Consider the following 57139-nt stretch of genomic DNA (forward strand, 5'->3'; position numbering starts at 1 on the left):
TCCTCTATATTTGTCTCATCGCGTAACATAGCCTTTGCAATGCGATACATCTTCACTTTTTCTGTATGTATAAGCGCCATAAACGCTTCATGATCACCTTTTTTCGCTAAAGAAACATCGGTTTCTTCTTTTACAATCATTTTATATAAAGGGATTACTTTCACAATTGCTCCTCCTGTTTCATCCTCACTTCAAATTTAACTTTACATGTATTAGACGGATGAGCCTAGAAAAAGGTTCATTTTTTTGAATATTTCCATAAAAAAAGGTAAACATTCTTCATGTTTACCTTTACTCAGATGTAATTCTAAGGAAATATCCATCTGGATCGACAACTTTAAATCCCCGCATCTCCCACGGATAAGTTTGAATTTCTTCTTGTATTGTGCATCGCTTCTCTTTACAACGTTCATATACTTCTTCAATCCGATTGACAACAATAATTAGTTCAAAGCCATTCCCCTTCATGTCTTTTCGATTGTAAAAATAGTGATTTTCACTCAATGTTGAATCAGTGGCTAGTAACAGAGAAAACTGATCGTGATTAAAACGTGCTGCATGCATACTTCTTTTATACAACTGTAAACCAATTACTTCTTCATAAAACAATAATGACTTCTCAATATCATTTACATATAGCTTAACCCGGAACAAATGATTCATTCGTTTCCTCCTCATCAAAAAAAGCCCACTCTATCAGTGGACTTTCTACTTTATAACGGTAAATCCCTCTTCCTAAACACTACAATTGCTACTATGAAAATACAAAGGGCTCCAGCAGTTAAACCTATACTCACTGGCCATATATTATACGTTCCCTCAGCAATTTCTTTCGGACGAAATAGCGTAAATAATGATATATTTCTCATCCACTCTAACTTATCGCTTAATTTACCTACCATGTCCGTTACGAAAAATAAAATAGTTAAACTTGCTGAGTAGCTAAGTGCCTTTCTTTCGTCATTACATATACAAGAAAAGAAAAATGAATAAGCACTAACGACTAAAAATATGAGCCCTCCAACTACATTTATCTTCAGGAATAATTCTTTATTTAAGTTATTATCTTCTAAAAACCATTCTGCACCTACTATACCCGCTACATAAGTAACAGCTACAATAATCAGAAGTCCCAATATAAGAATAGCCGCTTGTGTGATTGCAATTCGCACTCTAGATACAGGCGTTGCTAGCAAGTATGCCATCGCTCCTTTATCTACATGACGAGCAATTAAATGCGTTGCAACTGTTACGCAAAAAATTGTTAAAATAATAATAAACAATAGACTATAATATTCGCCAGCTAAAAAATCCATTACATTTTGAATCGGACTTTCCATGCCAACAATTTTTTTCACACTATCAGGCATAGCACTTATTAATTCATTTAATCCTTTCGCCGATACCATTGAAGGGAAGATCCAAATTATCAACCATAAATATAAAGCTGCACCAGTTGCATAACTCAAAATACTTTTTTGTGTTTCTTTCAAACTAGCTAAAAACAATTGTTTATTCATGCTTTACCCCTTCTTTCTTGTCGTAATAATGCATAAATAAATGTTCTAAATCCATTGCTCTCGTTTGAAGTGCCGTTACATTATAGTTTGAAAGTGTTTGTAAAACCGTTTGATAGTTTCCTTGCACAATAATCGATGCCTCTCTACCTTTTACCGCTTCAAATTGCAAATTACATTGTGTAAGAGATTCAATCTCTTCCTCTGATGATACGGTTACATCTATCACTTGTCGTCTCATACTTTGTAAATCATGAATATTTTCAACCGTTACAAGGCGACCATCTTTAATAATCGCTACTCGGTCACATGTACGTTCAATTTCAGTAAAAATATGCGACGACATAAGAATTGTTTTTCCTCTTTGCTTTTCTTCTATTATTAAATCTATAAAAACTTGCTGCATAAGTGGATCGAGTCCTGATGTTGGTTCATCTAAAATTAACACTTCCGGATCATGCATAAAAGCAGCAACAATTCCTACTTTTTGCTTCATTCCTTTAGACATTTTTCGAATCGGTGTTTTCACATCAAATTGTAGACGTTCTATTAATTCATCTTGTCTTTTCGTATCCTTTAACCCGTGCATTCCTTGCATTAACTTTAAAAAATCTAATCCGTTCATTCCTTCAATAAAAGAAATTTCACCTGGCAGATAACCAACTTTCCTTTGGATTTTCGCCGCTTCATTCCAACAATCTAATCCAAAAATTGTCGCTTTACCAGCTGTCGGTTTTATAAATCCCATTAAATTACGAATGGTTGTGGATTTCCCAGCACCATTTGGTCCTAAGTAACCAAATACTTCCCCTTCTTTTACATCAAATGTAATATGAAACAAACCTTTTCCATTTGAAAACTGTTTTGTGACATTTTGAACTGAAATCATAATTCCACCTCATTTTTTGAAATATTTAATATGTGATATTTCAAAATTATTGTACTCCTCATCTTTCATATTCGCAACAACTTTTTGAAATATTTATATTCCCATATTTCAAAATTATTGTTTTCCATTATTTTTTCTTGTATATTTTAATTGAGGTGATTGCATTGAACGGCTTTGAAAAAGTGAAAGAAAAGAAAAAACGTGCTATTAAAGAGGCAGCCTTCTTATTATTTTCAGAACGCGGATTTAATGAAGTGAAAATAGAACATATTGCAAAAGAAGCAAACGTTTCTCAAGTTACCATTTATAATCATTTCGGAAGTAAAGATGCGTTATTTAGAGAACTTATACAAGAATTTATCATATCTGAATTTCAATATTATAGAGAGCTTGCAGCGGAAAAATTACCTTTTCATGATATGATGCAAAAAATGATCGTAAGAAAAATGAATACTGGTGGGTTATTTCAGCCGGATATGTTACTACAAATAATGCAAAGAGATGAAGAGCTCCGAGATTTTATTTATAGTTATCAAAACGAAAAAATCTTGCCTTGGTATTTAGAAATATTAGAACAAGCACAGCAAAAAAATGAAATTAACCCTCACCTTACTAAAGAAATGATGTTGCTATACATTCAAATGTTCACTAAATTAGGTGATGATTTCGGGGCACAGCTTCTTGAAGGAGATCGTGAAAAACATTTACAAGATATCGTTACGATGTTCTTTTATGGACTGTCCGTCCCAGAAAAATAATGTTTCTAAAAACAAGTAAAATCACCAAAAAGCCCTTTTGATATTTAAATCTCAAGGGCTTTTTCAGGTCAAAAATGACTTAAACTAACTTTACCTTAAAGAAGTTAAATGCTGCTTTATAGATAATACCTTATTATAGATTAACTCTTTTAGCATAACTGGCTGAATTGAGATAATTGTTTCACCGAAATTCAGAAAGTAACTTGAAATAAACTCAACTTCTTGTTTGTTAAAATAGCCTGTTATACTATAATTTTCATTTTCTTTTTGTATCCTCATGGAAGGATAATTCTCTTTATCAAAAATGTCTTTTCCTTTTTGATTAACAATGACACGAAAATCAATTGCATCCGGCTTTCTGTGAAAAGTTGTAAGATAACTTAACAACTCTTCAAGATTTTTTGGATTCGTATTGCTTGTTTCCTCAATAGAAAGAATTTTATCACATCTAATTATTTGAACATGATTTATCTCAAAATTAAAGATTTTAGCATACCACTGGCCAAATTTAGATTCTATTCGAATAAATTGAGCGACCAATACTTTTTCCTCATCTTTTTTTAAATATGTTACATGATAAACTCGCTCAGCAAAAATCCCCTGCAAAATTTCTTTTAAGAACGGACTAAAATTACTATGATTTGTTACTTCAAAAGAAAGCGTTCGTTCCATAATTGAAATATTTTTACGCACATTATCAGGTAAGACATGCTTAAATTTATTTTCAAGCGCAATACTTTCTACATTAAATGGTTTTGTCTTATATCCATTTAGCGTAAGAATCGAAAAGTATAACGCATACATTTCATCCACACTAAAATAAATTGGCGATAACACACTATTTTCTATAATTTTATAACTTCCATTTCTACCCAGTTCAGAATATATTGGTACACCTATTTCTTCCAATGATTGAATATCTCGCAACGCGGTACTTTTAGAAATATCATATCTAGCCATTAAATCTTTTAAATTAAAATATCTTTTATTATTCAAGAAAATAAGCATATCATTTATTCGTTCCGTTTTTTTCATATTTCCCTCCCAAAAAGGTGTCATGTATTGAAACCTTTTTAGTCTATATTATAATTATTAACTAAGAAAGGAGTTATATATTTATGACATTAGAAATAGCTATTTTTCTTTCAATGAATGGGCAAGCAAAGGATGCAATTAATTTTTACACACGTAATTTAGAAGCTACGCAGTTAATGATTGTTACGTATGGAGAACTGGCCAAAAGAGATAGTTCTTTTAAAATTACAAGTGAAAATAAAGATCATATTGCTCACTCTGTTTTACAAATTGGGAATACAAAGCTAATGATAGCAGAAGATACAATGAAGCCTAATGAACGTTATAACGTTGGAAATAACATGTCACTTTGCATTCAAAGCGCTAATTTAGAAGAAATACAAAGGTTTTATACTAATTTAATTTCCGATAAGCATGTGAAGATAATCTCTCCGCTAGAAAAAAATATATTTAGTGAAGCATATGGGATTATTGAAGATCCTTACGGCATACAAATCCAGTTAATGTATGACAAACGATTAAACTAAATAATTATCCATATTCACATATTCCTAATAAAAAAGACACGAAATTCGTGTCTTTTTTACTTTACAGTGATGACTCTACCGGTTTCACTACTTTCAATCGCTAATTGAATAAGTCGAATAACTTCTAAGCCTTCTTGTGCTGTTACAGGTGGTTTCTCACCATTTACTATACTATCTCTTACACCTTTATAATACATGTCATAACAGCCAACTTCTGTTGGAATACGCTCTAGCTTTTCTTCCGTATGTAAAGTAGCAAAATTCTCTTCAGCATCTAATCCATAACCGTTATCGCCTGGCTTCATTCCATTTTTTAATTGTTCTTCCTGTGAATCCATACCGTATTTCACGATAGAACCTTTATCTCCATGCAGTGTAAAGTGTGGACCTTCTTGCTTTACGTAACTGCTACTATGTAAAGTGACACGTTTAACACCGTAGTGAAGTATAACATGGAAGTAATCATCAATTTCTGCACCTGGTCGTTGTTTGATTACATCTGCACTTATCGCATCTGGTTTCCCAAATAATGATAATGCTTGGTCAATTAAATGCGATCCTAAATCATACAGTATACCTGATCCTGGTAAATTCTTTTCTCTCCAGCGATCACGTACATTCGGGCGAAAACGATCGAAATGCGCTTCATATGCGTATAGATTCCCTATTCTATTTTCTTCTAACAATTTCTTTATCGTTAAGAAATCATTATCAAAACGGCGATTATGATACACGCTTAACACCACATTATGTTGTTTTGCTAATGAAATTAGTTCTTCGCCTTCTTCAATTGAAACAACGAATGGCTTCTCCACAACTACATGCTTACCATGTAAAATTGCTTCTTTTACATATGGAAAATGAGTTGTATTCGGTGAAGTAATGACCACTAAGTCAATATCAGCACGATTTACTAATTCCTCAATTGTGCCAACAACTTCAGCATTTGGTAATGCTTGCCTCACTAGTTCTTCTTTTGAAGATAAAATAGCACGAATATCATATTCTTCTATCGTTTGTAATAATGGGATGTGAAATGTTGTACTAGAAAATCCAAATCCTACAATGCCTACACCTATTTTTTCCATGTTGCTCCTCCATCTGTCCCGCTTTAACGGACAGTAAGATTCCTACCTCAAAATTCAGCGAAAGCAAAGAAATTAGTTGAGGAATCAACTGCTCGTAAAAGTCCGATTGATTAAAGTTTCACTTTATGAGAACGATTTCATTCAGTTATTATAACAAGATTATTATTATTTACATAATAATTTGCCTAGAAAAAAGCATCTTGCCATTATTCATAGCAAGATGCTTTTTTACTCCGGTCGTTTTTTTGTCCACGTTTCAATAACTTCACCAGTATCATTAACATCTAGTACTAAACTACCGTTACTATACCGGTCTTTATTTCGATACGCTTTCGGATCAATTTCTTCTACAATATGTTTCTCAGTCTTCATATATACTAGTTCATCATCTCGAACAATTTCAATACCGACAATACGGTATGGATTACGTTTTAACTCTTTAAAAATAACAAGGCCTCGCTTCGCCCTCGTTGATTTCTCAATTTCTGATGCTTTTAGACGTTTTACAGCACCTCGCTGCGTAACAAGAATAAGTTGATCTTTGTCACCATTTAACGGTTTACCAGAAGCGACATAATCATCTTCTTTTAAGTTAATTGCTTTTACACCAGCGGCCCTTACACCGACTGGACTTACTTCATCTTCATGGAAAATAAGTGCATATGCACCATAGGTTGCAAGAACAATATCACTCGTTCCATCTGTTGCAAATATATCTACAACATAATCATCTTTTTTCAAATTCACAGCGACGAACGCTCTTGAATAACGCTGAACTTTATATTGGTTTAATTCTGTTTTCTTAATCATACCATTTCGTGTAACAAATACGATAAATCGTTTTTCTTCTTCAAAGTTCGGTACGACGGTCGCCCAAATAATCATTTCATCCCGCTCGAGTGAAACGAGATTCGCAACGTGTTGACCTAAATCTTTCCAACGAATTTCTGGCATTTCATATACTGGCAGATATATATAGTTTCCTTTATTCGTAAATAAGAGGACTGTCTCTGTCGTATTCGTATCGAATCGCTCCAGTAAGATGTCACCCTCTTTCATACCGAAGTCTTTTCCGTTCGATGCATTATGTGAACGCCAACCTGTTCGTTTCACATATCCTTCTTTCGTTACAGTAACGATGACATCTTCCTGCGGAATCATAACTTCCACATCGATTTTAATTTCCTCAATTTGTTCTTCAATAATAGCACGGCGATCATCACTATATGTTTTCTTGACTCTCTTCAAATCTGTTTTAATAACTTGAAGAAGTCTTTTTTCACTTTGTAAAATTGACTGTAACTCTATAATCTTCTTATTAAGCTCGTCTGCTTCTTGTTCTAGCGCCGTAATATCTGTATTCGTTAAACGATATAGTTGCAGCGAAACAATTGCTTCTGATTGCGCTTCTGTAAATCCAAATTTCGTACTTAAATTATCTTTTGCATTACGTTTATCTTTAGAAGCACGGATTGTTTCAATCACTTCATCTAAAATCGATAATGCTTTCTTTAAACCTTCTACAATATGTTGACGGTTTTCTGCTTTTCTTAATTCATATTGTGAGCGTCTCGTAACAACTTCTTTTTGATGCCCAATATACGCATCCAAAATCTTAGGTAATGTCATAAGTGTCGGACGACGATTATTTATCGCTACCATATTAAAGTTATATGGAATTTGTAAATCTGTGTTCTTATATAAATAATTTAAAATACCTTCAGCATTTACTTCTTTTTTTAACTCTACAACGATGCGAAGACCTGTACGATCTGTCTCATCACGTACTTCAGCAATTCCATCTAGTTTTTTATCTAGACGTAATTCATCCATTTTTTTAACAAGGTTCGCTTTATTTACTTCATACGGAATTTCTGTAATAACGATTTGTTGCTTCCCACCACGGATCGTTTCAACTTCCGCTTTTCCCCGAATAATAATTTTACCTTTTCCTGTTTCATACGCTTTTTTAATACCATCAATCCCTTGAATAATACCACCTGTTGGGAAATCTGGTCCTTTCATAACTGTTAATAAATCATCAACAGTACTATTCGGCTTATCAATACGCATCATCGTCGCATCAATTACTTCCCCAAGGTGATGCGGAGGAATTTCTGTTGCATAACCAGCTGAAATTCCTGTCGATCCGTTCACTAGTAAGTTCGGGAACATCGCTGGAAGTACAACAGGTTCTTCACTCGTATCATCGAAGTTTGACACGAATTCTACTGTTTCTTTATCGAGATCACGCAATAACTCAGATGCGATTGGTGATAATCGTGCTTCCGTATAACGCATTGCCGCTGCTGGATCGCCATCCACACTACCATTATTACCATGCATTTCAACTAAAACATTACGTACTTTCCAAGTTTGACTTAAACGTACCATCGCCTCATATACAGAGGAATCACCGTGTGGATGGTAGTTACCGATAACATTACCAACTGTTTTAGCTGATTTACGAAATGCTTTATCATGTACATTTCCTTCTACATACATAGAATATAAAATACGTCTTTGTACCGGTTTTAAACCGTCACGCGCATCTGGAAGCGCGCGATCTTGAATAATATATTTACTATAACGTGCAAAGCGGTCACCTAACACGTCTTCAAGCGGGAGGTCATGAAACTTCTCTGCCTGCATGTTATTCCACCTCCGTCTCCATAATCATTTCATTTTCTAAAATGTTTCCTTCTTCTTGCATACCAAATTGTACATTTCGTTCGATCCATTTACGGCGAGGTTCTACTTTATCACCCATCAATGTCGTAACTCGGCGCTCCGCTCTTGATGCATCGTCAATTTTCACACGAATCAACGTACGTGTTTCAGGATTCATCGTCGTTTCCCATAATTGATCGGCATTCATTTCGCCAAGTCCTTTATAGCGCTGCAGCATGTAGCCTTTACCGACCTTTTTTGTTACACCATCTAATTCTTCATCAGACCATGCATACTCAATCACTTCACTCTTACCTTTTCCTTTACTTACTTTGTATAAAGGAGGAAGTGCAATAAATACTTTGCCAGCTTCGATAAGTGGTTTCATATATCTGTAGAAAAACGTTAGTAACAATACTTGAATGTGCGCACCATCTGTATCAGCATCGGTCATAATTACAATTTTATCGTAGTTAATATCTTCAACAGCGAATTCATTCCCTACACCACCGCCAATAGCGTAAATGATTGTATTAATTTCTTCATTTTTAAAGATATCAGCAAGTTTTGCTTTTTCTGTATTGATTACTTTACCACGTAACGGTAATACCGCTTGGAAACGTCGGTCTCGACCTTGTTTCGCTGAACCACCCGCAGAGTCACCCTCTACTAGGTACAGTTCATTTTTTTGCGGGTTACGTGATTGTGCTGGTGTTAACTTACCACTTAATGTACCTTCTGATTTCTTTTTCTTTTTACCAGTACGCGCTTCTTCTCTCGCTTTACGAGCAGCCTCACGTGCCTGCGCTGCTTTAACTGCCTTTCTCACAAGAAGTGTAGCAACATCCGGGTTTTCTTCTAAAAAGTAAGCTAAATGCTCAGATACAACTGCATCAATTGAAGAACGAGCTTCACTTGTACCAAGTTTCCCTTTCGTTTGCCCTTCAAACTGAAGTACTTCTTCTGGTACACGTACAGAAACGATAGCCGCTACACCTTCACGAATATCTGTACCTTCTAAGTTTTTATCTTTTTCTTTTAATAACGATACTTTACGAGCATACTCATTGAACACACGTGTCATTGCTGTCTTAAACCCAGCTTCGTGTGTTCCACCATCTTTTGTACGTACATTATTTACAAACGAAAGAATATTTTCTGAGTAGCCATCGTTAAATTGAAAAGCTAGCTCTGCCTCAATTCCATTTTGTTCACCAGTAAAATATACAACCGGATGGATTGAATCTTTTTCTTCATTTAAGTATGAAACGAAAGCTTCGATTCCTGTTTCATAATGAAAGACATCTTCTAAATCATTTCGCTCATCTTTTATTGAGATTTTCATCCCTTTTAATAAGAATGCAGATTCACGTAATCTTTCACATAATGTTTCGTAATTATAATTTGTTGTGCTGAAAATCGTTGTATCTGGTTTAAAATGTATTGTCGTACCAGACTCTTTCGTCTTCCCGATCTTTTCCAGTGTCGTTGCAGGAATACCACCATTTTCAAAGCGTTGTTCATAAATATTTCCGTCACGTTTAATCGTCACTACTAACCATTCTGACAAGGCATTTACAACTGATGCCCCAACACCGTGTAAACCTCCACTTGTTTTATAGCCACCTTGACCAAACTTACCACCGGCATGAAGTACAGTTAAAATAACTTCAGGTGTAGGTTTCCCAAGTTTATGCATTCCCGTAGGCATTCCTCGCCCTTTATCAATAACGCTAATACTATTATCTTTATGTATTACGACAGAAATTTCGTCGCCAAATCCCGCTAACGCTTCATCAACGGAGTTATCTACTATTTCATATACTAAATGATGCAATCCACGGCTATCCGTACTCCCGATATACATACCCGGGCGTTTTCGAACGGCTTCAAGTCCTTCTAGCACTTGAATTGCATCTTCATTATATTGGAACTGATGCTTTGCCAAACTCCTTGCCCCTTTCCTAATCAAATCAGAACATATGTTTCTATTATAGAATAACGCCTCGACTATAGTTTTGGCAAGTTATCTTATCTCTTTTATATACCATTTTCAATAGAAAAATCCTTGTTTTTTCACAAGGATTCCTCTAGGCTACTATTTCAGAAAAATAATCGTTTGTCAACGAGAAATGGATATGTATGCCAAGATTATACATTCCAAACCTTTATCATGATCCAAATGATCAATATCCAAAATGGGATAACAAGTAACAATCCCCACAAACAGCCTTTAAAAAATCTCATGATGAACACCTCGTTCATCGGCCCTACTTATTTATAACGAGGGCTGAATCAATCTTTCTCTCTTTAAAACCTATACTATTTTGTCATCGCATGTTCTACTTTAATGCAACGATCCATTATTACAGTATAGCCTTTTTCTTGCAAAAGTTTATATGTATCTTCATCTTGTACTCCTAATTGTGCCCAAAAAACATCTGCATCAATCTCTACAAACTCTTTCGCAACATCCATTAAAAATTCTGAACGACGGAATACATTTACAATATCAACATGTTCCTTAATATCCTTTAGTGAAGAAACTGCTTTTTCTCCAAGCACCTCATCTACTGTTGGGTTTACTGGAATAATGCGATACCCAGCATCTTGCATTGCTTTTGAAACCATATACGATGTACGTTCTGGCTTATCCGATAATCCAACAACTGCAATCGTTTTGCTTTTCTTTAATACTTCACCAATTTCCGTACGAGTTGGGTTTTCAATTGTCATAATTTATCCCTCCTATTCCTTTAGTATAGCCGATAAAGAAAGTCTCTTTCAATATGAAAGAGACTTTCTTTTATTTCAATTATTGATTCTTTGTAGCTGAATTATCTGCTAAAGTAGCTGTTTTCGTCATTTTTTGACCGTTACGATAGAATGTAACTTCTACTTTCTCGCCTACTTTTTTCTTTTCATATAAATATTTACGGAATTGAAGTGAATTTTCTACTTTTTGATTATCTAATGATACTACAATATCATATTGCTCTAAACCAGCTTTTTCTGCAGGTGATATTGGGTAAATTTTACCTAATACAACGCCGTTTGTTACTTCTTTCGGTACTTTCAATTGATTTACTGCATAAGCTTGCACATCTTCTAATGAAACGACACCTACTCCAAGAGCTGGACGTTTCACTACTCCGTCTTTTTCAAGTGATTCAATAACTGGCTTTGCAATATTAATTGGAATAGCAAATCCAATTCCTTCAACTTCTTGTTGTGCAATTTTACTTGAATTAATCCCAATTATTTCACCATTTTGGTTAAACAACGCACCACCACTATTACCTGGGTTAATTGCTGCATCTGTTTGAATAACTTGAGCATTCCAATCTGCACGCTTATCGCCATCGATATCTACTGGAATTTCACGTTCTTTGCTACTAATAATACCTTCCGTTACACTTCCATCAAACCCTAGTGGGTTACCAATTGCAATCGCTTTTTCACCCGCACGAAGTTTACTTGAATCACCTAAAGTGGCAACTTTATTTACATTAGATCCATCAATTTCTACAACCGCTAAATCTAACCAAGGGTCTTTCCCTACAAGTTTTGCATCTACCTTTTTACCATCACTTAGTTTTACAGCAAGTTTATTCGCTCCATCTACTACATGGTTGTTCGTTACAATATACGCTTTATTTCCTGCTTTTTTATAAATAACACCCGATCCTGAGCCAGCTTGTTGCTCTTGGCCTGTCGGTTGCATTGCAAATGGATCAACACTTTGTTGCATATTAATAACACCTACAACAACATCTTTCGCGCCTTCAATCATACCAGGTAAATCAGTTTCATTTTTTGCTTTATTGACAACAGGAACTACAGTACCTTCAACTTTTGAATCCGAACTGAATGATGATACAGCCGCTCCATTATTTTGAGCCCATGGCATATATGGTGCCGCAAAACTAATTGTGACAGCCCCAACTACAGCTCCGACTAAACCTGTGAAAAAATAACCTTTTTTACTACCTGATTTTCTCACTTCTCTCGTTTCACTATGCTCTTCATTTAAATTTGGTCCGTCGTAATATCCCATGTTTACTTCCCCTCTCTGGTGAATTCGTATTTTCAGTATAGTCACGTTTTGTGTCCTTCTTGTGAACTCATCGTGAAATCCAATTAAAAAAATACTCTTATCTAACATTGTAGACAAGAAAAGTATTTTTTGTACATTCCACCTACAAAAGAGAGTATAAATTTGCTATATCCCAAAGCTAAAGCGCATAGTAATTTAAAGGTTATTCTTCAAATTTGTAACCCACTCGAATAACAGTACCGATATGCTTCGCTTTATCTCCTAGCTTATTTCGTAGTTTTTTAATATGAGTATCAACCGTTCGGTCATCACCGTAGTAATCATATCCCCATAACTGATCTAATAAATGTTGACGTGACAACACAATTCCTTTGTTCTCCATTAAATAAACAAGAAGTTCAAATTCCTTATGTGTCAATATAATTTCTTCTCCATCTACTAAAACGGTTCTAGATAGACGATTCACTTCTATTCCAGCTAAAGACATAGCATTTTCTTCCGCTACTCCTACCACGCCATCCGCACGCTTCAATAATGTCTTCGCGCGAGCTACTAACACTTTCGGGCTGAAAGGTTTCGTTACATACTCATCTGCACCTAATTCGAACCCTAGTAATGTATCATCCTCATCCGAACGTGCTGTCAACATAATGATTGGTACTGCTGATTCTTTTCTAATTCGTCTACAAACAGACCATCCATCTATTTCTGGTAACATTATATCTAACATAATTAAATCAATTTCATGCTCTGCAAATAATTCTAACGCTTTTTTTCCATCTTCTGCTTCGATTACTTCAAAGCCTTCATTACGAAAATAATCACTAACGATTTCACGTAATCTTCTTTCATCTTCAACTAGTAATACTGTTTTATTCATATCATCTATCCCGCCTTTTTACTCTTTCAATCGAATAATACGTTGATTGGAGCTTCCGCGAAATGGAAGTGTTAAATCTTTTTTCTCGATTTCAAATCTTCCATCGACTAAAACATCCCCATAATGTAACAACTCTATCATATCATTATTTTGAGAACTCTGTATCTCTTCTAACGTATAACCTGTATACATCCAAAGATTTTTTTTCAAGTCTTTCACAGCTTTTGCTACTTTTTTCACTTCAGCAGCTTGAAAAAATGGATCTCCACCTGAAAATGTTACATCAGTTAATGAATTACTTGCAATCTCTTTCACAATTTCTACTACTGTCATTTCAGTTCCATTACAAATATTCCACGATTTCGGATTATGGCAACCGAAACAACGATGCGGACAGCCCGCAAAAAACACGACTGTCCGCAACCCTTCTCCATCTACTACACTATCATGAATGATATTCATCACTTTCATTGATGCTTCACCCGATCCATCTCTTCACTACGTTTTGCACTATTCCACTTCGACATATCTCCTACAAGATAGCCTGTAATACGGCGAATTCTTTCTATATTAGCCTCGTCTTCATTTCCGCAACTTGGGCATTCATTTCCAATAACTCCGTGATAACTGCAGCACTTACAACGGTCAACAGGATGATTAATTGAACCGTATCCAACGCCATGATCTGCCATCGCTCGTACAATTTGTTTTAACGCCTGTTTGTTATGCATAGCTGCTCCGTCTAGCTCAATATACGTAATATGTCCTCCATTACATAGGGCATGGAAAGGTCCTTCTAAACGAATTTTATTTATCGCTTGAATGCTATAGTAAACTGGGATATGGAATGAATTCGTATAATAATTATGGTTCGTTATACCGCTAATCACACCAAATTCTTCTCTATCTTTTTTCACAAACTTCCCTGATAACCCTTCTGCAGGAGTTGCAATTACTGAGAAATTCAGTTCATGTTCTTCCGTCGCTTTATCCATTCTATCTCTCATAAAGGAAATGATTTCATACCCGAGTTTCCATGATTCTTCATCTTCTCCATGATGCTTTCCTGTTAAAGCTACTAAGCACTCCGCAAGGCCGATAAAACCAAGACTTAACGTCCCTTGCTTTAAAATGGATGCTACAGAATCTTCAGGCTGTAACTTCTCTCCACCGCGCCATACACCTTGTGAATATAAAAATCGAAAATCTCTTGCTCGCTTCGTACATTGATACTCAAATCTCTCTAATAATTGCTTAATTCCTAAGTCTAGGTAATAATTTAACGCTTCAAAAAACGCTTCTTTTGAACCACTAATTAAGGCTAATTTGACTAAGTTGATAGACGTAAATGATAAATTGCCTCTTCCAATCGCTGTTTCTTCTCCATGTATGTTAGACATAACACGGGTACGACATCCCATATAACATACTTCACTTTCCGGTCGTCCGTTATAATGCACTGCATTAAATGGCGCATCTAAAAATGAAAAGTTAGGGAATAATCGTTCAGCCGTTGTCTCTAACGCTAATTCAAATAAATCATAGTTCGGATCACATTCTTCAAAGTTCACACCTTTTTTCATTTTAAAAATTTGAATCGGAAAAATTGGTGTTTCTCCTTTACCAAGACCAGCTTGTGTCGCTTTTAAAAGTTGTCTAACTAATAACCGTCCCTCTTTTGATGTGTCTGTTCCATAATTAATAGAAATAAACGGTACTTGTCCCCCGCCCCTACTGTGCATACTATTTGAATTATGAACGAAAGCTTCACACGCCTGATACGTATCATTTTTTGTTTCTTTCCATGCAAATTCTTCTATTTGTTCTTTCGTAAGCGGATATGACTGTAATCGTTTCTTATGTCTCGCTACTGTTTTTCTCACATATGGAGCTAAATCAATATCAAAGAGTGCAAATGATTGACCACCGTGCTGCATATTTTGATTCGCTTGAAAAATAATAGACGAAAGAGCCAATGCACTTTTAATATCCTGCGGTTGTCTCATATGCCCATGTCCGGTATGAAAACCGTCCGCAAGCATTTGCGCTAACGGAATTTGCGAACAAGTCGTCGTTCCTGTCGCATAAAAATCTAAGTCATGTGGATATAATATATTTTGATTTATCGCTTTTTTCACTTGATCTGACAATAAATTTTCAACTGCATAATATTTCGCACTCTCTGATGCGAACGTTCCCATTACTCCCATTGGAGAGCGACCATCTACATTTGCATTTTCTTGCATTAAATCTTGCTCACTACCGTGGACAATCGTCTCAAACACTCTCATTAATTCTTCTCCACGTACATTTCGTTGTAACATTTATAACCCTCCACCAATATGTTGTTGTCTTTTGATTAAAATGTTACTACATATAGTCTTGATGTTTCTGTGAGAAATGTAACATTCCTGTGAAATTTTTTTCACGAAATAATGAATTTTTCATTTACAAAAAAGAAATGTGCTCTTTACAAATGTATGGTACAATATACGGGAAAAACTCTTTTTACCCTTTATCAACACATTTGAATAAAGGAGACTGAACTTATGGTTATTACATATCTTTTATTTATCGTTGCCTACTTACTTGGCTCGATTCCATTCGCACTAGTCGTTGGAAAAATCGGCTACGGAATCGATATTCGTGAGCATGGAAGCGGTAATCTAGGCGGGACAAATACATTCCGCACACTAGGGAAAAAAGCAGGTTTTATCGTTACAATTGCTGACATTTTAAAAGGTACATTAGCAACAAGTCTACCGATTATTTTCGGTTTAGATGTTCACCCACTATGGTTCGGATTAGCAGCTGTTCTTGGACATGTGTATCCGATTTTCGCGAAATTCCGTGGTGGTAAAGCTGTTGCAACTTCTGCTGGCGTGCTATTATGCTACTCTCCAGTTGTTTTTGCAATATTAGCTGTTGTCTTTTTCAGCCTTTTATTTACAACAAGATACGTATCACTTTCTTCTATGGTAACAGCCGTCGTTGCTGTTATTGCATCCATTGTTAGCGGGGATAAAATCTTCATTATTGCGATGTGTTTATTAGCAGGTATGGTTATTTATAAACACCGTGCAAATATCGGACGAATTATAAATAAAACTGAACCGAAAGCAAACTTTTCAAAAAAGCAAAAATAAGATCGTAACCCACATAACGCAAAAAGAAAACGTGAAGCATATTAATAGCGTCTTTTTGCGTTATTTTTTATACTAAAGAAAAAGCAACATAATTTGGAGGAACTATACATGAATCTTTCCGTAACAAAAGAAGCAGCACAATGGTATAAAAACGAATTAAACTTACAATCGGGTGAAACACTACGCCTTTTCGTACAATACGGCGGTTGCAGTACTGTGCAAAAAGGACTTTCTTTAGGTATTCGTAAAGATGATCCTGCACATCCTGCTGTTCAAACTCAAGAAGAAGGTATTAACTTCTTTATTGAAGGCGATGATGAGTGGTTCTTCGATGGACATAATTTAGCTGTTACCTTTAACGACGGTGATGATTTCCCGCAATTTAATTATGAAAAATAAAAAAACGTGGCTTCTGCCACGCTTTTTTATTTTTTCTTAATTTCCTCATATTTCGCATACCACTCAGGATATAACTTTTTAAATGATACGGGCCTGAACCCTTCTTTTTTCGCGCAAATATTCGTCGTACTTGCAGTAATACAAAGTTCACCTTCACCGTTATATATTTCATAACCATATACAACGCGAAGCGGACTAACAGTATCAATCCACGTTTTCACAATTGCTTTTTCTCCGTAACGCATCGCTTTACGATATGAAATTTGCAAATCTAACACAGGAGAAATAATTCCCTCTTTCTCCATTTCAACATATGAAAATCCTAAATCTTGTATAAGTTTCGTGCGACCTAGTTCAAGCCACACCAAATAGTTTGAATGGTAAACAACACCCATTTGATCTGTTTCCGCATAACGGATTTCAACTTCATGTTCTGCTACAAACATATGTATTCGCCTTCTTTCACTTCTGCTACCTTGCATACATTTAATCATAATACAGTGACATCAAAAATAAAATAAAAACAGTGAATCTTTTACTGAAAGGAGCAAGCATATGATTCAAATTGTAACTGTTCGTAGCGGTGATAGCGTATATAGCTTGGCATCAAAGTACGGATCAACACCTGACGAAATAGTAAAGGACAATGGACTAAATCCAGCTGAAACACTCGTTGTAGGTCAGGCACTGATCGTTAATACGAAAGGGAATAATTATTATGTACAGCCTGGCGATAGCCTATATCGAATCTCTCAAACATATAACGTACCTCTCGCTAGTTTAGCTAAGGTCAATAACTTATCTTTAAAATCCATTCTTCATGTTGGACAGCAATTATATATACCAAAAGGGACAAAACGCGCAGTAGAATCCATCGCTTATTTACAACCTTCAACAATACCAATAAAAGAAAGTTTGGTTAACGCTACGCGTGCCATTAATCCATTTTTAACATATTTGGCTTACTTCAGTTTCGAGGCAAAAAGAGATGGTACGTTAAAAGAACCAACTGAAACAGCTAAAATCGCTAATATTGCAACGCAAGGCAAAACCATCCCGATGCTCGTTATTACAAATATTGAAAATGGAAATTTCAGTGCCGATCTGACATCGGTTATTTTACGCGATGCATCGATTCAAAACAAATTTATTACTAACATTTTACAAACAGCTGAGAAGTACGGTATGCGAGACATTCATTTTGATTTCGAGAGTGTAGCACCTGAAGATCGCGAAGCGTATAATCGTTTTTTACGAAATGTAAAAACACGCTTACCTAACGGATACACATTGAGTACAACGCTTGTACCGAAAACAAGTTCAAATCAAAAGGGAAAATTTTTCGAAGCTCACGATTATAAAGCACAAGGACAAATTGTTGATTTCGTCGTCATTATGACATATGACTGGGGTTGGCAAGGCGGGCCACCGATGGCTATTTCTCCTATCGGTCCTGTAAAAGAAGTACTTCAATATGCAAAATCTCAAATGCCTCCTCAAAAAATTATGATGGGGCAAAACTTATACGGATTCGATTGGAAACTTCCGTTCAAACAAGGCAATCCGCCTGCAAAAGCAATTAGCTCTGTCGCAGCTGTCGCACTAGCTCGTAAATACAATGTCCCTATCCGCTATGATTTCACAGCTCAAGCTCCTCATTTTAATTACTTTGACGAAAACGGTGTTCAACACGAAGTTTGGTTTGAAGATTCACGGTCTGTTCAAAGCAAATTCAATTTAATGAAAGAACAAGGTATAGGCGGTATTAGTTACTGGAAGATTGGCTTACCATTCCCGCAAAATTGGCGTTTACTCGTTGAAAATTTTACGATTACGAAAAAGGGCTGACATAAGTCAGCCCTTTTTGACTATTAAAAATCCTTCACAAAAAGAAGAATGACAACATTCTCCCTTTTTTAACCGTTATCAACAATCGGTTGTTTGCCTGTTTGGTCTTGCATTTGCTTCCCTTTATTGCCACCAGCTTTTTTTGATTGTGTTCCAATATGATTCGGTGCAAAGTCTTTTGAATTCTTTTTCGGATTACCCATTACTATCGCCTCCTTAACACTAGTATCGTACTAGTGTTAAGAATTATTCAGCTTGCTTAAAAAGTTGCATTTCATAACGTTTTTCAATACGCTCTTCAATGCGATCGATTGCATCACGATCACTTAATAATTGTTGTTTATTTTCTTTCACAAGTTCGTCAAATGATTTACGGCGACTTCTTCTCATACTGTTCACCCTCTCTCCTTCGCATTCTTACTATACATAGTATGAGCAAATGAAAAACTCTTTAATCAGATTTGTAAGAAAATTTTATGTTTTAGTATTCCTAAAAAACTCCGTGCACAACTTCTTGTACACGGAGTTTTTTTATACCATTATATTTAAATATTCTTTTAGCTTTTCATCTGCATTCATTTCACTTTGTTTATACTCACTTAGCGCTTGCAGTACGAAATCATACTGTCCTAAAATATAACTTTCTAATTTCAGGACATCCTCTAAGCTATTAAGCATAATTCTCGTATTACCAACTTCACTTTTTAACGCGGGTTCACAATTTAAACTCGTACATATTTCTTTCACATCATCTTCTAATATCTCTGTTAATACGTATTTCTTTCGCCCTTTTACTTTTACTCTCATAACTGGATAAAAAGCTTTTATATCTAAATAGCTTCCTACATTCATACAACGAATCCATTCGATATCACGTTTATTTCGTACAAGTATCTTTTTTACTGCTTCATATACTACGGTTTCATCAAGTACTTCTGTATTCGATTTCCTGTTTGTTTCTTCTTCAATAGATGCACATTTTTGATAAACAGCTGCACAAGTAATACAATCATCAAATGCATTATGAGAACTTAAACGAATGCCAAGCATTCGCTTTAACGTTTCAAGTTTATGATTAGGTGCGTGCTTCATATATTTCTTCGCTAAAAACACAGTATCAATCACTTTATTTTGAGGTTCAGGCAGCCCAAGCATGTTTACATTACTTTTTAAAAAACGCATATCAAAAGATGCATTATGAGCGACAATAACATTTGTATGTAAAAATGCTAAAAATAAAGGTAATACTTCTTCAATCGTCGGTGCATCTGAAACACGATAATTTGTAATACCTGTTAAACTCGTTATTCGGTCCGGAATTGAACGCTCTGGATTCACATAGGAAACAAATTGATCTACTAGTTCATGATTACGATATTTCACTGCTGCTACTTGAATAATTTTATCATTATAAGGGTTAAATCCTGTTGTTTCAAAATCAATTACAACATAATCTAACGGTAAGGATACATTCCCCACTCCAAACACTCCTTTACCTCTAAACGTTTATATTTCTTTTATCATAACATGCTGCTATCACTACGTGAAAAAGAAAAGGCAGAAATGGTAACTTTCCACCTCTACCTTTTCACCATTATTTTAATTTAGCAATCCGTTTCTCCATCTCTTTTTGCGTCATCGGTCCAATAAACTTATCTTGAATGACACCTTTCGTATCTATAAAATACGAAGTTGGAATCGTAATTACTTTATACGCTGTTGTCACATCAATGTTCTTGTCCAATAAAATAGGAAAAGTAATTCCTTTTTCTTTTGCAAAATTGCTTACCTTTTCTACTCCCCCGCCCTTTTCTGAAGGCGTATAATTTATTGCTAAAATTTCTACATTTTCTTTATGTTCTTTATAGAAAGCCTCCATATCCGGCATTTCTTGCTGGCAAGGTCCACACCACGTTGCCCAAAAGTTTAAAATCACTTTCTTTCCTTTCAAATCTGATAACTTTACATTCGTTCCATCTAACTTCGTTAATTCAAAGTTTGGCGCACTCTTCCCTATTTCGATACCATTACTTGCAATCATCTCTTTCATAGCAGCTTCACTTTTTTCTTGCTCCCCTTGTACCGCCTGGTCTTTTTTACCAAACTGTTCATAAGCTGCATACCCCGCTAAACAAAGTAACACTACAATAATCGTAAGCTTCCGCCACATTTTATATCACCCTAACGTATTTATCTTCTTATTAACCTAATTACCCAAATACTATATACCTTATTTTAGCTTATACGGACAAGCTTGGAAATATTCACAGTCAAAATAATTAGAATATTCTTATTTAAAGTGAAGTTTTTTCCTTTTTATCATATAATTAGAAAAACAGATGAGGTGTTTTATCTTCTTATTGACCCACTTACCTATTTATTCTCGTAGTTATATAACCTTCAGCAAAGGGGGATTGTTTATGAATTCATTCGAAAAAACAACATTATATATTCTTAGTTTTCTTTTATACCCAATCGGCATTATTACATGGATCATTTCACTCTTTAGTAAAGATTTTGAAAAAAAGAAAGTAGGGCGTATTTGTCTCTACGTCTCTCTAGTCTCATTCGTCCTTTTCTTAATTCTCGGAATTGCAACTTTCCTTATGACTGCTACTTTTAACGTTGATCTGAATCACTCCGAATCTATCGAGTATCAAATAAATGATGCTGAATAAAGATAAGAGCACTGCTCTTATCTTTATTCATATCTCTGTAAAAACGAATGACTATTTATTAATTTTTCAGGACTTCCACATGCAACAATACTTCCTTCTCTCATTATAACAACACGATCTGCTAGTATCGCTTTCTCTACATCATGTGTTGCCACAATTCTCGTGACCTCTCTTCCTAATCCTTCTATCATATTCCAAACAGTTTCTTGGTTGCTCGGATCTAATCCCGCAGTCGGTTCATCTAAAATAATAAGATTCGGATTTGAAACAATAGCACGTAATAATGCAAGACGTTTTCTTTCTCCTCCAGAAAATTCTTCACCACTTTTATGTAGTACAGTTTGAACCCCTTCAGGCAACTTCCTAATAATGGATGTTCCATTTATTAGTTCAATATTTTTTTCTAACTGGTGTTCTATATACTCTTCACCGAAATACATATTTTCTTTTACTGTCGTCCGAAAGAAACGAGGTTCTTGCCACACTGTCGTCATACGAGCCTCATTACCATAATAAACAACGCTACCGTTAGATGGTTTATACAAACCTGTCATTAATTTTAAAAGCGTTGTTTTTCCTGCACCACTTTCTCCTACAATCATAACGAATTCACCAGGATTAATTTGCAAATCAATATTATGAATTCTGCATTTCTCTTCATTACTCTCCTGAAATGAAACATTTGTTACCGTCATCCCCATCGCTCTTTCTACCTTACTATTTGCCACTCGTTTATCTAAAAAGGAAAAAACTCTATTTGCCGAAGCGACTGCAACTTGTGTCATCATTAATAAATCGCCAACGTAGCGGACTGGAAAAAAGAGCATTTCAATTGTGGCTAACACAGCAACAATTGAACCAACTTCCATTTCCCCCTTCATTATTTTCTGCGCGCCTATAATGAGAACAACAATATATGCCCCTGTTTCAATCACGGTTCCAACTACTCCAATGCAATGTTGCATCATCGTCTTCTTTACTTCTGTTTTATAAGATTGTGCCGTTACTCCCTTAAATAAGCGAATGGCCCATTTTTCTTTTTGCAAACTACGTAAATCTTGTGCTCCTTTTACAAACTGTGACACCATCTCTACAACACTTGATTGATTTCTTTGAGCAATGCTGGCGATATTTCTTACCTTTTTCCCCATCAACATCGGAACCGTTGCACTTAAAAATAAAAATGGAGCTACCCACAATATGAACTTTATATCTATATGTTGTAGTGCTATGATTGCGCCAATAAATTGGGCAATAGCGTGTATATATTCTATTAATATAGATCCATATAATCTGACCCAGTTCGGAATATCAGACACAACTAATGTCTCTAACTCTCCTCCCTTAATCTTCTCACTCTCTTCAAACGGTAATGAGAAGAAATGACGCAATACATCTATACGCTTCTCTCGTAATATTCGCTGACTCGCTTTTGAACTTACATAATCAAATGAAAGATTGTTCACCCACATCAACAAGCGGCTAGCTGCAAACAAAGTAATGTAAAGATACACCTCCTTTAACTCTCGTTGAATAAGGTTATCTACAATTAATCCCATGAATAGTGGACGAGATAAATTTAAAATAGCAGCAAAGCATCCACTACAGACAGCTGCTATTACTAATAATTTTTCTTTCTGTAACGGTAACAATATTCTTTTATATTCTTTCATGATGTTCCCTCCATTTTTATAGTAAAAAGAAAGGGATGAAACCAAATGGTTTCATCCCTTTCCATAAAATAAGGAAGCTAACAGTTGTTAGCTTCCTTATCGTTCATTTCAATTATTTAATTTGACACTTTAGACTCTTCAATTTTCTCACGAAGAACCATTTGCAGAATACCACCGTGACGGTAGTAGTCAATTTCTACTTCACTATCGAAACGAGCCACTACTTCAAATTGTTTTTCGTTGCCATCTGCATCAGTTGCAACTACTTTTACAAGATCGCGTGGTCTAACTGTTTTGTCAATTTGAATTTCAAATGACTCATTACCAACAAGACCTAGCGTTTCAGCGCTTTCGCCATCTTTAAATTGAAGTGGTAATACACCCATTAATACTAAGTTACTACGGTGAATACGTTCGAAGCTTTCTGCGATTACTGCTTTAATACCTAATAAGTTTGTACCTTTCGCAGCCCAGTCACGAGAACTTCCCATACCGTAATCTTTACCAGCAATAACTAGAAGGCCTGTGCCATCTTCTTTATATTTCATAGCAGCATCATAGATTGATGTTACTTCACCAGTTGGCCAATATGTTGTGTATCCGCCTTCTGTTCCTGGTGCGATTTGGTTTTTAATACGGATGTTCGCGAATGTACCACGCATCATAACTTCGTGGTTACCACGACGAGAACCGTAAGAGTTAAAGTCAACAGGTTGTACGCCGTTTTCTAATAAGTAGCGTCCTGCTGGTGTATGCTTGCCAATTGAACCTGCTGGTGAAATATGGTCTGTCGTTACAGAGTCCCCAAATTTACCAACTATGCGTAAATCTGATAACGTTTCAACTTCACCTGGCTCTTTAGATAATCCTTCAAAGAACGGTGGATTTTGAATATAAGTTGAATCATTATCCCAAGTATATAAAGCTTCATTTGAAGTTTGGATTTCATTCCAGCGCTCATTGCTGTTAAATACTTGTGCATATTCTTTCTTGAACAGTTCAGATGTAACAACGTTTTGAACTACATCTTCAATTTCTTTAGCTGATGGCCAAATGTCGTTGAAGTAAACAGCATTGCCATTTGCATCTTTACCGATTGCATCATTTTTCAGGTCAATATCAACAGTACCTGCAAGTGCATATGCCACAACAAGTGGTGGTGATGCTAAGTAGTTTGCTTTTACAAGTGGATGAATACGACCTTCAAAGTTACGGTTACCAGATAAAACAGATGTTACTAATAAATCGTTTGCTGCGATTGCTTCTTCTAATTCCTCTGCTAACGGACCAGAGTTACCGATACAAGTCGTACAACCGTAACCAACTGTTTGGAAACCTAATTGATCTAAATATGTTGTTAAACCTGATTTATCTAAGTATTCAGTAACAACTTTAGATCCTGGTGCTAATGATGTTTTTACGTACTCAGGTACTACAAGCCCTTTTTCAATTGCTTTCTTCGCAACTAGACCTGCCCCAATTAATACGTATGGGTTTGATGTATTTGTACAGCTTGTAATTGCAGCGATTGCAATTGCACCTGTTTTCATCGTTACTTCTTTATCTTCTAATGTAACCTTCACTTCTTTATCGAACTCTTGCTCATTAAATCCAAGTCCTTGTGTTCCAACTGGTGCTACAACAGCTTTATGGAACGCATCTTTCATATCTGAAAGTGGAATTAAATCTTGTGGGCGTTTCGGTCCAGAAAGGTTAGATTCGATTGTATTTAAATCAATTTCAACAAGATCAGTGTAAATTGGATCTTTGCTGTCTGCTGTATAGAATAAACCATTTGCTTTACAGTATTCTTCAACAATGCGAATTTGCTCTTCATCTCTACCTGTTAAACGTAAGTATTCTAATGAAATATCGTCAATTGGGAAGAATCCACAAGTTGCACCGTATTCTGGTGCCATGTTTGAAATTGTTGCACGGTCAGCTAAAGGCATGCTCTTTAGTCCATTACCGAAGAACTCAACGAATTTACCAACTACACCTTTTTGACGTAATACTTGTGTTACTTTTAATGCAACGTCAGTTGCTGTAGTACCACTTGGAAGTGTACCAGTTAATTTCACACCGATTACTTCAGGTACTGGGAAGTATGAAGGCTGTCCAAGCATTCCTGCTTCCGCTTCTATACCACCAACGCCCCATCCAAGAACGCCGATACCGTTAATCATTGTTGTATGTGAGTCTGTTCCAACTAATGAATCTGGGTATGCAACTAAGTCACCTTCAGCATTTTTCACAGCATGAACAACTGGTGCTAAATATTCAAGGTTTACTTGGTGTACAATACCTGTAGCTGGTGGCACTGCGCGATAGTTATCAAATGATTTTTGTGCCCAGCTTAAAAATTTATAACGTTCTTCATTACGTTTAAACTCTAAGTCCATGTTGAATGCAAGCGCGTCTGCCGTACCCGCTCTATCAACCTGTACAGAGTGGTCAATTACAAGGTCTACAGTAATTTCTGGATTAATTTTATCAGGATCCCCGCCCATATCTGCCATTGCTTTACGAAGCGAAGCCAAATCTACAACAGCTGGTACACCAGTGAAATCTTGTAAAATTACACGAGATGGTTTAAATGGAACATCGATATCTTGCACATCTTTCGTTCCCCATTTCGCTAAATTTGTAACATGCTCTTCTGTAATTACACGTCCGTCTACTTGACGAAGTACTGATTCAAGTAAAACTTTCACGGAATATGGTAATTGAGATACGTTGCCAACCCCTGCGTTTTCAAGCGCTTTCAAATCATAATAATGATACGTTTTTCCATCTAATTCAAAAGTTGCACGTGATTGAAATGGATTATGTTTGACCATTATGTTTCCCCCCTGTTAAACGTGACTAAGTTGTCTGAATATAAAATGTAGACAAACTTTTCAATACCTTACGATAATATCTTATTACAACTTTCTAAATAAGTAAATAATAAGAAACTTATAGATTATCATAAGTTTTCTTTATGTTCCTAAATTTGAATAGTGTTCACGCTCCTTATGAATACTATTACCATAAAGTAAAGTGCTCTATTAGTGCTTTACTTACAGTTCATACATACTATGAACTGCTCATCATTCAACATACAAAAAAAGTTATAGAGGTGAAATAAAATGGGTAAAAGAAAAGCAAATCATACTATTTCAGGAATGAATGCGGCATCTGCACAAGGACAAGGTACTGGTTATAATGAAGAATTTGCAAACGAGCCTTTAACTCCAGCAGAGCGACAAAATAATAAAAAACGTAAAAAGAACCAGTAACGAAAAATCCCAAAAGGTCCATTTCCTTTTGGGATTTTTTCTAATGTTTATAACGTAGTAATTCTGAAACCGTTACAAATCGATATCCTTGTTTTTTCAGCTCAGGTAAAATTTTTGCTAATGCTGCTACTGTTTGACTACGATCATTTCCTCCATCATGTAACAATACGATATCTCCACTTTTAGCATTTTTTACTACATGATTTACAATGGATTCAACCCCTGGATTTGCCCAATCACGCGGGTCTTGATGCCACGACCATAGAACAGTTTGATAACCTGCTTCTTTCGCTGTTTTAAATACAGCATCGTTAATATATCCGCCAGGTGGACGGAATAGTAAAGGTTCTTTCACCCATTTTTCGAAAAATTTCTTTCCATCTAAAATATCATGTTCTAATTTTTCATCCGATGAATTACTCGCATATAAATGATTCATCGTATGATTTCCAATTTCATGTCCCTCTTTTAACACTTGTTTCACTAAATATGGATTACGCTGAACTCGAAATCCAATCATAAAAAATGTTGCTTCTGCTTTATATTGACGTAATAAATGTAAAACTTGCGGTGTATAAGTTGGATCTGGTCCATCATCAAATGTAATGGCAATAATCTTTTCATTATTAGGTACTTCCCACGTTACATAGCCAGTTGGTTCTAGCTCTTTTCTGAGCAACATTTTCGCTTCCACTTTTTCAACTTGAAATATATGTACTGCGCATAATAAACAAAAAACGAATAGAAAAATCTTCTGTTTTAGCATAACGTTCGTCAAAGTAATAAGGTTGTCGAATACACAACAATCTCATTTACTTTTCTAATTGATCTACATTTCGCATAATGTTTTGGAGATTATTTTCGTATTGCTCAAGTTGTGGGCGTTGTGTTTCAGAAGCTACCTCTAACGCATTTTGAATTTGTTCATACGCTTCCTGAACCTCTTGGCGTAACTCTTTTAAATCATGACCGTAGTTTGGATCATTTTTTACAATGTTATTAAATGCGTTTTCTGCTTGTGTAACTCCTTGCTGCGCTGCTTGAAAAGCTTGTTGTTTATCTTTATGATATGGCATTATATAATCCCCTTTCCATAATAGTTAGTCCCATTTATCTTTACCTTTTTTTCTAAAAACATTCTCGTATAAATTTGCAAACTTCTCTCATTCTAAAGAGAAAGAGGAGGTGTCACATACAATGGGAAAAAACAATCGTGAAGCGAAAGAAAAAAAGGGACAACCTGAACCATTAAGCGGATCTCATAAAGTAAAAAACCGTAACCATTCACGCCAAAAAAATCATGCACATCATGATATGTAAAACAAAAGGCTCACACTAGCTACCTTTGCCACATACAATGTTTATATTTTTTCATTTATTCTTCACCCCTACTTCATTCATGCATAACATAGTATGAATTGAGATTTTACGGAGGGTGTCTTACATGGGCAAGAAAAAGAAGGATTGTCTTTTTCATGTTGATGGTTTCGAAGAATGGATGGATCAGTTTTGTTCTGATTCTTGTAGTAACTTTAGTTTCCCAAATCAAATTCATATTGACCTTTGTGAAACTGAACAAGAATACATTTTGGAAACAGATGTACCAAATGTATCCGAACAAAATGTAGTTATTAAAAAGATGGAGACAGGCCTAAATATTTGTATACTTCATAAAAATATTTCTTTGCAGCGGATCATCCCTTTACCCGCTACTATTATTTATAAAAAGATGCTAGCCTGCTTAGAGAATGGATATTTAGCCATTCATATTTCCAAAAATGAAGTTGCTAATAAACATGAAGAAAAAGTTCTTTTTCAAATTGAGAATTAAAATAAAGTAAAGCTTTAATCAATGAGTTCTTACTGCCCGCAAATAGCGGGATAAATACAAAAATAAGCCCCAGTCATCTGCTGGGGCTTATTTTATTTCGCATGTAATTCTAAATTACAATTTTTATCATATCTTTTTTTCAATAAACCTTTTGTAACTAAAAGTACAGGAAATGCTACAGTTGAAATTATAGCTAGCGCTGAAAAGACAATAAATCCCTTTTGATACCCGTAGTAATCGAGAAGTACGCCCCCAAGCCACGGACCAATTACTGCTCCAATTCCTGAAAACCCCATCGCTCCAAAATAGGTTCCTTTTAAATGCGAGACAGCTATATCATCTATAAACACATCCGTCATGGAAAACATGAGAACTTCTCCAATTGTAAAAATAATTGTGCAGACAGCAGCACCTAGCATAGATTCTGCTATTCCAAATCCAAACAACCCCCCGCTCACAAATAAAGTTCCAACCATAATTGATGTTAACGGTGTATACTTTTTACATATTTGAATAACAGGGTATTGAATTACGACTACAACAATCGCATTTAAAGCTAACATATACGAAAACAATGTCACTCCATCCTGAAATATATGTGAATTTGCAAAATATTGAGATACTGTTGTCGTTAAGTGTGAAAAGCCACAATTACTCAAAATAATACCGACTAAAGCAACTAAAAATACGACATCCTTTCGCAATATACGAACTGCATTTAACATTGTGACAGGCTTTTCTGTATTTACTTTCTTTTTTTCAATTGGATACTTCTTAAATTGGAATGCTAATATAGCTGTATATAGAATATATACTCCAGCTGCTACTAAAAAAGGAATTGTAGATTTTGCACTTCCAATCTGTAATCCGACAAGTGGGCCAATCGCTACTCCAACATTTATTGCACCGTAACGCAAATTATATACGAGTAAACGATACTCTGGTTTCGTTAAATCTGATAATAATGCTCTTGATGTCGGCTCAAAAAAAGACCGACATAATCCATTCAAAGCATTTAATAAAAAGAAACTTAAAATATGATTTGCAAGTGAAAAACCTATAAATACAAACACCCAAGCAACCATGGACCATATTATAATCATGTTTCGGCCGAATCGATCCGATAAATTCCCTCCAATAAAACTAGCAAACACTCCAACAAGTGCACTCGTTCCTATAATAGCACCCGTCATTCCAGCTGATACGCCTTTAACAGTCGTTAAATAAATTGCTAAAAAAGGAATACTCATTGACGTGGCGAATCTCGCAAATAAAGTCCCTATTATAATTGTCATTCCTAATGGATGAATATTTTGTAACTTCCCCTTCATCGTTAAACCTACTCTCCCTGTTCTTACATAAAAAAAGAAAGCAAAGGATCTGCTTTCTTTTCCCTTTTTATACTTGAGCTGTTGATACCCGAGCTGTTCTCGTTATGTCCATATCTATGCCATATGTAAACTGTAATTCTTTACAAACATCTTTAATTAAAATTGCTACATTATACTTTTCATTAAATTGTAAAACGATGTTTTCTACTTCTTCATATGTATACTTATATTCCCCTGTAATGACACTTTTTAAATCAAAGCATTCATTTATACAAAGTTGCACAAGCAGCTGGTCATATTTCTCTATTACATCTTCTTTTTTCCACAGTAACTCTTTTACATATAACCGATCAAACTTCACACTTTCTCGATTACAGTCCGTTAAAATCCGGGTCATTTCATTTAATTCTCGATACAATTCAGAAATATTTTTACTTAAACTAAGCAGTTTATCTACGCCGTTTTCATATAACATATTCATTCCACCCCCGCATTTTCTTCTTATTATAGCAAGAAAATTCTAAAAATAGTTTCTTTCTTCTGAAATATTAGGAAACTAATTTCAATTGCTTTACAATGAAACTAGTGAAAACGAAAGGGGAAAGAAAATTGGAGCAAAAATTATATTACACTGACGCTTATAAGCAAGACTTTACTACAAAAGTTATAAAACAAGATTATGATAAAGACGGTAACTTATACGTTATTTTAAACGAAACGGCATTTTATCCAACAGGGGGCGGACAACCATATGATACTGGTACATTAAATGATATCGATGTAATCAATGTAGAAGAGATAAATGGAGAAATTCATCACTTCATTGTAGAACAATTACATACTGAAGAAGTAGAAGGTAAAATTAATTGGGAGCGCCGTTTTGATCATATGCAGCAACATGCGGCTCAGCACATTTTATCTGCTGCTTTTTGGGACCATTTTAACATACCTACGATTGGATTCCACCTTGGAAAAGAAACGGTAACAATTGATTTAGAAACAGAAAATCTTCATACAGAAACGGTTGAAAAAGCAGTACAAATTGCAAACAAAATTGTTTTTGAAAACCATCCCATCCGCATCGAGTGGATGAACTTAGAAAAAGCGAAAACATTCCCCCTTCGTAAAGAACCGACTATAACAGAAAATATACGTGTTGTTATAATTGAAAACTTCGACTACAACGGCTGTGGCGGAACGCATCCGAAACGTACAGGTGAAGTAGGTCCTATTCAAGTACTAGGGTGGGAGCGCAATAAAGGTGGCATACGATTAACGTTTATCGCTGGTTGGCGCACACTAAATTTAATGGGCCAACAACAACAAATTATGAAAGATGTTTCTAAACAATTAAACAGTAGCGAGAGTGATATCCCAGCAAAAGTAGCACAACTTCTTACTTCTCAAAAAGAAAATGAAAAAGCAATACAAACAATGAATGAAAAATTATTATTTGCAGAGGCAAACGAGCTACTTCAACAGCCTTCAGAAAAACATACCGGCATACTTATTTCTAAAGTATTTACAAATCGTTCTATGCAAGAAATCGCAAAGCTTTCTGCCATTATTACAGAACAACAAGAGCATGCCATTACATATTTCGTTATTGAAAATGAGGACAAACTACAATGCATCCTCGCTTGTGGAAAAACAGTCACGCTCGATATGAATGCGCTTTTAAAAGAGGCACTTCCTACAATTGAAGGAAAAGGTGGCGGAAATAAAAAGAGTGCTCGCGGTGGCGGAAAAGCGGTTATGACCGGGGACGAATTTTTAAATCAACTTGTTTCTTCTTTACAGTCAGAAGTGTAAAACATGTTTATGAAGGATAGCTAACTGCTATCCTTCAACTATATTTACAAACCTATATTTTGTTTCAAGCCTTGATAACTCCATGCACTTGCAAAACCTTCACTTATAAGAGTTATAAAAGTTTCCGAAAAACCATATTGACTTAAATCTTTAATCGGTACCATTTGCACATCTTGAATTGGATTATAATCAAACTCATTAGAAGGTAGCGTAATTTCACCTTCAATCCTTTCAAGCAGAAACGTAATATGTAATAAAGATGGACTAGCATCTGGTTTATCACAAACATAGAGTAGATTCTTAATTTTAACTTCTAATCCTGTTTCTTCTCTCATTTCTCGAATCATCGCTTCTTCTAACGTTTCACCATTCTCTACCCTTCCCCCAGGTAAAGACCAATTGCGATTAGCAACTTTTTGCTTTACTAGCAATACTTTTTCATCTTCAATTAAAATTCCCGTAACACGAACTTGCATTACACTTTCCATATGTAATCTCCTCTTCCCGTTATATTTACAAATTAACCCTTCCACAAAAAGAACATACGTTTTATAATTAAAGAAAATTATGGAAGAAAGAAGTTGTTACATCTATGCGTCCACCTTTAACAAAGTCTATATCACTTGAAGATTTCCAAAACTTTTATTGGTTAAAAGCAGAACTCCAAACATTTTGTCGTGAGCATGGTTTGCCAGCTAGTGGCTCTAAGATTGAAATAACCGAGCGTATCTCACATTATTTACATACTGGTAAAATATTAAAAAACAGCTCTAGTCAAAAGGTGAGTAAAGCTTCCCTCTCTTATAAAGAACTTTCTCTTCAAACGATTATTACTAACAATCACCGCTGCAGCGAAGATGTTCGTGCTTTTTTCAAAGAAAAAATCGGAGCAAACTTCCGCTTTACAGTAGCTCTTCAAAAGTTTTTTAAAGAGAATGTCGGAAAAACATATGAAGACGCGCTAACGTTTTGGTATGAAGAAAACGAACGAAAAAAAGATCCTACATACAAAACAACTATTAGCGCGCAGTTTGAATACAATCGTTTCACTCGCGACTTTTTCGAAGATCCAAATAACAAAGGGAAATCAAAAGCTGATGCTATCGCTGCTTGGAATGAAATAAAAGCAAAACCTGGTAGCAATGCTTATGTTCCTCAAAAAGTAGAAAACTAGTCCCTTTCTAGTTTTCCACTTTCTCAAATAATAGCGCAAGCCCTATTCCACCACCAATTCCTAACGTCGCAATTCCATATTTCATATGCTCTCTTTTCGCTTGATAAAACAAATGTGTCACAAGCATAGCTCCAGATGCACCGTACGGATGACCTAGCGCAATTGCACCACCATTTACATTTAATTTTTCGAAAGGAATTTGTAACTCCTTTGCACAAGCAACAACCTTTGAAGCAAATGCTTCATTTATTTCAAAATAATCGATGTCCTCTACTTTCATATTCATTTCATTTAATAATTTGTTCACCGCAAATATCGGACCAGTCCCCGGAAGATTTGGAGCCACTCCAACTACAGCACTACGAACGAAACGAAGTACAGGCTTATATCCTAATTTTCGGGCTTGCCCCTCTTCCATTACAAGAACGGCACATGCCCCATCATTTACACCGCACGAATTACCTGCCGTTACTGTACCATTTTGTAAAAATGCGGGCTTAGTTCTTTTAATCATTCTTTCATACTTCATTTCTCGTTTTATAGACTCATCTAAAGATCCATTAAAAGAAAGTATTTCATCTTGTAAATATCCATTTTCTAATGCTTGCAGTGTCCGTTTATAACTAAGGCAAGCATACTCGTCTTGCATTTCTCGCGTTATATTATAACGCTCTGCAACATATTCAGCTGCCACTCCCATATTAGGATCACCAATTGTTTCTGGTGAAAATCGCGCTCTATTTTGAAAAGGTGATGTACTTGTACTCTCTACTCCTCCTGCAATATAACAATTACCTGCGCCGCCTTGAATGAAATGACATGCAGTACGAATCGCTTCCAATCCGGCACCACATTGCCGGTCAATCGTTACACCAGGAATATGATAGCCAAGTCCTGCTTCTAAAGCAGATAATCTCGCAACATTCCCTCCCGGCCCCACAATATTCCCTAATATGACATCGTCTATTTCTCTCTCAATTCCTTTACTTAAAAACGTAAGAAGCGGCGTTACTAATTGGTGAACTTCATAATCTTTCAACATCCCATTCTTCTTACCAATAGGTGTCCTTTTTGCTTCTACAATAACCGCTCTATTCATATATTTTCTCCAGGTTTTCAATCATATTTTTTGCTGCAATACGAGCGATTTTCCCGCTATTTGTATACGGTATTTCATCTACAAAATGCCATTCTTTCGGTATTTTAAACGAGGATAATCGTTGTAAGCAAAAACTTTTTAATTGTTGCTTCGTAGCACTTCCTTTTACGATGGCGACAGGTTTTTCACCCCAATAACTATCTTTCACGCCAACTACAACTATTTCATCAACAGCTGTATGTTCATGTAATACACTTTCTATTTCTTCTGGGAAAATATTAATTCCTCCAAATAAAATCATATTCTTCTCTCTACCTACTATATATATAAAGCCTTCTTCATCTTCATAACCTACATCTCGCACTGTCATCCAGCCATCCGTAGTCAACTCTGGAACTAAAACCTTATCCAATATGTAGCCCATAAAAAACTGATCACTTTTCACATAAACAGTTCCTATCTCGCCTTTCTGTACTTCTTCTCCTGCTTCGTTACATATTCGAACTTGCACATTGTGACAAGGTTTTCCTACTGAATTTGGCCTTCTATCACTCTCTTCATCAACTAGTGCTGTTACAAAACTTAGTTCCGATGCACCGTAAAATTCATATTTTTGCGCATAAGGAAATATAATCTTTATTTTTTCTTTCGCTTCAGCTTCCCATTTCGCTCCTGACGAAATAATTTTCATTCCATTTTCTATTACTCTATTTTCTTTATATAAAGATTCTAGCATTGTTGGAACTGTATACATGACCGAAACGTGTTCCGTTTCTAACTTATCCAGCACTTGATCTGGAATAAACTTTTTCATAATATGCACCGTTTGCCCTACATATAATGCACTTATTGCACCGTATAAAAAAAGAGAATGAACGAGCGTCCCAGCTATTAAAATAGAATCTTCTTTTTTCATATGGAAGTCATGTATATTGCAATCAAAACTATGAACCCACGATTGTTGTGCACGTAAAAATGCTTTTGCCTTTCCAGTCGATCCTGATGTAAATCCCATATAAAACGGAGCATTTTGTACACTTTCTACAGGATTATATGTAGGAAGATAGTTCTCTATCATTCTTTTCCACTCATCAATTTCAATTACTCTTCCTTCTTCATCCGGTAGATCATTTACCTTATATCGCTCTGTCACAATCATAGCCGGGTTACTGATCGCAATTCTTTCTTTGAGCTCATCCTCTTTCCACTTTATATCTAACGGCACACAAACCCATCCGGCCATAGCAGCACCAGCAAATAGTTGTAAAAACTCCATACTATTTTCTAATACAATTGCTATCGTTTTATTCTGCGATTCTTTTTCATTCAACCAGTTTGCTACTTTACATACTGACTCAAACCATTCTTTAAATGTTAATACTCGATCATTTTCCTTTATTGCTATTTTATTTGTTTGTAAAGAGGCATACTTTTTATATTCTTTTGTAATCCCCATTTGAGACGTCCTTTCTTTACAAAATAATAAAAAGAAACACGCAATGAACGTGTTTCTTCTCTTTCTTATCCCGCATTTGTATATTTCCCACTCTTGAGAGCAGGCGTAATAATATGTTTCAATGAACGATGTAATTTCGTTACAAGAATTGCTACTATAATCGCTTTTATGCAATCACCTGGTAAAAATACAGCACTTACTTTCATCGTCTGCCATATAGAAACATCCATAAAGAAAGCTTGTACAATAATACCAAATACATAAACTACGAAAATACCACCAATTATATTAATACATAATACCTTTATTATAGAAACTTCACGTAAACGCTCAATTAAATAACCAATGACAAACGCTCCAACGATATAACCAAGTAAATATCCTGCACTTGGCCCAACAAATACGCCTGGACCACCGCGTCCACCAGCAAGTAATGGTGCTCCAACTCCAACTATAAGTAAGAAAATAAGCTGACTTAACGCACCAAGACGTGATCCTAACAATCCACCAGCAAGCATAACACCGAGTGATTGTAATGTAATCGGAACTGGTGTAATAGCAAGAGCAATTGGAGGTATTAACCCTAACACTCCCATAATAGAACTAAATAAAGCGACGAAAACTAAGTTTTTTGTATTCATATTTGCTTCTCCTATTTGTAAACTTAAAACGATTTTCAGATAACATATTATAGGAGTTATATTATCTTTCTATTTAGTCTTTGTCAACTTGTTTTAAATATAGGTTTACAAATATTTTTTCAATTATTTCTCTTTATGCAAATGCTCAAGTTCTTTCCGAAGCGCCTGTTTTAAAAACTTCCCAACAGATGTTTTCGGTATTTCTTCCATAAATACAATATCATCTGGTAACCACCACTTCGCAAACTGTTGCTTTAAAAACTCATATATTTCTTCTTTTGTTACTGTACTATTTTTCTTTTGAACGACGCAGGCAATTGGTCGCTCTTGCCACTGCGGATGAGGAACGGCAACGACAGCTGCTTCAAATATAGCATCATGTGCCATTAATGCATTTTCAAGGTCAACTGAAGAAATCCACTCACCTCCGCTTTTAATAACATCTTTCGTACGGTCAACAATTTTCACGCAGCCTTCCTCGTCAACCGTAACGACATCTCCTGTATATAACCAACCATCACGAAAACCTTCGACAGTACGTTCATCGTTATAATAACTTTCAGCGATCCATGGTGCTCGTAAACATAGTTCTCCCATTTCCGTACCATCCCACTTCACTTCACCGTTTGTACCGACTACTTTCATCTCTACACCAGGGACAAGATACCCTTGTTTTGAGCGGATTTCTAATTGCTCTTCATATGATAATTCTGTTTCATAACTTTTTAAACGTGCAAGTGTTACGAGTGGGCTTGTTTCAGTCATACCATATGCATGTACGAAAGGAACATTATATTTTTGCTCAAATGCTTTAATAACGCTTTTCGGTGCAGCAGCACCACCGCATAATATTCTCGTTATACTAGATAAATCGTAACTATTATTTTCTAACTCTTGTAATACACCGAGCCAAATTGTCGGCACACCTGCTGCTATCGTTACTTTTTCAGCTTGAATCATCTCTAATAAAATTTTTGGAGTAAACATTGGTCCTGGCAGTACTTGTTTAGTTCCAAACCAAGTAGCTGCAAAAGGGAGCCCCCAAGCGTTCACATGGAACATCGGTACAATTGCCATCGCCGCATCACTTTCCGATAAAGCAGCTGTATCCGCTAAACCGAGTGCCATACAATGTAATACAGTACTACGATGCGTATATACAACACCTTTTGGGTTTCCTGTAGTCGCTGACGTATAACACATACCAGCAGGTGTATTTTCATCAATATCTTTTACAAATTGGAAAGTTGGATCGCCTTCTTCTAATAGCTTTTCATAATGATATACAGGTTCTAGCGTAGTATTGGGAAGTTCATCTTTATCAGTCATAATAATGTAGGCTTGTACAGTTGATAATTGTGATTGAATATTTTCAACAAGTGGTACGAGATCTTCATCTATAAGTAGAATTCGATCTTCTGCGTGCTGAATAATGTATGAAATATGTTGAGGAGATAAACGAATATTAATTGTGTGTAAAACGGAAGCAATACCAGGAATAGCAAAATACGCTTCCACATGTCGATGATGATTCCACGCTAACGTTCCTATACGCTCGCCTTCTTTAATCCCAAGCTTTTGTAACGCACTAGAAAGCCTTCTCGTCCTTTCACCTAACTGCTTATACGTTAACGTCGTAACTGTATCATGTGTCCGTGAAACAATTTCTTTCTTTGAAAACAGTTTTTCTGCTCTTTCCATCATAGAACTAATTGTTAACGGTACATTCATCATCATATTGTTTATATCCCCCTTTAAAGCGTTTTCATTTTGTTCATTATAACAGATTTCTACAAGTGATTACGACATTTTTCCGTATTTTCTGAATTATTTCTTTGGAAATAATTCAGAAAATATTAAGAAAAAACATACTAAAACTCCTTCTTACGATATATAAATACCGAAATAACAAAAGAAAAGATATATATGATAACGCCAAATATTGTATATAGAATTGAAACGTATACAGATAAATTTAAATTTGATATTGGAAATTGTTCTATTAGATAGCCAATTACACTTTGTAATCCGAAATAAGTAACAAGTCCCCCGCATGCGCCTCCAATTGTAATAACATCAGATTTTTCTGCTCCAAAAACATACAGGAGTGGATAGGCTATCGCTCCGGCATTAAGAATGATGAACGTCCCTAAAGAAACACTATTAAATATACCATCATCAATTGGTGTATCTGAAATGAAACCATGTACATAAAATATGCCATATGATAATACAGTACCAATAATTACAACTAAAAAATAGAAAAGGTAGTGACTTTGTACAATGTTATTTCTAGTAACCGGTAAAGTAAGTACATACTTTTCATAACCTGACTTACTCTCATATTTAATAACTTCAAGTGCAGGAATCGCAGCAAAAAAGATAATAAACGTAGCAATTAAACGGTACATTGAAGCATCACCAAAATAAAAAACGAATCCTGCTCCTAATATCGCTATTCCCATGAACATAAAGAAAGTTCGATACACTAGATAATAGTTTGTCAATAATAAACCTCTCATTTATTTTTCACTCCTCGTTAATAAGACACTCATTTCTTCTATCGAAATGGTTCTATGAGCAATCCCATTTGGTAGTTTATGCACATCTGATACAAGTACATTGAAATAAGAACCATTATTCCTTTTCACCACAACTATATCTTTGTTAATTAAAGTTAGTTGTTCCTCATCAACATCTACAATGGCATAATTGTCCAAAACCTTATTCTTTTCTTCATTCAATAAAATTTCTCCATCTTTTATAATGATAAGATGGCTAGCTATTTTTTCTACATCACTCATAATATGAGAAGAAAGTAGTATACCACCATTACTTTTACTCACAAAACTTTTTAATTCCTCCAACACCTCCTCCCTAGATGAAGGATCGAGACCTCCCGTCGCTTCATCTAGGATTAATAATTTTGCATTATGTGACAGCGCAACAGCTATAGTTAGTTTCATTGACATTCCACGCGAGAATTTACCTACTTTCTCATTAGTAGGTAAAGAGAAAGAATGAACTAATCGATAAAAATTATCTTGATCCCAAGATTCAAACATCTTTTCAAAAACTTTGTTTAGTTGCTTTATCGTAAGATGAGCCGGTAGATTCATAGCATCAAATACGACTCCTATCTTTTCCTTAATCTTGGCATCTTTATTTATATTTTCTTTACCAAATATTTTTACTGTACCATTATCTTTAGAAATTAATTGTAATACTGTTTTAAAGGTTGTTGATTTCCCAGCTCCATTGTTACCAATGAATCCAACAATTGATCCAGACCGCACATTGAAGGAAACATCTCTTAAAACAACTTTATTTCCAAATGATTTACTTAAATTTTCAATTTCTAGAAGATTTGACATCATTACACTCCTATCTTAACTTTTAATAAAAATATGTTTTCTCCTATTAAAAATTATCCACTTTTTCTCTCACTTTCTTTTTCAGTTTAAAAATAAGACGATTACTATATTCTTTATTTTCTACTAAAATTCGATACGCCTCTAATACTCCTAACATACGAACAAAAAGATAAACTCCGATAGCAATAAGTACAACACAATAAAGGTGATACTGTACTAATTCTCCTGAAGTGATATGCTTTTTCTCAAACAAAAACGGGATTGCGCCTGCGGCTATAAAACAAAATCCAATGATCATTACTGCCGCATACTTTTTCTTAATAATTGCATATCTTTTTGTCAATTCTTTTAGAAAGTTTTGATCAAATAATAGTTCTTCTTTTTTCAATACATTGTATCGACTCTCTTCTATCGTCGCCGGTACCATCATTGCTCCAATTCCAAGGACAGCAATGATAATGACAAGAAATGTCGACATTGTTGCATTTTCTTTAAATAATAAATACGGTATTGTCGATAAAATGAGCAAACTAAATCCTAACGCAATATATTTAGAAATTTTTTGCCCATACACTATATACCCTTCTGCCATTTCCTGACTTACGTAATAGCCCTCCACATTTTCATTACTTTGCTCAGCAGTTTCTTTTAATAAATAGTCGAGTGATACTTCAAATACATTTCCAATCATTATTAACTTTTCAGTTTCAGGAAAACCTTGACCGTTTTCCCATTTACTAACCGCTTGCCTTGTTGTGTTTAATTTTTCAGCTAATGCTTCTTGAGAAAGGCCCTTTTCCTTTCTTAATTTAAAAAGCTTTTCACCAAATCCCATATGTGTGTCCCCCTTTGTTTTCTTAACTAAATTGTATGTAAACATTACCCTTATCTCTATCTTCCTGCAGTTGCACTTTGTAAACTTATGGTTGCGATTGTGTTATATAGCCGTTTTCTATACGATTTAGCTAGTTTTCTTCTATGATTATGGCGTTAATAAAATACCCTCTCCCAATAACCAATTATAACAATTAAAGGTAATTACTGTTACAAAAAACAAAAACTCCCTTATTCATTTAAAGGAGTTTTCGATATGAAGTATTCCAATAAGGGTTAATTTGTCTTCCCCATATTGATTCACACTTTCTTCTATACATTTTTGTATGTTGTGCAACGATTAATAAGCATCCCACACAGTATATGTTGTCATCTCTTTATATAAAGACATACTCATATATATATGTAAAATATTACTCCTCTAACTTCCCTAATAAAAACACTTCTCCATAATTATAACGGCTTCTGCTTAAACTTTTCATAATGTCGTACTTTTAATAAAAGGATATTCCCGCAATCTGTACAAATATAAACATCTACTGGTGAAGATGTGAACATCGTCTCCTTTTTCCGTATTTGTGCATAACCGACAAACTCCCCTTCTCCTATGTTATGAGAACCACAATTAGAGCATGTCTGCACGTCTTCCTGTTTCATGAGAGCACCACCTTTAATCTGTTTCCACTCCCTTCGACAGTTCACTTCCATTTCCCTTCCAAAAAACCTCTTATTCTCTTACATTTCAACAGGAATCTCCGAACAAACATCGTATATGTACTATGAAATATATTTATTGACGGAGGAATATTATGAGTACAATTATGACACTCAATGCAGCTCAAGAAATTGAAAACGCAGAAATACATATGCTCTCTTCTAGACTACAAGCACTACAAGCGTTAGCTGAAAATCCAATGCAAATACAAATGAAAAAGTTCGGGAATGCCACTGCCTTTTCATCAAAAATAATTTTTGGTCCTGCTTTTAACACAGTAAAAGGCGTTACCTTTACAAATACAGATGAGATAGATGAAATCGTCTCTTATTATCAATCGCTACAAATCCCTTGTCGTTTTGAAATTACACCCGCTCAAGGTACAGCTGAATTATTTCAATACTTATCTCAAAAAGGATTTTACCAATCCAGCTTCCATACCGCTTTATATAGTATACCGAGAGAAGATCCATCCCTACTTACTTCTAACATTTCAGTACGCCAACTAAAAGAAAATGAATTTCATATTTTTGCAGACATATATGTACGTGGATTTAACATGCCACCCTTTACAAAAGATGGCGTACGCCAAAATAACGAAATTCTCTACAATAAACCTGGCTGGCATTTTTTCATAGCCGAAGTTCAAAATACTCCTGCAGGCATTGGTGTCCTGTATATAAATAATGGGATTGCTTCATTAGCTGCTTCTGGTACTTTGCCAGAATTTCAGCGTAAAGGCTGTCATACTGCCTTAATTCAAAAACGAATAGAAAAAGCTCTAGCGAAAAACTGTCATTTAATAGTCGGACAAGCAAGGTTCGGTAGCGGAAGTCAAAATAATATGGAACGTGCCCATATGAAAATTGCTTATACAAAATCAATATGGACTGCAAAAGACATGTAATTTACATGCTTTTTCTTCTCATTACAATTTTATACATTTCATGACAATTCCTTTTCTATCCTATTAATCATTTGAATATTCAAACTATATTTGTTACGCTATTACTAGATACATCGTTCAACTTGCAATATGAAAAGAGAATTCTAATCAAACTACAAGGAGGAGAAATGTATGACTAAGAATGATCATGGTTTAAAGGAAAAAGTAGAAGGTGCCATTGATAAAGTAAAAGGTGAAGTAAAAGAAGTTGTCGGGAAAGTAACTGACAATAAGAAATTACAAGCTGAAGGAAAATGGGATAAAGTGAAAGGCACTGCTAAAGATACGGTTGGTAATGTAAAAGAAAAAGTTCATGAATATAAGGAACATAAATAAAAAAACACGTTAGATGTATTTCCATCTAACGTGTTTTTTTATTTTATAAAATTTTATCTTTACTTTATATACATAATGAACCAAATGACATACAATATATTTTTATTTCTCTATACTCTTTGTAAGCGGTTCTTTAAAGGCATTTCTATTCCACACAGCAAAAACAATAAGAGAAATAATAAAGAATACAACAAGACATATACCCAAATAATCAAAATTAACTACCTGTATGAGATTCCAAAACGGGCCCTGTAAATTATAGCTTTCAATAAGCAAAGATAATAGTTGATAACCCCCTATTAAAAAAGCCGTTATAACAGATATTGAGGTAATTAATACGTTATATGAATTTCTTATTCGACTATTTTCCATTGCCCACTTATAATTCGTATTCATGAATGTACTATCTAATGTATCCATCAATGACATTCCTGCAGCAAACAAAATGGGAAAAGCAAATATGCTTACAAGCGGGATAGATTGACTTGTTGCAGTTACTGTAGAAAGAGCAATTAATCCGATTTCACTTGCTGTATCAAAACCAAGACCAAATAAAAAACCGATTATATACAATTGCTTTTGACTATCAATAAACGTAAATAAGCGTTGCGTGAAACGGTATATAAATCCTAAGTTCTCTGGCTGCTTATCCTCTTTGCTTCGTAACACTTTAATAAGATACAACAGATTGGTAAGACCGATAATAATAAGAAATGTACTAGAAACAATTGTTCCGATAATACCGCCTATAGTAGAAAAACTCTCCATTCCATGTTTTGCTGTTTTTCCAATTAAAGCAATTAATAAGATCATCACAAATACTACAGTAGAGTGTCCTAATGAGAAGTAAAACCCCACCCCCTGTGAGTTTTTACCTTTTTCAATTAATTTTCGAACAGTATTATCAATTGCGACAATATGATCACTATCAAACGCATGACGCAATCCTAAAGAATATGCAATAATAGCCATTCCAATTATGCTATTACCTTTATACAGTGCAGGTAATAATAAGAGAATTCCGAGCACATGAAGAAATATAATAATAACAAAAAAATTAGTTGCTTTTTTCAGTTCACTTTTCCACATAGTTACTAACCCTTTCTACTTTAGATTGAATACTCTTGAAAAAGAAAAGTGCTATAATAAAAACTACAATCGTTATAATAGTCACTAAAATAATTACAAAATCATTTAACATGCCTGTATGATTTGTAAGTTTTAACAGGGCTGGTATCGTTGCAGTAATCCAAGATTCAATGAAGCAAACAATCCCTACATAAATATGAATCTTCTTTTTCAACCCATCTTGCAGGAAAAATAAAAACCAAAGGAACGCCCAAAAGAACCAAATTATTGTACTTTGTAGACTTCCACTCTCATGTAATTGATTCACTATTCCCATAACTGTTGCAATAATAGCAACCCAAAGAGAATAGTAACCTACACCTGAAGAATCAAGTTTTAATATATTCGTAAGGCCAACATATAAATAAGTAAAACCAAATAAAAAAATAGTTCCATTAGATAGGATAGTCCACTCATCAGATTGACTTCCTCTAAATAATAAATATAATGGTGTCAAAGTTTGTAATGCCCCTACAAATAAATTGAAGTACCCTACACTTTTGCTATCAATGAGTTTAAAAGCTGCTAGTGCATTCATAAATAGAACTGCACCGACAAATAATAATCCCACATTAGTCATAGTATCCCCTTCTCCTACTTAATATTTTCGATAGGATGTTAATTCTTCATGTAGACAATTCTCTCTAACAAAACGATGACACTGAAAAAATATAGACTCCATATCCTCTGTATTATGACTAAGTATGCGTATGACAAAACCTTTACATGGCGTAGAAGATATTCCAATCTTCATATTATTAGTGTTAGAAAGCGAAGTTTTCAATGCTGCAATTAAATCATTTGTAATGTTCTCATTAATAACTATGAAAGTACCATAATGGGAATATTGATTTAATATTCCCATTTGATCTAACGACTCTTTTAAAGGGTTTAACAATAGATGATCATAAACTACAAGTTTGTTTTCCATATATATTTTTGTTAGCGAATCAAAATACTGGTATGTGAACTTCTCCATATTTGGAGACCAACCAGGCGTAACTGAATCGCATAAAATCAATGTAGAATTATTTTGCATATATATATTTGCTTTTTGCTTATATGCTGCATCCTTGTACATAATTAACGGGTCTGGTAAATACTCCATAACAGCATTTTCACCAATATAAACATTCAATTCTTGCAAAGCATAACTATTTGGAGTCTTGTAAACTTTCGTTGCTGATTGGCTTGTTATATATGTTTTCGCATCTTCATGAACATTTATATTTATAGAATAGAAATCTCCTTTTAAATAACCTCCACCAGAATTCATGATATAGTAATATGCTCTACCATAATCGTCCAAATATATTGGCTGTGTTACTTTTAAGGCATCTTTATGATAAACCTTAATAGGTACCGTTTTATGTCTCTTTTCCATCACATCAATGCTTAAGACACCTGTAGGGGCTTTCATTTCTTCAATCCTTCTAACATGATGTTTTGTCGCATCCAATTTATTAATCCCTGTAAACCTTCTTCATCCTTCAAATTTGTAAAAAAATATGGTTTATTATGTCGGTAATTTTTCGTATCCTGCTCCATAACTCCAAGATCAGCCCCTACATAAGGTGCCAAATCCGTTTTATTAATAACAAATACATCAGATTTGATCATTCCTTGTCCACCTTTACGAGGAATCTTTTCTCCTTGTGCCACATCGATAATATAAATTGAAAAATCCACTAGCTCTGGACTAAATGTGGCAGCTAAATTATCCCCCCCACTTTCAATAAAAATAATATCTAAATTACTATGTCTAATCATGAGCTCTTCAATTGCTTCAAAATTCATAGAAGCATCCTCTCGAATTGCTGTATGTGGACACCCTCCTGTCTCTACACCAATAATTCTATCTTCTGGCAAAACACCTGTTTTCAATAAAATCTTTGCATCTTCTTTCGTATAAATATCGTTTGTAATCGCTGCAATTTCATAATCTGTATTTAAATATTTTGTTAACTTTTCAACTAACATTGTTTTCCCAGCACCTACCGGGCCACCAATACCAATTTTAATAGGCTTTATCATTTTATTTTTCCTCCCTATGACATGAAGACTCTTATATTCACATCTTCATGTTGCATTTGATTTATTTCGAATTCAGGATCATTCAATCCAAAATCCTCTAATGAAAGCATTTGAATTCTATCAATAGATTCACAGATCAATTCATGGCATTCTTGTAATAGTTTTTGACCATCTGTTTGTCCAAGAGGAATGGCTCTCACACCATTTTGAATAATGCCTCCAACACTTGAATATAAGAAAACTAAGAGCGTTTCTTCTATTGTCATTTTCAATTCCGCCCCTAATATTCCGTATACGATACTAGGATGTCCTTGTAATCTATTACAAAAAATATTTTCTTTGTACACATTTAAATTTGCAAATGAAAACAATTCACAACACAACTTAGAGGTGCTTTTACTAATCATTCTATTTGCTTTTCTACATTCAAAGGGCAATGTTTGTGCCGTTATTAATTCATCTAAAAATGTAATTTTCTTATCATCATTATTCTTAATGGCTTCGTAAGTATATTTGCAAATTAAGCCGTCCGTGTGTGTTAATTGCACTTTTACATATCGATTAATCCATTTGAAAAATTCTCCTTTATTTGTAACTTGTCCCTCTTGAATAAATGTTTCTAATCCAAAAGAGTGACTAAAACTTCCTGTTGGGAAATTCGAATCACTAATTTGGAGTAGGTTAAGTAGGTTAAATATGTTTGTGTGAAGCATGCTTGAACGGTTTTGGTAATACTCTATTTTCTTTTTGATAAGGAACACCTTCCTTTTTGAGTAACTCTTCTACTAAGTAGTCGTTCGCCAAAATCATACACCCTTCATCGAATTGTGCTGGCAAATGTCTATTTCCTAAGTTATGCGCAATAATCCCCATTTCTTTTATTGACGTTGGAGTAATTACAATTACCTCTTCTGGTAACACTTCAATATATACAATACGATGTTCATCCTCATATAAAATATCACCGTTCTTTAATGTTTCCCCATTATCTAAAGACACTCCAATTTCAAAACCAGATTCTGAAAATAATTTCTGAACCCTCTTCAGTAAAAGTTCACTAGAAATCAATATTTTATCAAGATGCTTTTTTGTATTTGAAAAATCATTCATATTGCATACGTTGTTATTAATTTTTTCAATAATCATTTTATCTCCCCCGTTATATCAAAATAAAAAATATCTTTGAGCCATAGGTAATACATCTACTGCTTCACACGTAATAACTTGTCCATCAACTTTAACTTCATATGTCTGCGGATCTACTTCCATTTCTGGTGTTGCATTATTCAGCTTCATATCTTGCTTAGAAATCTCTCTCGTATTTTTAACAGGTAATACAACTTTATTTAAACCTAATTTTTCTTTAATATTATTCTCGTAAGCTGCTTTGGATACAAATGTAATCGAACTTGACTGTACTGCTTTTCCATATGCACCAAACATCTTTTTTTCATAATATGGTTGTGGTGTAGGGATCGAAGCATTCTCGTCTCCCATTAATGCCATCACTACCATCCCGTTTTTCAAAACCATATCTGGCTTAACACCGAAAAATTGGGGATCCCATATTACAAGGTCTGCATACTTTCCTACTTCAATAGAGCCAACATATTCTGAAATCCCATGTGTAATAGCTGGATTAATTGTATACTTAGCTATATAACGTTGAATTCTATTATTATCGTTATATTCTTTATCTCCCTCTAAACTACCAATCTGCTTTTTCATTTTATCGGCCGTTTGCCAATTGCGAATAATAACCTCTCCAACCCTTCCCATCGCCTGTGAGTCAGAGCTAATCATGCTGAAAACCCCTAAATCTTGCAAAATATCCTCTGCCGCGATTGTTTCTTTTCGAATCCTTGAATCTGCAAACATTACATCTTCCGGAATATTCGCTTTTAAATGATGACATACCATAAGCATATCTAAATGTTCATCCAGCGTATTCACTGTATATGGTAAGGTCGGGTTCGTTGAAGAAGGTAAAATATTATTCAGTGCAGCAATCTTTATAATATCTGGTGCATGCCCACCTCCAGCTCCTTCAGTGTGGTACGTATGAATAACACGATTATCAATAGCTTTTATCGTTTCTTCCACAAAACCACATTCATTTAACGTATCCGTATGAATAGCGACTTGAATATCATATTTATCAGCAATCTGTAACGAGTGATTAATCGCTGAAGAAGTCGCTCCCCAATCTTCATGGATCTTTAATCCGATAGCTCCTGCAAATATTTGTTCTTCCAGGGCAGGTAAACTTGAGCTATTTCCTTTCCCTAAAAATCCAAGATTTATAGGGAAAGCTTCTGCTGCTTCTAGCATCTTTCTTAAATTCCAAGATCCAGGCGTTATTGTAGTTGCCTTAGTACCCTCTGCTGGTCCCGTTCCCCCACCAATTAAAGTTGTTATACCTGAAGCTAATGCTGTATCAATTTGTTGTGGGGATATGAAGTGCACGTGTGTATCAATACCTCCAGCTGTAACGATTTTTCGCTCACCAGAAATTACTTCCGTTGATGTTCCAATGATGATATCAATATTATCCATAACTGAAGGATTACCACTCTTACCAATTGCTGAAATCTTTCCATCTTTTATACCAATATCTGCTTTATATACTCCTGTATAATCAATAATAATTGCATTGGTAATAACAACATCCACAACACCCTGTTCCCTTGTAAGTTGCGAATTTTGTCCCATACCATCCCTAATTGATTTTCCTCCACCAAAGACAGCTTCATCACCATATACGGTGTAATTTCGATCAATATGTGCGAATAATTGTGTATCCGCTAAACGAATAGAATCTCCTGTAGTTGGACCATATAAATCAGCATATTGTTTACGTGACATCTTAAAACTCATGCTATCTCCCTCTTTTTTTGTAAGATTGAATATCGCCATCCACTTTATTTTTAAATCCATATACTTCTTGCTTCCCTGAGTATGGAACTAATTCAATCGTTTTTTCATCCCCAGGCTCGAATCTTACCGCTGTACCCGCTGGAATATTTAAATGTTGTCCAATTGCTACACTACGATTGAACTTTAACGCCTCATTCACTTCATAAAAGTGGTAATGAGATCCAATTTGAATCGGTCTATCTCCCTGATTTAACACCTTAACTTCCGTTACTTTTTTATTTTCATTACATACTATGTCTTCTTTCGCAAGGATATATTGCCCTGGAATCATCTCATTCACTTCCTTTAATGAATTGGTTGATGAATAGTTACTAATTTTGTTCCATCAGGAAAAGTTGCCTCAACTTGAATATCTGATATCATGTCTGCAATACCATCCATAACATCTTCAGCACTTAAAATGGTTTTTCCAAGCTCCATTAATTCCGCTACATTTTTACCATCTCTTGCTCCTTCCAAAATTTCATACGTAATAATAGCGATACTTTCTGGATAGTTTAACTTAAGCCCCCTCTCCTTTCGTCGATAAGCTAAATCAGCCGCAACAACTACTAGCAGTTTATCAATTTCTCTTGGCGTTAATCTCATTACATTCTTCCTTCCTGAAGTGTTTTAAAACTAAGAATATTCTAAAAATAAATAGTGTACTTCCAATGTCCTTTCCGTGTTTTCTCCATGTTTTTTTGCTATCAATCAAATAAAAAAAGAGCCCATCGGCTCTTTTTACTTCCCTTCATTCTTCTCTAACACATACAAATCTTCTTCAATATTAGATAGTTTCTCTATTACAAGCTTTCTAGCATCTCCAATTGCTTGATTGTATGCAAACGGTCCTACTAATTTAATCATTTCTTCTATTAATCGCTCTGCTTGGAAACGTCCAATTTCATCTAAATCTTCTTCAACGAAAAATTGCTGAATTTGTGCCACAAGCTCTTCTTTTTTATCATTTGGTATTTTTATATTCATCATCATTTGTTACTCCTCTATATTTAAGTTAGTCCGTTTCTTAACTCTACCATAGAAAAACGCTTTCCAGGACAACTTTTTGTAACGCCCTCTAGCTCCCTATGACCGAGTATATTTTCTTTCTTTATAGCAAACTGCTTCATAAACATTTTACATAAAAAATATAATGCATTCATTTGTGCGTTAGTTGGATCATATTTATCAAAATTACCCGTCATACATATTCCAACTGTATCCCTATTATTATCTTTCGCATGTGCTCCAATATGTAAACCTCGCCCTTCGACTACAGTTCCATCTTCTTCAATAAAATAATTGTAACCGATCCCGCTCCACCCTCTTACTTTTTGATGAAATTCATGTGTTTTATACACATCCCATCCATCTTCGGATGTATGGTGGATAATCAGTTTATTAACTTTCTCTAAAGGAACTAATTCATCTTGAAATGTTAAATTAACATATTTAATTTCCATTCGAACATCCTCCCCTTAAAAATCAATGATCATAATTGTTTTATCATCTGGTCTTATTCTCTTTTCCCCTTCTAGCTCTTCAATAATTGCTACATATTCACTTATACTATTCTTTCTTATATATGCAACAGTTTGTTCAAGTGGCCAATCTGGGTGGAATACTCCGTCTGAACAAATAAAAATCCCGCTCGCTTCATCTATATGTAGTTCACCATGTTGTAAATAATGTATCGCTTCTTTCATTCCATTTGCAACGGAATACCCGCCCTGCATATTTGCAAGATAACGATTATATTTTAACTGTTCTCGCACATCTTGAAAAACATGTTCTTCTGGTACAGATAACCCTTTTTTACGATCTTCTTCTCTCTTCTTTTTTGCTCGTTTACTAATTCCTTCAACCGTGTCTTGCGTTAATACTTGCATCGTTCCATTTTGAAGTATTGCGACAATCATACAGTCCCCTAACTGTGCGTATTCAATTTTCTCACCATCTATTTGAACTGCCGCAATACATGTACACCACAAATGCTCTTTCTTTCTCGTATCTACTTCATACTCTAACATTTTGCTTTGCAATGCTTCATTTGCTTTTGCAACGGCAACTTGCAAACTATGATTTTCACGTAATGAAGCAAAATAACTTGCAAATAAATGCGAAGCGATGTATGCTCCATTATGTCCCTTTTCATCACGAAACGGGACGAGCGGTGTTGCACCATCACATACACCATACATCTTTTTTTCTTCATTACAAAAATAAGAATCCTCACATTCTTGCTTCAACGGGCTTTTCTGTTGATACGTTTTTATCCTCATATCTGTATCCCCTTTCAAATGAAAAAACACTCGAAATATTTTGATTAATCTAATTTTCCGAAATAAACTGTTTTTACCCAAAACTTTTAATATCATATATAATCTTGAAATAATGTGAATTTTTTAGTGAAGGACGGGAAAGAGATGGTCAGATTTCTTGGTGTTATTATCGGTTCTATTATTATTGCGATTGCATTTAATCTTTTCCTTATCCCCCACAAAATTTTAAGTAGTGGAATTGGCGGAATTGCTATTATTTTAGGGATTGTAACCCCTGTAAACACGGGTATTATTAACTTTGTATTAAACTTACCTATCCTTATTTTAGGTTACATAGGTCTTGGAAAAAAAGTGATTTTTAACACTGTTATCTCTGTTATTGTATTATCTGTTGCATTATACTACGTTCCAGTAAAAGTCGTAGCAACAGACCCACTTTTATCATCTATCTTTGGTGGTGTCATTGCCGGAGCTGGTATCGGCCTTGTTTTTAACTGTAATGGATCAACTGGTGGATTTGATATTATCGGTATGCTATTGTCTCGAAAAAGAGACATTAAACTTGGTGGATTCCTTATTATTTTAAATGCAGTCGTTGTAATAATTGCAGGATTCTTCTTCACTTGGGATGTTGCTCTTACAAGCTTACTTTCAATTTATGTAACTGGTAAAGTGATCGATGCTATTCATACGAAACATCGAAAGGTTACACTTATGATTGTAACAAATGAAGCAGAAAAAATGAAAAAACAACTCCTTTCAACTGTTGTACGTGGAATTACATTACTTGATGGCGAAGGTGCTTATTCCAGCGAAAAAAAACGTGTACTTATGACCGTCGTTTCTCGTGAAGAATTAACAAGTATGAAATTAACAATTTCCGAAATTGACCCTCATGCATTCGTTAACATTACCGAAACGGTTGAAGTATTAGGATTGTTTAGAAAAGGTTAAAAAACTAGGTGGATTCCCACCTAGTTTTTATTTTCCATAAATTCAATTCGATTTCCGAACGGATCTGACACATAAAACCTAATTACATCTAGCCGTGCATGATCATCTATTACTTCAATACCTTGTTTGATTAATTCTTGTTTAAATTCATCAATTTTTAAAACATAAAAAGCTGGATGCGCCTTTTTAGCTGGGGTGAAGTTTTGCTCAACTCCAATATGAATCTCTTGATTTCCACACTTAAACCAGCACCCACCACGCTTCTTTAATTCCTCCGGCTTCGGTATTTCCTCCATACCTATTTTTCCACCATAAAACGCTCGTGCTTCTTCTTCACATCCTACAGGCGCAGCTACTTGTACATGATCGATACCTTGAATATAATGTCTCATTTTCTTTCCCCCTCTTCTACCCTAATGTTATAAAGAAAACCTACTTTTGTAACTTACAAAAGAGTTATAAAACAATATAAGCTCCCCTTATTACCACCTTGTACTCACTTTGCAAAAAATAAAGAAAACAAAATTTATTATATAACTTCCATTTTTTATAGAAATACACATTACATCTATATTATAGTTATGAATAGACAAATCTTTTTAGATGCTATTTGTACGGAGGAACTATTATGAGTCGTAAAAAATATTCATCAACTCAAAGAAAACGTCATCCGAACATTTCTAGACGTTTGCGAAACCATATACAAGATCGTTCATTAACAGAAATGTACGCATCTCTGTTCGAACACAATCCTGATAGTATTATTTCATTAAATTTAGAGGGAGTTATACTACATATAAATCCTTCTGCCGAAAGAATATTAGGTTACAATTCTTTAGAATTAGAACAGAAAAATATTACCTCTATTTTAGAAGCTCATATTTCTGAGCAAGTATTACAAAATATAAAGAATACTGAAGCAGATAATCAACAAGAGTATATCTTATCTATTTATCATAAAAGTGGATTCTTATTAGACGTCGTGACAAAACTAGTTCCTATTTTTGTCCAAAATCGTCTAACTGGCGTATATACTATTATGAAGCCTCTTGAAAAATCAGAAAGAATTGAGAATATGCTAAAAGAAAGTGAGAAGAGGTTACGTACATTAGTGAACTCCATGCCTGCGTTTGTTATATTTAAGGATCATGAAGGGCGCTGGCTTGAGGCAAATGACTACGCACTTTCTTGTTTCAATTTCCATCATGTACCTTACCACGGGAAAAAAGATAGTGAACTCGTTCAATATAACGAAGCGTACCGAGAGGCTTTTTTACATTGTGAAGAAGTCGACGAACTAGCATGGCAACAAAGACAAATTCTTCATGGCGAGGAATTTATTATTCATAGAGATGATTTCGATCTAATCTTAAGTATATCGAAAGTTCCACTTTATCATTCTGATGGCTCCCGTAAAGGTCTTATCGTAATGGGAAGAGATGTTACCGAGCTAAAAGAAACGGAAAAGTTATTACGAAAATCAGAAAAACTCGCAGTAGTCGGACAACTGACAGCTGGAATTGCACATGAAATTCGAAATCCACTCACTTCTCTAAAAGGTTTTCTAACATTGCTACTCCCTGAAATAAATGAGGAGCAGAAATGGTATATCGATGTTATGTTAAGTGAGATTTCACAGATGGAATCTATCACAAGTCAATTTATGGCGATGTCTAAACCACAAGTACTATCTATCCAAACTTGTAACATACACACTTTAATTGAAGAGGTAGTTACATTTATTTTACCAACTGCTATTATGCATAGTGTTCATATTATTATGGATCATTTTGATTACAAGCATGATATTCAATGTGATGGTAACCAATTAAAACAAGTTTTTATAAATATATTAAAAAATGCGATAGAAGCGATGCCAAATGGCGGAAATATTTACATCCAAACAAAACCATTAGATGATACCTTCATTTTAATACGAATTATCGATGAAGGTTGCGGTATCCCAGAAGATCGTATCTCTCGTCTAGGTGAACCATTTTATAGTTTAAAAGAAAAGGGAACAGGACTAGGATTAATGATGTGTTACAAAATAATTGAAGAACATCATGGTAAATTACACATTTCAAGCGAATTAAATAAAGGTACGATCGTTGATATTCAGCTACCACTTTCTTCGTCTCATCTTGCGATTCAGTCGTAAATAAAAAAAGAAGCATCTACTAGTTGTTAGCAGATGCTTCTTTTTTTAAATGCTTTGTCATACCATTCTTTTGCTTTTTCTACTTCACTCATTGTTAATTGATGCCCTCTATTTTCCCAATGTATTGTTACATTAGCGTTTGCATTTTCTAATAGTACCTTTAATTCCTCTGACTCTCCTGATGAACAAATCGGGTCATTTGTCCCAGCAGCGATAAACACGAATTTCCCTGCTAAATTAGGCAATTGTGTTCCTCTTCTAGGCACCATTGGGTGATGAAGCACAGCACCTTTTAATGCATTTTCGTAATGGAATAATAAGCTTGCAGCAATGTTTGCTCCATTTGAATAACCGATAGCTACAATGTTATTTCTATCAAATTCATATGTTTTTGCAGCTTCATCTAAAAATTCATTTAATTCCTTCGTACGGAAAATTAAATCCTCTTCATCAAAAATGCCTTCTTCCAATCGGCGGAAGAAACGTGGCATGCCATTTTCTAATACATTCCCCCTAACACTTAATACAGATGCTTCCCGATCAATTATTTCTGCAAGTGGTAATAAATCTAATTCATTACCTCCTGTACCATGAAGTAATAACAACACTGGTTTTGACGTATCTTTTCCTTTTTGAAAAATATGTTTCATCATAATCCTTTTCCCCTTTCAATCACTTTTCGTCTAAATTTCTCACTTCAAATGGTAAAAGTGTTTGTTCAATTTGTTTTCTATGTGGTTCATATTGCCCCGGTAACTTTAATTCCTCACCCATCGTCTCTAACGATTCATCATGAGCGAAACCAGGAGGGTCTGTTGCAATTTCAAATAAAATTTCCCCGTGTTCTCTAAAATAAATTGCGTTAAAATAATTTCGATCTTGTACAGGAGTTACGTGATATCCAAAACGAGACACATGCTCTTTCCAGTCGAGTTGATCCGCATCGTTAGTCGCTCTCCAAGCAATATGGTGGACTGTACCAACACCCATTTGGCCACGCCCGATTGTCGATAGCCTCAAGTCGATAATATTCCCAATATCAGCAGAAGAACGGAATCGAACGAATTCACCTTCTTCTCCAATTTTCTCAAGACCCATAACATGCTCTAACAATTCAGCTGTTTTTTGAGGTTGTGCAGATAATAGAACAGCACCGCCAAATCCTTTAATTGCTACTTTTGGCGTAACTTCTCCAAAAGTCCAATTATTTAATTCGCCTTCTTCTCTTTCTACTAATTCTATATGCAAACCATGCGGATCATCAAATTCTAAATACTGCTCTCCAAATCGAGTCATTTTTGTATACGAAATATCGAATTTTTCTAATCTATTTTCCCAAAACTCCATTGCACCCTTTGGTACGACATAAGACGTAATGCCTACTTGACCGTCACCAATAATTCCTTGACGAGCACCTGCCCATGGGAAAAACGTAATAATTGTTCCAGGATTTCCTCCTTCATTACCAAAATAAAGATGGTACGTGCCTGGATCATCAAAATTCACTGTTTGTTTCACTAAACGTAAACCTAACACACCAGCATAAAAATCTACATTTTCTTGTGGGTGTCCTACGATTGCTGTAATGTGATGAATTCCCATTGTTTTCTTTTCCATTTTCTCCGCCCCTTTTTATTTCATTTTAAAAACTTGTATACATTAAAATTCATCATTCATTTTGTCCATACTGCAAAGTAAAATCCATCGTTATGATTTTATCTTTAATTCGAGATATAAGCTGTGAAATTACGCATTATCTTCTATATCACCGAATTAATCTCGAATTCGAGATAATTCCAAAAAAATATTTACTCCATCTGAAATCTTTATTCGGAAATAAATTATCTCGAACTTAAGATTTATTATAAGTTACTTACTTTTAGTTGTCAACAAGTTACTTATTTTCATTTTAAATCAAAAGAGAGTAAATGCTAGTTATCATTTACTCTCTTCGCTAGTTATTTCGTTTCCTCTTCCAACACTGCTTCCATCTCATTAAATTCACGATGAATTGCTTTCACTGGTTCTTTCGTTAATAAACTTACAACAATAACAGCTAATAAGCTACAGAAGAATCCAGGTACCATTTCATACATAGTGGCTTTTAAACTTGGAATTTGTACCCAAGTAATAACAACTACTGCACCTACAATCATCCCAGCAAGAACGCCCCATTTGTTCGTTCTCTTCCAATATAAACTTAATAAAATAGCGGGTCCGAATGCTGAACCAAATCCTGCCCAAGCATAACCGACAAGTGTTAAAATTGTATCACTTGGATGATATGCTAAAACAACTGCAATCATAGCTACTACTAATACTGACAGTCTACCGATAAATACAAGTTCTTTATCACTAGCGTCCCGACGGAAAAATGTTTTATAGAAATCTTCCGTTACTGCACTTGAAATAACAAGTAATTGCGAGGAAATACTACTCATAATCGAAGCCAAAATAGCTGATAGTAAAAACCCAGTAATGTACGGATGGAATAAAATATTTGAGAATGTTACAAAGACCATTTCTGGGTCTTGTAATGTCTCATTATTTTTAGCGTAATAAGCAATACCAATTAGACCAGTAAGCATTGCACCTATAATTGAAATCGTCATCCAACCGATACCGATTCTACGAGAAGTTTTTAAATCTTTAATAGAGGTAATTGCCATAAAGCGAACAATAATATGCGGTTGCCCAAAATACCCAAGACCCCATGCTAAAAATGAAATAATACCAAGAATTGTAGTCCCTTTAAACATATCTAAACGCGATGCATCAACTTGCTTAATCGTATTGAATGTTTCTGTTACACCGCCCACATCTGTAAAAGCAACAATTGGTACTAATACAAGCGCAATAAACATAATACATCCTTGCACAAAGTCGGTCCAACTTACTGCTAAAAAGCCACCGAATAGTGTATAAGCAACTACGACACCGACAGTTACAAATAAACCAATTTTGTAATCAAGGTTGAAAGAGTTTTCAAACAAGCGCCCACCTGATACTAAACCAGCCGACGCATAAAATGTGAAAAATACTAAAATGACGATAGCGGAGACAAAACGAAGTATTTTCGTACGATCTTTAAATCGATTCTCTAAAAAGTCTGGAATCGTAATTGAATCATTTGCCACTTCTGTATACGTTCGCAAACGCGGGGCAAGAATTAAATAGTTTGCATAAGCACCTATTAATAACCCTATCGCAATCCATACACTAGATAATCCTGTTGCATACATCGCACCAGGTAATCCCATTAGCATCCAACCACTCATGTCAGAAGCACCAGCTGATAAAGCTGTAACTGCTGGACCGAGTCCCCTTCCGCCTAACATATAATCTGATAAATCGGATGTCTTCTTATAAGACCAATAACCGATATACAACATACCTGCCATATAAATAGCAAGCGAAACCATAATCTCAATCTTCACCAAATCTCTCCCTTAGTTACATAAGCCATTCAAAATTTCGAAAAATGACTTTTTCTATTTTCTTGTTTTCGCTTATGGTTCCCTACCTTAACAAACATTTTTTGTTCTTTCAAGTGAACAAGCCCTTTTCACTACATGTGAAAACCTTTATAAATGCCTTTATCCCAGTGGATTACCCCGGTTTTAAAATAAATTAAAGTAAAAATATTCAAAAAATAAAATACCGTTT

Annotated in this window: 64 protein-coding genes (1 of these 64 running past the window's edge); 15 read left to right on the top strand and 49 right to left on the bottom strand. The window is 34.9% G+C overall.

Annotation, left to right across the window (positions count from 1 at the left end; all coding sequences use genetic code 11):
• The 4 genes from ACLBWW_RS22110 to ACLBWW_RS22125 all read right to left on the bottom strand — a co-directional run.
• Positions 1-164 carry the start of a sigma-70 family RNA polymerase sigma factor gene (locus tag ACLBWW_RS22110; RefSeq protein WP_048544027.1) on the bottom strand. 370 nt of this gene lie to the left of the window's left edge, so the window shows 164 of its 534 coding nt (coding positions 1-164); it begins with the start codon at positions 162-164; its stop codon lies beyond the left edge, outside the window.
• Between the two features lie 127 nt (positions 165-291).
• Positions 292-663 carry a VOC family protein gene (locus ACLBWW_RS22115; protein WP_048544029.1) on the bottom strand — a complete coding sequence of 124 codons (372 nt, stop codon included), beginning with the start codon at positions 661-663 and terminating at the stop codon, positions 292-294.
• A 50-nt stretch (positions 664-713) separates the two neighbouring features.
• Positions 714-1520, bottom strand: coding sequence for an ABC transporter permease subunit (locus ACLBWW_RS22120; RefSeq protein WP_048544031.1), 807 nt, complete (start codon positions 1518-1520; stop codon positions 714-716).
• Positions 1513-2406, bottom strand: coding sequence for an ABC transporter ATP-binding protein (locus ACLBWW_RS22125; protein ID WP_447614240.1), 894 nt, complete (start codon positions 2404-2406; stop codon positions 1513-1515). Before ACLBWW_RS22125 ends, ACLBWW_RS22120 begins: the two co-directional genes overlap by 8 nt.
• Before the next feature lie 137 nt (positions 2407-2543).
• On the opposite strand from ACLBWW_RS22125, the gene ACLBWW_RS22130 reads away from it, so the two are divergent.
• A complete protein-coding gene (locus tag ACLBWW_RS22130) occupies positions 2544-3164 on the top strand; it encodes a TetR/AcrR family transcriptional regulator (RefSeq protein WP_116442963.1) in 621 nt (206 codons plus the stop codon).
• A gap of 90 nt (positions 3165-3254) precedes the next feature.
• Here the strand turns inward: ACLBWW_RS22130 and ACLBWW_RS22135 are convergent, their stop codons facing one another.
• Positions 3255-4223 carry a helix-turn-helix transcriptional regulator gene (locus ACLBWW_RS22135; RefSeq protein WP_048544037.1) on the bottom strand — a complete coding sequence of 323 codons (969 nt, stop codon included), beginning with the start codon at positions 4221-4223 and terminating at the stop codon, positions 3255-3257.
• Between the two features lie 59 nt (positions 4224-4282).
• Between ACLBWW_RS22135 and ACLBWW_RS22140 the strand changes: the two genes are divergently transcribed.
• Complete coding sequence (locus ACLBWW_RS22140; protein WP_048544039.1) at positions 4283-4726, top strand: VOC family protein; 444 nt, start codon at positions 4283-4285, stop codon at positions 4724-4726.
• Positions 4727-4782: 56 nt separating this feature from the next.
• Here ACLBWW_RS22140 and ACLBWW_RS22145 read toward each other — a convergent pair whose 3' ends face one another.
• The 8 genes from ACLBWW_RS22145 to ACLBWW_RS22180 form a co-directional block, all read right to left on the bottom strand.
• A complete protein-coding gene (locus tag ACLBWW_RS22145; RefSeq protein WP_048544041.1) occupies positions 4783-5814 on the bottom strand; it encodes an oxidoreductase in 1032 nt (343 codons plus the stop codon).
• 228 nt (positions 5815-6042) lie between these two features.
• Positions 6043-8466, bottom strand: a complete 2424-nt coding sequence (gene parC, locus ACLBWW_RS22150) for a DNA topoisomerase IV subunit A (protein WP_001147486.1) — start codon at positions 8464-8466, stop codon at positions 6043-6045.
• A gap of 1 nt (position 8467) precedes the next feature.
• The gene (gene parE / locus ACLBWW_RS22155; RefSeq protein WP_048544043.1) at positions 8468-10432 is read right to left on the bottom strand and encodes a DNA topoisomerase IV subunit B; all 1965 of its coding nucleotides are present in this window, start codon (positions 10430-10432) and stop codon (positions 8468-8470) included.
• A 374-nt stretch (positions 10433-10806) separates the two neighbouring features.
• Positions 10807-11220, bottom strand: coding sequence for a CoA-binding protein (locus ACLBWW_RS22160; RefSeq protein ID WP_048565897.1), 414 nt, complete (start codon positions 11218-11220; stop codon positions 10807-10809).
• Positions 11221-11299: 79 nt separating this feature from the next.
• On the bottom strand, positions 11300-12541 hold the full coding sequence (locus ACLBWW_RS22165; protein WP_048544050.1) for a S1C family serine protease: 1242 nt from the start codon (positions 12539-12541) through the stop codon (positions 11300-11302).
• A gap of 202 nt (positions 12542-12743) precedes the next feature.
• Positions 12744-13421 carry a response regulator transcription factor gene (locus tag ACLBWW_RS22170; protein WP_001044683.1) on the bottom strand — a complete coding sequence of 226 codons (678 nt, stop codon included), beginning with the start codon at positions 13419-13421 and terminating at the stop codon, positions 12744-12746.
• Between the two features lie 18 nt (positions 13422-13439).
• The gene (gene nrdG, locus ACLBWW_RS22175; RefSeq protein WP_048544052.1) at positions 13440-13892 is read right to left on the bottom strand and encodes an anaerobic ribonucleoside-triphosphate reductase activating protein; all 453 of its coding nucleotides are present in this window, start codon (positions 13890-13892) and stop codon (positions 13440-13442) included.
• Entirely contained in the window at positions 13889-15745 is a 1857-nt protein-coding gene (locus ACLBWW_RS22180; protein WP_098144145.1) for an anaerobic ribonucleoside triphosphate reductase, read from the bottom strand. The genes nrdG and ACLBWW_RS22180 overlap by 4 nt, the downstream gene beginning before the upstream one ends.
• Positions 15746-15970: 225 nt before the next feature.
• Here ACLBWW_RS22180 and plsY point away from each other — a divergent pair, with 225 nt between their 5' ends.
• Together plsY and ACLBWW_RS22190 are read left to right on the top strand one after the other, a co-directional pair.
• A complete protein-coding gene (gene plsY / locus ACLBWW_RS22185) occupies positions 15971-16567 on the top strand; it encodes a glycerol-3-phosphate 1-O-acyltransferase PlsY (protein WP_000237189.1) in 597 nt (198 codons plus the stop codon).
• A 108-nt stretch (positions 16568-16675) separates the two neighbouring features.
• The gene (locus ACLBWW_RS22190; RefSeq protein ID WP_001054448.1) at positions 16676-16966 is read left to right on the top strand and encodes a HesB/YadR/YfhF family protein; all 291 of its coding nucleotides are present in this window, start codon (positions 16676-16678) and stop codon (positions 16964-16966) included.
• Positions 16967-16992: 26 nt separating this feature from the next.
• Here the strand turns inward: ACLBWW_RS22190 and ACLBWW_RS22195 are convergent, their stop codons facing one another.
• Positions 16993-17412 carry an acyl-CoA thioesterase gene (locus ACLBWW_RS22195; protein WP_000495804.1) on the bottom strand — a complete coding sequence of 140 codons (420 nt, stop codon included), beginning with the start codon at positions 17410-17412 and terminating at the stop codon, positions 16993-16995.
• A 109-nt stretch (positions 17413-17521) separates the two neighbouring features.
• Here ACLBWW_RS22195 and ACLBWW_RS22200 point away from each other — a divergent pair, with 109 nt between their 5' ends.
• Complete coding sequence (locus ACLBWW_RS22200) at positions 17522-18814, top strand: glycosyl hydrolase family 18 protein (RefSeq protein ID WP_046954571.1); 1293 nt, start codon at positions 17522-17524, stop codon at positions 18812-18814.
• A gap of 68 nt (positions 18815-18882) precedes the next feature.
• Here the strand turns inward: ACLBWW_RS22200 and sspN are convergent, their stop codons facing one another.
• The 4 genes from sspN to ACLBWW_RS22220 all read right to left on the bottom strand — a co-directional run bounded on the left by sspN (position 18883) and on the right by ACLBWW_RS22220 (position 20984).
• Positions 18883-19017: an acid-soluble spore protein SspN gene (gene sspN, locus ACLBWW_RS22205; RefSeq protein ID WP_000527987.1), complete on the bottom strand. Its 135-nt coding sequence runs from the start codon at positions 19015-19017 to the stop codon at positions 18883-18885.
• A 43-nt stretch (positions 19018-19060) separates the two neighbouring features.
• The gene (locus ACLBWW_RS22210; protein ID WP_001254698.1) at positions 19061-19204 is read right to left on the bottom strand and encodes an FbpB family small basic protein; all 144 of its coding nucleotides are present in this window, start codon (positions 19202-19204) and stop codon (positions 19061-19063) included.
• Between the two features lie 141 nt (positions 19205-19345).
• The gene (locus ACLBWW_RS22215) at positions 19346-20293 is read right to left on the bottom strand and encodes a 3'-5' exonuclease (RefSeq protein ID WP_098048234.1); all 948 of its coding nucleotides are present in this window, start codon (positions 20291-20293) and stop codon (positions 19346-19348) included.
• A gap of 115 nt (positions 20294-20408) precedes the next feature.
• Positions 20409-20984 (bottom strand): TlpA family protein disulfide reductase, encoded by a 576-nt coding sequence (locus tag ACLBWW_RS22220; RefSeq protein WP_000269060.1) that lies wholly within the window; start codon positions 20982-20984, stop codon positions 20409-20411.
• A gap of 250 nt (positions 20985-21234) precedes the next feature.
• Here ACLBWW_RS22220 and ACLBWW_RS22225 point away from each other — a divergent pair, with 250 nt between their 5' ends.
• A complete protein-coding gene (locus ACLBWW_RS22225; protein ID WP_048544059.1) occupies positions 21235-21492 on the top strand; it encodes a hypothetical protein in 258 nt (85 codons plus the stop codon).
• Between the two features lie 23 nt (positions 21493-21515).
• On the opposite strand, the gene ACLBWW_RS22230 is transcribed toward ACLBWW_RS22225, so the two are convergent.
• Together ACLBWW_RS22230 and acnA are read right to left on the bottom strand one after the other, a co-directional pair.
• Complete coding sequence (locus ACLBWW_RS22230) at positions 21516-23165, bottom strand: ABC transporter ATP-binding protein (protein WP_447614241.1); 1650 nt, start codon at positions 23163-23165, stop codon at positions 21516-21518.
• A 116-nt stretch (positions 23166-23281) separates the two neighbouring features.
• Entirely contained in the window at positions 23282-26005 is a 2724-nt protein-coding gene (gene acnA, locus ACLBWW_RS22235) for an aconitate hydratase AcnA (RefSeq protein WP_048544062.1), read from the bottom strand.
• Between the two features lie 291 nt (positions 26006-26296).
• On the opposite strand from acnA, the gene sspO reads away from it, so the two are divergent.
• The gene (gene sspO, locus ACLBWW_RS22240) at positions 26297-26446 is read left to right on the top strand and encodes an acid-soluble spore protein SspO (RefSeq protein ID WP_000518057.1); all 150 of its coding nucleotides are present in this window, start codon (positions 26297-26299) and stop codon (positions 26444-26446) included.
• A 40-nt stretch (positions 26447-26486) separates the two neighbouring features.
• On the opposite strand, the gene pdaB is transcribed toward sspO, so the two are convergent.
• On the bottom strand, positions 26487-27212 hold the full coding sequence (gene pdaB / locus ACLBWW_RS22245; RefSeq protein WP_095205706.1) for a polysaccharide deacetylase family sporulation protein PdaB: 726 nt from the start codon (positions 27210-27212) through the stop codon (positions 26487-26489).
• A gap of 46 nt (positions 27213-27258) precedes the next feature.
• Positions 27259-27522, bottom strand: coding sequence for a hypothetical protein (locus ACLBWW_RS22250; RefSeq protein WP_001146295.1), 264 nt, complete (start codon positions 27520-27522; stop codon positions 27259-27261).
• Between the two features lie 121 nt (positions 27523-27643).
• On the opposite strand from ACLBWW_RS22250, the gene ACLBWW_RS22255 reads away from it, so the two are divergent.
• Both ACLBWW_RS22255 and ACLBWW_RS22260 read left to right on the top strand, forming a co-directional pair.
• Positions 27644-27766, top strand: a complete 123-nt coding sequence (locus ACLBWW_RS22255; protein WP_000517650.1) for a small acid-soluble spore protein P — start codon at positions 27644-27646, stop codon at positions 27764-27766.
• Between the two features lie 124 nt (positions 27767-27890).
• Positions 27891-28277, top strand: coding sequence for an Hsp20/alpha crystallin family protein (locus ACLBWW_RS22260; RefSeq protein WP_048544065.1), 387 nt, complete (start codon positions 27891-27893; stop codon positions 28275-28277).
• A 92-nt stretch (positions 28278-28369) separates the two neighbouring features.
• Here the strand turns inward: ACLBWW_RS22260 and ACLBWW_RS22265 are convergent, their stop codons facing one another.
• Entirely contained in the window at positions 28370-29608 is a 1239-nt protein-coding gene (locus ACLBWW_RS22265; protein ID WP_098078803.1) for an MDR family MFS transporter, read from the bottom strand.
• A gap of 67 nt (positions 29609-29675) precedes the next feature.
• Positions 29676-30083, bottom strand: coding sequence for a hypothetical protein (locus tag ACLBWW_RS22270; RefSeq protein ID WP_000965133.1), 408 nt, complete (start codon positions 30081-30083; stop codon positions 29676-29678).
• A gap of 134 nt (positions 30084-30217) precedes the next feature.
• Between ACLBWW_RS22270 and ACLBWW_RS22275 the strand changes: the two genes are divergently transcribed.
• Complete coding sequence (locus ACLBWW_RS22275; RefSeq protein WP_176520830.1) at positions 30218-31420, top strand: alanyl-tRNA editing protein; 1203 nt, start codon at positions 30218-30220, stop codon at positions 31418-31420.
• Positions 31421-31464: 44 nt separating this feature from the next.
• Here the strand turns inward: ACLBWW_RS22275 and ACLBWW_RS22280 are convergent, their stop codons facing one another.
• The gene (locus tag ACLBWW_RS22280) at positions 31465-31908 is read right to left on the bottom strand and encodes an NUDIX hydrolase (RefSeq protein WP_000446730.1); all 444 of its coding nucleotides are present in this window, start codon (positions 31906-31908) and stop codon (positions 31465-31467) included.
• 104 nt (positions 31909-32012) lie between these two features.
• Between ACLBWW_RS22280 and ACLBWW_RS22285 the strand changes: the two genes are divergently transcribed.
• The gene (locus ACLBWW_RS22285) at positions 32013-32594 is read left to right on the top strand and encodes a DUF6434 domain-containing protein (protein WP_001247733.1); all 582 of its coding nucleotides are present in this window, start codon (positions 32013-32015) and stop codon (positions 32592-32594) included.
• A 7-nt stretch (positions 32595-32601) separates the two neighbouring features.
• On the opposite strand, the gene ACLBWW_RS22290 is transcribed toward ACLBWW_RS22285, so the two are convergent.
• The 8 genes from ACLBWW_RS22290 to ACLBWW_RS22325 form a co-directional block, all read right to left on the bottom strand.
• On the bottom strand, positions 32602-33693 hold the full coding sequence (locus ACLBWW_RS22290) for an acetyl-CoA C-acyltransferase (RefSeq protein WP_098078798.1): 1092 nt from the start codon (positions 33691-33693) through the stop codon (positions 32602-32604).
• Positions 33686-35149 (bottom strand): acyl-CoA synthetase, encoded by a 1464-nt coding sequence (locus tag ACLBWW_RS22295; RefSeq protein WP_447614242.1) that lies wholly within the window; start codon positions 35147-35149, stop codon positions 33686-33688. Before ACLBWW_RS22295 ends, ACLBWW_RS22290 begins: the two co-directional genes overlap by 8 nt.
• Before the next feature lie 65 nt (positions 35150-35214).
• The gene (locus tag ACLBWW_RS22300) at positions 35215-35790 is read right to left on the bottom strand and encodes a biotin transporter BioY (protein ID WP_447614243.1); all 576 of its coding nucleotides are present in this window, start codon (positions 35788-35790) and stop codon (positions 35215-35217) included.
• 123 nt (positions 35791-35913) lie between these two features.
• Positions 35914-37527: a long-chain fatty acid--CoA ligase gene (locus ACLBWW_RS22305; protein WP_447614244.1), complete on the bottom strand. Its 1614-nt coding sequence runs from the start codon at positions 37525-37527 to the stop codon at positions 35914-35916.
• Positions 37528-37661: 134 nt separating this feature from the next.
• Complete coding sequence (locus ACLBWW_RS22310; protein ID WP_048544081.1) at positions 37662-38312, bottom strand: ABC-2 transporter permease; 651 nt, start codon at positions 38310-38312, stop codon at positions 37662-37664.
• Positions 38313-39164, bottom strand: coding sequence for an ABC transporter ATP-binding protein (locus tag ACLBWW_RS22315; protein ID WP_000067342.1), 852 nt, complete (start codon positions 39162-39164; stop codon positions 38313-38315).
• A gap of 46 nt (positions 39165-39210) precedes the next feature.
• Positions 39211-39999 (bottom strand): helix-turn-helix domain-containing protein, encoded by a 789-nt coding sequence (locus ACLBWW_RS22320; RefSeq protein ID WP_447614245.1) that lies wholly within the window; start codon positions 39997-39999, stop codon positions 39211-39213.
• 452 nt (positions 40000-40451) lie between these two features.
• Positions 40452-40655 carry a hypothetical protein gene (locus ACLBWW_RS22325; protein ID WP_447614246.1) on the bottom strand — a complete coding sequence of 68 codons (204 nt, stop codon included), beginning with the start codon at positions 40653-40655 and terminating at the stop codon, positions 40452-40454.
• Positions 40656-40807: 152 nt separating this feature from the next.
• Here ACLBWW_RS22325 and ACLBWW_RS22330 point away from each other — a divergent pair, with 152 nt between their 5' ends.
• Complete coding sequence (locus ACLBWW_RS22330) at positions 40808-41620, top strand: GNAT family N-acetyltransferase (protein WP_098078787.1); 813 nt, start codon at positions 40808-40810, stop codon at positions 41618-41620.
• Positions 41621-41791: 171 nt separating this feature from the next.
• Positions 41792-41995 carry a CsbD family protein gene (locus tag ACLBWW_RS22335; protein ID WP_048544094.1) on the top strand — a complete coding sequence of 68 codons (204 nt, stop codon included), beginning with the start codon at positions 41792-41794 and terminating at the stop codon, positions 41993-41995.
• Between the two features lie 102 nt (positions 41996-42097).
• Here the strand turns inward: ACLBWW_RS22335 and ACLBWW_RS22340 are convergent, their stop codons facing one another.
• The 12 genes from ACLBWW_RS22340 to ACLBWW_RS22395 form a co-directional block, all read right to left on the bottom strand.
• Entirely contained in the window at positions 42098-43084 is a 987-nt protein-coding gene (locus ACLBWW_RS22340; protein WP_447614247.1) for a HoxN/HupN/NixA family nickel/cobalt transporter, read from the bottom strand.
• The gene (locus ACLBWW_RS22345; protein ID WP_447614248.1) at positions 43071-43703 is read right to left on the bottom strand and encodes an AmiS/UreI family transporter; all 633 of its coding nucleotides are present in this window, start codon (positions 43701-43703) and stop codon (positions 43071-43073) included. The genes ACLBWW_RS22340 and ACLBWW_RS22345 overlap by 14 nt, the downstream gene beginning before the upstream one ends.
• An 18-nt stretch (positions 43704-43721) precedes the next feature.
• The gene (locus ACLBWW_RS22350) at positions 43722-44543 is read right to left on the bottom strand and encodes an urease accessory protein UreD (protein ID WP_048544100.1); all 822 of its coding nucleotides are present in this window, start codon (positions 44541-44543) and stop codon (positions 43722-43724) included.
• The gene (gene ureG, locus ACLBWW_RS22355) at positions 44540-45157 is read right to left on the bottom strand and encodes an urease accessory protein UreG (RefSeq protein WP_000594929.1); all 618 of its coding nucleotides are present in this window, start codon (positions 45155-45157) and stop codon (positions 44540-44542) included. The genes ACLBWW_RS22350 and ureG overlap by 4 nt, the downstream gene beginning before the upstream one ends.
• A 14-nt stretch (positions 45158-45171) precedes the next feature.
• The gene (locus ACLBWW_RS22360) at positions 45172-45870 is read right to left on the bottom strand and encodes an urease accessory protein UreF (protein ID WP_048544104.1); all 699 of its coding nucleotides are present in this window, start codon (positions 45868-45870) and stop codon (positions 45172-45174) included.
• Positions 45848-46303 carry an urease accessory protein UreE gene (locus tag ACLBWW_RS22365; RefSeq protein WP_048544106.1) on the bottom strand — a complete coding sequence of 152 codons (456 nt, stop codon included), beginning with the start codon at positions 46301-46303 and terminating at the stop codon, positions 45848-45850. Before ACLBWW_RS22365 ends, ACLBWW_RS22360 begins: the two co-directional genes overlap by 23 nt.
• Before the next feature lie 18 nt (positions 46304-46321).
• On the bottom strand, positions 46322-48034 hold the full coding sequence (gene ureC, locus ACLBWW_RS22370) for an urease subunit alpha (protein ID WP_048544109.1): 1713 nt from the start codon (positions 48032-48034) through the stop codon (positions 46322-46324).
• A 1-nt stretch (position 48035) separates the two neighbouring features.
• A complete protein-coding gene (locus ACLBWW_RS22375) occupies positions 48036-48365 on the bottom strand; it encodes an urease subunit beta (RefSeq protein ID WP_048544111.1) in 330 nt (109 codons plus the stop codon).
• A 14-nt stretch (positions 48366-48379) separates the two neighbouring features.
• Positions 48380-48682, bottom strand: coding sequence for an urease subunit gamma (locus tag ACLBWW_RS22380; protein ID WP_001241328.1), 303 nt, complete (start codon positions 48680-48682; stop codon positions 48380-48382).
• A 135-nt stretch (positions 48683-48817) separates the two neighbouring features.
• Entirely contained in the window at positions 48818-49069 is a 252-nt protein-coding gene (locus ACLBWW_RS22385; RefSeq protein ID WP_041184504.1) for a DUF2164 domain-containing protein, read from the bottom strand.
• A 17-nt stretch (positions 49070-49086) separates the two neighbouring features.
• The gene (locus ACLBWW_RS22390; RefSeq protein ID WP_048544113.1) at positions 49087-49539 is read right to left on the bottom strand and encodes a peptidoglycan recognition protein family protein; all 453 of its coding nucleotides are present in this window, start codon (positions 49537-49539) and stop codon (positions 49087-49089) included.
• Between the two features lie 15 nt (positions 49540-49554).
• The gene (locus ACLBWW_RS22395; RefSeq protein WP_048544115.1) at positions 49555-50358 is read right to left on the bottom strand and encodes a protein phosphatase 2C domain-containing protein; all 804 of its coding nucleotides are present in this window, start codon (positions 50356-50358) and stop codon (positions 49555-49557) included.
• Between the two features lie 144 nt (positions 50359-50502).
• Between ACLBWW_RS22395 and ACLBWW_RS22400 the strand changes: the two genes are divergently transcribed.
• Complete coding sequence (locus tag ACLBWW_RS22400; protein ID WP_048544117.1) at positions 50503-51312, top strand: YitT family protein; 810 nt, start codon at positions 50503-50505, stop codon at positions 51310-51312.
• Between the two features lie 20 nt (positions 51313-51332).
• Here ACLBWW_RS22400 and ACLBWW_RS22405 read toward each other — a convergent pair whose 3' ends face one another.
• Positions 51333-51704: a VOC family protein gene (locus tag ACLBWW_RS22405; protein ID WP_048544119.1), complete on the bottom strand. Its 372-nt coding sequence runs from the start codon at positions 51702-51704 to the stop codon at positions 51333-51335.
• Positions 51705-51940: 236 nt separating this feature from the next.
• Here ACLBWW_RS22405 and ACLBWW_RS22410 point away from each other — a divergent pair, with 236 nt between their 5' ends.
• On the top strand, positions 51941-53473 hold the full coding sequence (locus tag ACLBWW_RS22410) for a BA3702 family sensor histidine kinase (RefSeq protein WP_048544121.1): 1533 nt from the start codon (positions 51941-51943) through the stop codon (positions 53471-53473).
• Positions 53474-53499: 26 nt separating this feature from the next.
• Here ACLBWW_RS22410 and ACLBWW_RS22415 read toward each other — a convergent pair whose 3' ends face one another.
• The 3 genes from ACLBWW_RS22415 to putP all read right to left on the bottom strand — a co-directional run bounded on the left by ACLBWW_RS22415 (position 53500) and on the right by putP (position 56910).
• The gene (locus tag ACLBWW_RS22415; RefSeq protein ID WP_098221510.1) at positions 53500-54126 is read right to left on the bottom strand and encodes an alpha/beta hydrolase; all 627 of its coding nucleotides are present in this window, start codon (positions 54124-54126) and stop codon (positions 53500-53502) included.
• A 19-nt stretch (positions 54127-54145) separates the two neighbouring features.
• Positions 54146-55090, bottom strand: coding sequence for a ring-cleaving dioxygenase (locus ACLBWW_RS22420; RefSeq protein ID WP_098124395.1), 945 nt, complete (start codon positions 55088-55090; stop codon positions 54146-54148).
• A 341-nt stretch (positions 55091-55431) separates the two neighbouring features.
• Positions 55432-56910 carry a sodium/proline symporter PutP gene (gene putP, locus ACLBWW_RS22425; protein WP_048544125.1) on the bottom strand — a complete coding sequence of 493 codons (1479 nt, stop codon included), beginning with the start codon at positions 56908-56910 and terminating at the stop codon, positions 55432-55434.
• Positions 56911-57139 lie beyond the last annotated feature (229 nt).

This window comes from Bacillus sp. M5A3_1b (genome assembly GCF_053345335.1).

What these genes read in the sequence shown, in the direction of transcription:
- ACLBWW_RS22115 (WP_048544029.1), bottom strand. Translation starts at nt 663, where the DNA reads ATGAATCATTTGTTCCGGGTTAAGCTATATGTAAATGATATTGAGAAG.
- ACLBWW_RS22120 (WP_048544031.1), bottom strand. Translation starts at nt 1,520, where the DNA reads ATGAATAAACAATTGTTTTTAGCTAGTTTGAAAGAAACACAAAAAAGT.
- ACLBWW_RS22125 (WP_447614240.1), bottom strand. Translation starts at nt 2,406, where the DNA reads ATGATTTCAGTTCAAAATGTCACAAAACAGTTTTCAAATGGAAAAGGT.
- ACLBWW_RS22135 (WP_048544037.1), bottom strand. Translation starts at nt 4,223, where the DNA reads ATGACACCTTTTTGGGAGGGAAATATGAAAAAAACGGAACGAATAAAT.
- ACLBWW_RS22140 (WP_048544039.1), top strand. Translation starts at nt 4,283, where the DNA reads ATGACATTAGAAATAGCTATTTTTCTTTCAATGAATGGGCAAGCAAAG.
- ACLBWW_RS22145 (WP_048544041.1), bottom strand. Translation starts at nt 5,814, where the DNA reads ATGGAAAAAATAGGTGTAGGCATTGTAGGATTTGGATTTTCTAGTACA.
- parC (WP_001147486.1), bottom strand. Translation starts at nt 8,466, where the DNA reads ATGCAGGCAGAGAAGTTTCATGACCTCCCGCTTGAAGACGTGTTAGGT.
- ACLBWW_RS22160 (WP_048565897.1), bottom strand. Translation starts at nt 11,220, where the DNA reads ATGACAATTGAAAACCCAACTCGTACGGAAATTGGTGAAGTATTAAAG.
- ACLBWW_RS22165 (WP_048544050.1), bottom strand. Translation starts at nt 12,541, where the DNA reads ATGGGATATTACGACGGACCAAATTTAAATGAAGAGCATAGTGAAACG.
- ACLBWW_RS22170 (WP_001044683.1), bottom strand. Translation starts at nt 13,421, where the DNA reads ATGAATAAAACAGTATTACTAGTTGAAGATGAAAGAAGATTACGTGAA.
- nrdG (WP_048544052.1), bottom strand. Translation starts at nt 13,892, where the DNA reads ATGAAAGTGATGAATATCATTCATGATAGTGTAGTAGATGGAGAAGGG.
- ACLBWW_RS22180 (WP_098144145.1), bottom strand. Translation starts at nt 15,745, where the DNA reads ATGTTACAACGAAATGTACGTGGAGAAGAATTAATGAGAGTGTTTGAG.
- plsY (WP_000237189.1), top strand. Translation starts at nt 15,971, where the DNA reads ATGGTTATTACATATCTTTTATTTATCGTTGCCTACTTACTTGGCTCG.
- ACLBWW_RS22190 (WP_001054448.1), top strand. Translation starts at nt 16,676, where the DNA reads ATGAATCTTTCCGTAACAAAAGAAGCAGCACAATGGTATAAAAACGAA.
- ACLBWW_RS22195 (WP_000495804.1), bottom strand. Translation starts at nt 17,412, where the DNA reads ATGTTTGTAGCAGAACATGAAGTTGAAATCCGTTATGCGGAAACAGAT.
- ACLBWW_RS22200 (WP_046954571.1), top strand. Translation starts at nt 17,522, where the DNA reads ATGATTCAAATTGTAACTGTTCGTAGCGGTGATAGCGTATATAGCTTG.
- sspN (WP_000527987.1), bottom strand. Translation starts at nt 19,017, where the DNA reads ATGGGTAATCCGAAAAAGAATTCAAAAGACTTTGCACCGAATCATATT.
- ACLBWW_RS22210 (WP_001254698.1), bottom strand. Translation starts at nt 19,204, where the DNA reads ATGAGAAGAAGTCGCCGTAAATCATTTGACGAACTTGTGAAAGAAAAT.
- ACLBWW_RS22220 (WP_000269060.1), bottom strand. Translation starts at nt 20,984, where the DNA reads ATGTGGCGGAAGCTTACGATTATTGTAGTGTTACTTTGTTTAGCGGGG.
- ACLBWW_RS22225 (WP_048544059.1), top strand. Translation starts at nt 21,235, where the DNA reads ATGAATTCATTCGAAAAAACAACATTATATATTCTTAGTTTTCTTTTA.
- ACLBWW_RS22230 (WP_447614241.1), bottom strand. Translation starts at nt 23,165, where the DNA reads ATGAAAGAATATAAAAGAATATTGTTACCGTTACAGAAAGAAAAATTA.
- acnA (WP_048544062.1), bottom strand. Translation starts at nt 26,005, where the DNA reads ATGGTCAAACATAATCCATTTCAATCACGTGCAACTTTTGAATTAGAT.
- sspO (WP_000518057.1), top strand. Translation starts at nt 26,297, where the DNA reads ATGGGTAAAAGAAAAGCAAATCATACTATTTCAGGAATGAATGCGGCA.
- pdaB (WP_095205706.1), bottom strand. Translation starts at nt 27,212, where the DNA reads ATGCTAAAACAGAAGATTTTTCTATTCGTTTTTTGTTTATTATGCGCA.
- ACLBWW_RS22250 (WP_001146295.1), bottom strand. Translation starts at nt 27,522, where the DNA reads ATGCCATATCATAAAGATAAACAACAAGCTTTTCAAGCAGCGCAGCAA.
- ACLBWW_RS22255 (WP_000517650.1), top strand. Translation starts at nt 27,644, where the DNA reads ATGGGAAAAAACAATCGTGAAGCGAAAGAAAAAAAGGGACAACCTGAA.
- ACLBWW_RS22260 (WP_048544065.1), top strand. Translation starts at nt 27,891, where the DNA reads ATGGGCAAGAAAAAGAAGGATTGTCTTTTTCATGTTGATGGTTTCGAA.
- ACLBWW_RS22265 (WP_098078803.1), bottom strand. Translation starts at nt 29,608, where the DNA reads ATGAAGGGGAAGTTACAAAATATTCATCCATTAGGAATGACAATTATA.
- ACLBWW_RS22270 (WP_000965133.1), bottom strand. Translation starts at nt 30,083, where the DNA reads ATGTTATATGAAAACGGCGTAGATAAACTGCTTAGTTTAAGTAAAAAT.
- ACLBWW_RS22280 (WP_000446730.1), bottom strand. Translation starts at nt 31,908, where the DNA reads ATGGAAAGTGTAATGCAAGTTCGTGTTACGGGAATTTTAATTGAAGAT.
- ACLBWW_RS22285 (WP_001247733.1), top strand. Translation starts at nt 32,013, where the DNA reads ATGCGTCCACCTTTAACAAAGTCTATATCACTTGAAGATTTCCAAAAC.
- ACLBWW_RS22290 (WP_098078798.1), bottom strand. Translation starts at nt 33,693, where the DNA reads ATGAATAGAGCGGTTATTGTAGAAGCAAAAAGGACACCTATTGGTAAG.
- ACLBWW_RS22295 (WP_447614242.1), bottom strand. Translation starts at nt 35,149, where the DNA reads ATGGGGATTACAAAAGAATATAAAAAGTATGCCTCTTTACAAACAAAT.
- ACLBWW_RS22300 (WP_447614243.1), bottom strand. Translation starts at nt 35,790, where the DNA reads ATGAATACAAAAAACTTAGTTTTCGTCGCTTTATTTAGTTCTATTATG.
- ACLBWW_RS22305 (WP_447614244.1), bottom strand. Translation starts at nt 37,527, where the DNA reads ATGATGATGAATGTACCGTTAACAATTAGTTCTATGATGGAAAGAGCA.
- ACLBWW_RS22310 (WP_048544081.1), bottom strand. Translation starts at nt 38,312, where the DNA reads ATGAGAGGTTTATTATTGACAAACTATTATCTAGTGTATCGAACTTTC.
- ACLBWW_RS22315 (WP_000067342.1), bottom strand. Translation starts at nt 39,164, where the DNA reads ATGTCAAATCTTCTAGAAATTGAAAATTTAAGTAAATCATTTGGAAAT.
- ACLBWW_RS22320 (WP_447614245.1), bottom strand. Translation starts at nt 39,999, where the DNA reads ATGGGATTTGGTGAAAAGCTTTTTAAATTAAGAAAGGAAAAGGGCCTT.
- ACLBWW_RS22325 (WP_447614246.1), bottom strand. Translation starts at nt 40,655, where the DNA reads ATGAAACAGGAAGACGTGCAGACATGCTCTAATTGTGGTTCTCATAAC.
- ACLBWW_RS22330 (WP_098078787.1), top strand. Translation starts at nt 40,808, where the DNA reads ATGAGTACAATTATGACACTCAATGCAGCTCAAGAAATTGAAAACGCA.
- ACLBWW_RS22335 (WP_048544094.1), top strand. Translation starts at nt 41,792, where the DNA reads ATGACTAAGAATGATCATGGTTTAAAGGAAAAAGTAGAAGGTGCCATT.
- ACLBWW_RS22340 (WP_447614247.1), bottom strand. Translation starts at nt 43,084, where the DNA reads ATGTGGAAAAGTGAACTGAAAAAAGCAACTAATTTTTTTGTTATTATT.
- ACLBWW_RS22345 (WP_447614248.1), bottom strand. Translation starts at nt 43,703, where the DNA reads ATGACTAATGTGGGATTATTATTTGTCGGTGCAGTTCTATTTATGAAT.
- ACLBWW_RS22350 (WP_048544100.1), bottom strand. Translation starts at nt 44,543, where the DNA reads ATGAAAGCCCCTACAGGTGTCTTAAGCATTGATGTGATGGAAAAGAGA.
- ureG (WP_000594929.1), bottom strand. Translation starts at nt 45,157, where the DNA reads ATGATAAAGCCTATTAAAATTGGTATTGGTGGCCCGGTAGGTGCTGGG.
- ACLBWW_RS22360 (WP_048544104.1), bottom strand. Translation starts at nt 45,870, where the DNA reads ATGCTTCACACAAACATATTTAACCTACTTAACCTACTCCAAATTAGT.
- ACLBWW_RS22365 (WP_048544106.1), bottom strand. Translation starts at nt 46,303, where the DNA reads ATGATTATTGAAAAAATTAATAACAACGTATGCAATATGAATGATTTT.
- ureC (WP_048544109.1), bottom strand. Translation starts at nt 48,034, where the DNA reads ATGAGTTTTAAGATGTCACGTAAACAATATGCTGATTTATATGGTCCA.
- ACLBWW_RS22375 (WP_048544111.1), bottom strand. Translation starts at nt 48,365, where the DNA reads ATGATTCCAGGGCAATATATCCTTGCGAAAGAAGACATAGTATGTAAT.
- ACLBWW_RS22380 (WP_001241328.1), bottom strand. Translation starts at nt 48,682, where the DNA reads ATGAGATTAACGCCAAGAGAAATTGATAAACTGCTAGTAGTTGTTGCG.
- ACLBWW_RS22385 (WP_041184504.1), bottom strand. Translation starts at nt 49,069, where the DNA reads ATGATGATGAATATAAAAATACCAAATGATAAAAAAGAAGAGCTTGTG.
- ACLBWW_RS22390 (WP_048544113.1), bottom strand. Translation starts at nt 49,539, where the DNA reads ATGGAAATTAAATATGTTAATTTAACATTTCAAGATGAATTAGTTCCT.
- ACLBWW_RS22395 (WP_048544115.1), bottom strand. Translation starts at nt 50,358, where the DNA reads ATGAGGATAAAAACGTATCAACAGAAAAGCCCGTTGAAGCAAGAATGT.
- ACLBWW_RS22400 (WP_048544117.1), top strand. Translation starts at nt 50,503, where the DNA reads ATGGTCAGATTTCTTGGTGTTATTATCGGTTCTATTATTATTGCGATT.
- ACLBWW_RS22405 (WP_048544119.1), bottom strand. Translation starts at nt 51,704, where the DNA reads ATGAGACATTATATTCAAGGTATCGATCATGTACAAGTAGCTGCGCCT.
- ACLBWW_RS22410 (WP_048544121.1), top strand. Translation starts at nt 51,941, where the DNA reads ATGAGTCGTAAAAAATATTCATCAACTCAAAGAAAACGTCATCCGAAC.
- ACLBWW_RS22415 (WP_098221510.1), bottom strand. Translation starts at nt 54,126, where the DNA reads ATGATGAAACATATTTTTCAAAAAGGAAAAGATACGTCAAAACCAGTG.
- ACLBWW_RS22420 (WP_098124395.1), bottom strand. Translation starts at nt 55,090, where the DNA reads ATGGAAAAGAAAACAATGGGAATTCATCACATTACAGCAATCGTAGGA.